This is a genomic window from Dehalobacter sp. (genome assembly GCA_023667845.1).
GTDB lineage: Bacteria > Bacillota > Desulfitobacteriia > Desulfitobacteriales > Syntrophobotulaceae > Dehalobacter.
In genome coordinates this window covers 115,343-167,862 of record JAMPIU010000095.1, presented here as the reverse complement: position 1 = coordinate 167,862, position 52,520 = coordinate 115,343, and the positions used below count along the sequence as shown (strand labels likewise).

The 52,520-nt window shown below is 44.4% G+C and carries 53 protein-coding genes, 1 tRNA gene and 1 other RNA gene (1 of these 55 cut by a window edge); 8 read left to right on the top strand and 47 right to left on the bottom strand.

Annotation, left to right across the window (positions count from 1 at the left end):
• Positions 1–87 (top strand): IS3 family transposase (locus NC238_07470; protein ID MCM1565778.1); only part of this gene is annotated, 87 nt, incomplete at its 5' end.
• 103 nt (positions 88–190) lie between these two features.
• On the opposite strand, the gene NC238_07465 is transcribed toward NC238_07470, so the two are convergent.
• Both NC238_07465 and NC238_07460 read right to left on the bottom strand, forming a co-directional pair.
• Positions 191–2,488 (bottom strand): DNA translocase FtsK, encoded by a 2,298-nt coding sequence (locus NC238_07465; GenBank protein ID MCM1565777.1) that lies wholly within the window; start codon positions 2,486–2,488, stop codon positions 191–193.
• Between the two features lie 37 nt (positions 2,489–2,525).
• Positions 2,526–3,359, bottom strand: coding sequence for a PHP domain-containing protein (locus NC238_07460; GenBank protein MCM1565776.1), 834 nt, complete (start codon positions 3,357–3,359; stop codon positions 2,526–2,528).
• 222 nt (positions 3,360–3,581) lie between these two features.
• On the opposite strand from NC238_07460, the gene NC238_07455 reads away from it, so the two are divergent.
• A tRNA-Trp gene (locus tag NC238_07455) sits at positions 3,582–3,655 on the top strand.
• Positions 3,656–3,866: 211 nt separating this feature from the next.
• On the opposite strand, the gene NC238_07450 is transcribed toward NC238_07455, so the two are convergent.
• Entirely contained in the window at positions 3,867–4,082 is a 216-nt protein-coding gene (locus NC238_07450; GenBank protein MCM1565775.1) for a hypothetical protein, read from the bottom strand.
• Between the two features lie 238 nt (positions 4,083–4,320).
• Here NC238_07450 and NC238_07445 point away from each other — a divergent pair, with 238 nt between their 5' ends.
• Positions 4,321–4,833 (top strand): DoxX family membrane protein, encoded by a 513-nt coding sequence (locus tag NC238_07445; protein ID MCM1565774.1) that lies wholly within the window; start codon positions 4,321–4,323, stop codon positions 4,831–4,833.
• Positions 4,834–4,897: 64 nt separating this feature from the next.
• Here the strand turns inward: NC238_07445 and NC238_07440 are convergent, their stop codons facing one another.
• A complete protein-coding gene (locus tag NC238_07440) occupies positions 4,898–5,371 on the bottom strand; it encodes an MGMT family protein (protein MCM1565773.1) in 474 nt (157 codons plus the stop codon).
• Positions 5,372–5,555: 184 nt separating this feature from the next.
• Here NC238_07440 and NC238_07435 point away from each other — a divergent pair, with 184 nt between their 5' ends.
• Entirely contained in the window at positions 5,556–6,050 is a 495-nt protein-coding gene (locus tag NC238_07435; protein ID MCM1565772.1) for a DUF6323 family protein, read from the top strand.
• Entirely contained in the window at positions 6,044–7,417 is a 1,374-nt protein-coding gene (locus tag NC238_07430; GenBank protein MCM1565771.1) for a DUF6179 domain-containing protein, read from the top strand. The genes NC238_07435 and NC238_07430 overlap by 7 nt, the downstream gene beginning before the upstream one ends.
• A gap of 640 nt (positions 7,418–8,057) precedes the next feature.
• Here the strand turns inward: NC238_07430 and NC238_07425 are convergent.
• The 29 genes from NC238_07425 to NC238_07285 form a co-directional block, all read right to left on the bottom strand.
• Entirely contained in the window at positions 8,058–8,372 is a 315-nt protein-coding gene (locus tag NC238_07425; protein ID MCM1565770.1) for a zf-TFIIB domain-containing protein, read from the bottom strand.
• Positions 8,373–8,424: 52 nt separating this feature from the next.
• The gene (locus tag NC238_07420; protein ID MCM1565769.1) at positions 8,425–8,961 is read right to left on the bottom strand and encodes a nitroreductase family protein; all 537 of its coding nucleotides are present in this window, start codon (positions 8,959–8,961) and stop codon (positions 8,425–8,427) included.
• Between the two features lie 96 nt (positions 8,962–9,057).
• Positions 9,058–10,995: an LTA synthase family protein gene (locus NC238_07415; protein MCM1565768.1), complete on the bottom strand. Its 1,938-nt coding sequence runs from the start codon at positions 10,993–10,995 to the stop codon at positions 9,058–9,060.
• Positions 10,958–11,947 carry a hydrogenase expression/formation protein HypE gene (gene hypE, locus NC238_07410; protein MCM1565767.1) on the bottom strand — a complete coding sequence of 330 codons (990 nt, stop codon included), beginning with the start codon at positions 11,945–11,947 and terminating at the stop codon, positions 10,958–10,960. The genes NC238_07415 and hypE overlap by 38 nt, the downstream gene beginning before the upstream one ends.
• Before the next feature lie 196 nt (positions 11,948–12,143).
• Positions 12,144–13,190 (bottom strand): hydrogenase formation protein HypD, encoded by a 1,047-nt coding sequence (hypD, locus tag NC238_07405; protein MCM1565766.1) that lies wholly within the window; start codon positions 13,188–13,190, stop codon positions 12,144–12,146.
• Positions 13,180–13,404, bottom strand: coding sequence for a HypC/HybG/HupF family hydrogenase formation chaperone (locus NC238_07400; GenBank protein MCM1565765.1), 225 nt, complete (start codon positions 13,402–13,404; stop codon positions 13,180–13,182). Before NC238_07400 ends, hypD begins: the two co-directional genes overlap by 11 nt.
• A 74-nt stretch (positions 13,405–13,478) precedes the next feature.
• Complete coding sequence (gene hypB, locus NC238_07395; GenBank protein MCM1565764.1) at positions 13,479–14,129, bottom strand: hydrogenase nickel incorporation protein HypB; 651 nt, start codon at positions 14,127–14,129, stop codon at positions 13,479–13,481.
• 15 nt (positions 14,130–14,144) lie between these two features.
• Positions 14,145–14,492, bottom strand: coding sequence for a hydrogenase maturation nickel metallochaperone HypA (gene hypA, locus NC238_07390; protein MCM1565763.1), 348 nt, complete (start codon positions 14,490–14,492; stop codon positions 14,145–14,147).
• Positions 14,485–14,907, bottom strand: coding sequence for a 4Fe-4S dicluster domain-containing protein (locus NC238_07385; GenBank protein ID MCM1565762.1), 423 nt, complete (start codon positions 14,905–14,907; stop codon positions 14,485–14,487). Before NC238_07385 ends, hypA begins: the two co-directional genes overlap by 8 nt.
• Positions 14,908–14,917: 10 nt before the next feature.
• Positions 14,918–15,997: a nickel-dependent hydrogenase large subunit gene (locus NC238_07380; protein ID MCM1565761.1), complete on the bottom strand. Its 1,080-nt coding sequence runs from the start codon at positions 15,995–15,997 to the stop codon at positions 14,918–14,920.
• A gap of 15 nt (positions 15,998–16,012) precedes the next feature.
• On the bottom strand, positions 16,013–16,375 hold the full coding sequence (locus NC238_07375) for an NADH-quinone oxidoreductase subunit C (protein ID MCM1565760.1): 363 nt from the start codon (positions 16,373–16,375) through the stop codon (positions 16,013–16,015).
• Positions 16,376–16,813, bottom strand: coding sequence for an NADH-quinone oxidoreductase subunit B family protein (locus NC238_07370; GenBank protein ID MCM1565759.1), 438 nt, complete (start codon positions 16,811–16,813; stop codon positions 16,376–16,378).
• Between the two features lie 63 nt (positions 16,814–16,876).
• A complete protein-coding gene (locus tag NC238_07365; GenBank protein ID MCM1565758.1) occupies positions 16,877–17,734 on the bottom strand; it encodes an NADH-quinone oxidoreductase subunit H in 858 nt (285 codons plus the stop codon).
• Entirely contained in the window at positions 17,731–19,623 is a 1,893-nt protein-coding gene (locus tag NC238_07360) for an NADH-quinone oxidoreductase subunit L (protein MCM1565757.1), read from the bottom strand. The genes NC238_07365 and NC238_07360 overlap by 4 nt, the downstream gene beginning before the upstream one ends.
• Positions 19,624–20,078: 455 nt before the next feature.
• Positions 20,079–21,248 carry a pyridoxal phosphate-dependent aminotransferase gene (locus tag NC238_07355; GenBank protein MCM1565756.1) on the bottom strand — a complete coding sequence of 390 codons (1,170 nt, stop codon included), beginning with the start codon at positions 21,246–21,248 and terminating at the stop codon, positions 20,079–20,081.
• Positions 21,249–21,346: 98 nt separating this feature from the next.
• The gene (locus tag NC238_07350) at positions 21,347–23,887 is read right to left on the bottom strand and encodes an ABC transporter permease (GenBank protein MCM1565755.1); all 2,541 of its coding nucleotides are present in this window, start codon (positions 23,885–23,887) and stop codon (positions 21,347–21,349) included.
• Entirely contained in the window at positions 23,884–24,561 is a 678-nt protein-coding gene (locus tag NC238_07345; protein ID MCM1565754.1) for an ABC transporter ATP-binding protein, read from the bottom strand. The genes NC238_07350 and NC238_07345 overlap by 4 nt, the downstream gene beginning before the upstream one ends.
• 109 nt (positions 24,562–24,670) lie before the next feature.
• Positions 24,671–25,588 (bottom strand): HAMP domain-containing histidine kinase, encoded by a 918-nt coding sequence (locus tag NC238_07340; GenBank protein ID MCM1565753.1) that lies wholly within the window; start codon positions 25,586–25,588, stop codon positions 24,671–24,673.
• Position 25,589: 1 nt separating this feature from the next.
• Positions 25,590–26,267 (bottom strand): response regulator transcription factor, encoded by a 678-nt coding sequence (locus NC238_07335; GenBank protein ID MCM1565752.1) that lies wholly within the window; start codon positions 26,265–26,267, stop codon positions 25,590–25,592.
• Between the two features lie 357 nt (positions 26,268–26,624).
• Positions 26,625–26,939: a DUF1992 domain-containing protein gene (locus NC238_07330; GenBank protein MCM1565751.1), complete on the bottom strand. Its 315-nt coding sequence runs from the start codon at positions 26,937–26,939 to the stop codon at positions 26,625–26,627.
• Positions 26,940–26,994: 55 nt separating this feature from the next.
• Complete coding sequence (locus tag NC238_07325; protein MCM1565750.1) at positions 26,995–27,669, bottom strand: isoprenylcysteine carboxylmethyltransferase family protein; 675 nt, start codon at positions 27,667–27,669, stop codon at positions 26,995–26,997.
• A gap of 89 nt (positions 27,670–27,758) precedes the next feature.
• Complete coding sequence (locus tag NC238_07320) at positions 27,759–28,568, bottom strand: MerR family transcriptional regulator (protein ID MCM1565749.1); 810 nt, start codon at positions 28,566–28,568, stop codon at positions 27,759–27,761.
• A gap of 230 nt (positions 28,569–28,798) precedes the next feature.
• Positions 28,799–29,704: a DUF1566 domain-containing protein gene (locus NC238_07315; GenBank protein ID MCM1565748.1), complete on the bottom strand. Its 906-nt coding sequence runs from the start codon at positions 29,702–29,704 to the stop codon at positions 28,799–28,801.
• A gap of 195 nt (positions 29,705–29,899) precedes the next feature.
• Entirely contained in the window at positions 29,900–30,052 is a 153-nt protein-coding gene (locus NC238_07310; GenBank protein MCM1565747.1) for a hypothetical protein, read from the bottom strand.
• Between the two features lie 264 nt (positions 30,053–30,316).
• Positions 30,317–31,081 (bottom strand): ABC transporter permease subunit, encoded by a 765-nt coding sequence (locus NC238_07305; protein MCM1565746.1) that lies wholly within the window; start codon positions 31,079–31,081, stop codon positions 30,317–30,319.
• Positions 31,078–31,995, bottom strand: coding sequence for an ABC transporter ATP-binding protein (locus NC238_07300; GenBank protein MCM1565745.1), 918 nt, complete (start codon positions 31,993–31,995; stop codon positions 31,078–31,080). The genes NC238_07305 and NC238_07300 overlap by 4 nt, the downstream gene beginning before the upstream one ends.
• Positions 31,995–32,195: a PLDc N-terminal domain-containing protein gene (locus tag NC238_07295; GenBank protein MCM1565744.1), complete on the bottom strand. Its 201-nt coding sequence runs from the start codon at positions 32,193–32,195 to the stop codon at positions 31,995–31,997. The genes NC238_07300 and NC238_07295 overlap by 1 nt, the downstream gene beginning before the upstream one ends.
• Entirely contained in the window at positions 32,195–33,313 is a 1,119-nt protein-coding gene (locus NC238_07290) for a helix-turn-helix domain-containing protein (protein MCM1565743.1), read from the bottom strand. Before NC238_07290 ends, NC238_07295 begins: the two co-directional genes overlap by 1 nt.
• Before the next feature lie 244 nt (positions 33,314–33,557).
• The gene (locus NC238_07285) at positions 33,558–35,537 is read right to left on the bottom strand and encodes an elongation factor G (protein ID MCM1565742.1); all 1,980 of its coding nucleotides are present in this window, start codon (positions 35,535–35,537) and stop codon (positions 33,558–33,560) included.
• A gap of 245 nt (positions 35,538–35,782) precedes the next feature.
• Here NC238_07285 and spoVB point away from each other — a divergent pair, with 245 nt between their 5' ends.
• Positions 35,783–37,336 carry a stage V sporulation protein B gene (gene spoVB / locus NC238_07280; GenBank protein MCM1565741.1) on the top strand — a complete coding sequence of 518 codons (1,554 nt, stop codon included), beginning with the start codon at positions 35,783–35,785 and terminating at the stop codon, positions 37,334–37,336.
• 35 nt (positions 37,337–37,371) lie between these two features.
• Here the strand turns inward: spoVB and NC238_07275 are convergent, their stop codons facing one another.
• From NC238_07275 to NC238_07245, 7 genes are all read right to left on the bottom strand, one after another.
• A complete protein-coding gene (locus NC238_07275; GenBank protein ID MCM1565740.1) occupies positions 37,372–37,623 on the bottom strand; it encodes a hypothetical protein in 252 nt (83 codons plus the stop codon).
• Positions 37,624–37,636: 13 nt separating this feature from the next.
• Positions 37,637–38,392 carry a 5'/3'-nucleotidase SurE gene (gene surE, locus NC238_07270; protein ID MCM1565739.1) on the bottom strand — a complete coding sequence of 252 codons (756 nt, stop codon included), beginning with the start codon at positions 38,390–38,392 and terminating at the stop codon, positions 37,637–37,639.
• Positions 38,393–38,431: 39 nt separating this feature from the next.
• Positions 38,432–39,004 carry a GTP cyclohydrolase I FolE gene (folE, locus tag NC238_07265; GenBank protein ID MCM1565738.1) on the bottom strand — a complete coding sequence of 191 codons (573 nt, stop codon included), beginning with the start codon at positions 39,002–39,004 and terminating at the stop codon, positions 38,432–38,434.
• Positions 39,005–39,168: 164 nt separating this feature from the next.
• Positions 39,169–40,386 (bottom strand): cation:proton antiporter, encoded by a 1,218-nt coding sequence (locus NC238_07260; protein MCM1565737.1) that lies wholly within the window; start codon positions 40,384–40,386, stop codon positions 39,169–39,171.
• Entirely contained in the window at positions 40,386–40,886 is a 501-nt protein-coding gene (locus NC238_07255; protein ID MCM1565736.1) for a cation:proton antiporter regulatory subunit, read from the bottom strand. Before NC238_07255 ends, NC238_07260 begins: the two co-directional genes overlap by 1 nt.
• A 236-nt stretch (positions 40,887–41,122) precedes the next feature.
• Positions 41,123–41,905, bottom strand: a complete 783-nt coding sequence (locus NC238_07250) for a methyltransferase domain-containing protein (GenBank protein MCM1565735.1) — start codon at positions 41,903–41,905, stop codon at positions 41,123–41,125.
• A 77-nt stretch (positions 41,906–41,982) separates the two neighbouring features.
• Entirely contained in the window at positions 41,983–43,131 is a 1,149-nt protein-coding gene (locus tag NC238_07245; GenBank protein MCM1565734.1) for a tetratricopeptide repeat protein, read from the bottom strand.
• Positions 43,132–43,405: 274 nt separating this feature from the next.
• On the opposite strand from NC238_07245, the gene NC238_07240 reads away from it, so the two are divergent.
• Complete coding sequence (locus tag NC238_07240; GenBank protein ID MCM1565733.1) at positions 43,406–44,440, top strand: phosphatidylserine/phosphatidylglycerophosphate/cardiolipin synthase family protein; 1,035 nt, start codon at positions 43,406–43,408, stop codon at positions 44,438–44,440.
• A 50-nt stretch (positions 44,441–44,490) separates the two neighbouring features.
• Here the strand turns inward: NC238_07240 and NC238_07235 are convergent, their stop codons facing one another.
• The 4 genes from NC238_07235 to panB all read right to left on the bottom strand — a co-directional run bounded on the left by NC238_07235 (position 44,491) and on the right by panB (position 48,283).
• Entirely contained in the window at positions 44,491–46,563 is a 2,073-nt protein-coding gene (locus tag NC238_07235) for an LTA synthase family protein (GenBank protein MCM1565732.1), read from the bottom strand.
• A gap of 53 nt (positions 46,564–46,616) precedes the next feature.
• A non-coding RNA gene (gene ssrS / locus NC238_07230) (6S RNA) lies at positions 46,617–46,797 on the bottom strand.
• A 62-nt stretch (positions 46,798–46,859) separates the two neighbouring features.
• Positions 46,860–47,294, bottom strand: coding sequence for a hypothetical protein (locus NC238_07225; protein ID MCM1565731.1), 435 nt, complete (start codon positions 47,292–47,294; stop codon positions 46,860–46,862).
• Positions 47,295–47,458: 164 nt separating this feature from the next.
• Positions 47,459–48,283 (bottom strand): 3-methyl-2-oxobutanoate hydroxymethyltransferase, encoded by an 825-nt coding sequence (gene panB / locus NC238_07220; protein ID MCM1565730.1) that lies wholly within the window; start codon positions 48,281–48,283, stop codon positions 47,459–47,461.
• A 117-nt stretch (positions 48,284–48,400) separates the two neighbouring features.
• Here panB and NC238_07215 point away from each other — a divergent pair, with 117 nt between their 5' ends.
• Complete coding sequence (locus NC238_07215; protein ID MCM1565729.1) at positions 48,401–48,769, top strand: TIGR04086 family membrane protein; 369 nt, start codon at positions 48,401–48,403, stop codon at positions 48,767–48,769.
• A 177-nt stretch (positions 48,770–48,946) separates the two neighbouring features.
• Here NC238_07215 and NC238_07210 read toward each other — a convergent pair whose 3' ends face one another.
• The 3 genes in view from NC238_07210 to NC238_07200 are tightly spaced (at most 31 nt apart) and all read right to left on the bottom strand, a layout consistent with a single transcriptional unit that may run on beyond the window.
• The gene (locus NC238_07210; GenBank protein MCM1565728.1) at positions 48,947–51,088 is read right to left on the bottom strand and encodes a rod shape-determining protein; all 2,142 of its coding nucleotides are present in this window, start codon (positions 51,086–51,088) and stop codon (positions 48,947–48,949) included.
• 31 nt (positions 51,089–51,119) lie between these two features.
• Positions 51,120–52,088: a 6-phosphofructokinase gene (gene pfkA, locus NC238_07205; protein MCM1565727.1), complete on the bottom strand. Its 969-nt coding sequence runs from the start codon at positions 52,086–52,088 to the stop codon at positions 51,120–51,122.
• A protein-coding gene (locus tag NC238_07200; GenBank protein ID MCM1565726.1) for a DnaA/Hda family protein crosses the window boundary here: on the bottom strand, positions 52,075–52,520 show its 3' portion. Its footprint extends 529 nt past the window's final position; only the last 446 of its 975 coding nucleotides appear in the window; the start codon falls outside the window, past its right edge; its stop codon occupies positions 52,075–52,077. Before NC238_07200 ends, pfkA begins: the two co-directional genes overlap by 14 nt.

Here is a 52,520-nt window from a genome sequence, read left to right as displayed (position 1 = left end):
GAATACTACAATACCAAAAGGATTAAAAGCAAATTGAAAGGACTGAGTCCTGTTCAATACAGGATCCAGTCCTCCAGCGCAGCTTAATTATATTCTGTCCAGATTTTGGGGTTCAGTTCAAATTTGAAGCGTCTTGCTGAGCCCTTTTTTAAATTTACAGCGTTTGTTGTATTAGGAGAAAATAGTCATCTTAAGAAAAATAACCTTGAAAATCTTCGAGGGACATCAGGATCTCCCGTGGTTTATTGCCCTCACTGCGGGCAACGACGCCGGCGTCCTCCAGCATATCCATCAAGCGGGCTGCCCGGGAATACCCAACTCTCAGCCGCCTTTGCAGATAAGATACCGAAGCGATCCCGGATGTAATCACCAGCTCGCCGGCTTCAGCAAAACGCTCGTCAAGATCTTCATCTGGCTTTTCAGTGGTTGTGGTTTCTTCGAGCAGATTTTCATCGAGCTCATAAGCCGATCTGCCTTGTTTTTTCCAATGTTCGATGACATTTTTTGTTTCTTGCTCGTCGATAAAGCAGCCGTGAACTCTTTGGGGTTTATTCAGGCCAATCGGGGAATACAGCATGTCCCCTTTGCCCAATAATTTCTCGGCACCGCCCCCATCAAGGATTGTTCTGGAATCAATCTGCGAGGAAACGGCAAAAGAGATCCGGCTTGGGATATTCGCTTTAATAAGTCCTGTAATAACATTCACCGACGGACGCTGCGTGGCGATGACCAGATGAATCCCTGCCGCTCTAGCCATTTGAGCAAGTCGGCAAATAGCCTCTTCGATTTCATTGGCAGCTACCATCATAAGATCGGCCAGCTCGTCAATCACGACGACAATGTAAGGCAACGGCTTATCCATATTCCTATTAAAGTGGTCAATGTCACGAACACCGCTAGAGGCAAACAGTTCATAGCGGTCTTCCATTTCCCTGACAATGAATTTAAGGTATTTGGATGCTTTCTTCGGATCGGTAACGACCGGTGAAAGCAGATGGGGGATGCCGTTATACTGGTTAAGTTCAACCATTTTGGGGTCGATCAAAAGCAGTTTGACCTGATCCGGTGTATAGGAAAACAGCAGAGAATTCAAAAGACAATTGATAAAAATACTTTTCCCGGAGCCGGTAGCGCCAGCAACAAGCAAATGCGGCATTTTTCCGAGCTCACCGATAACAGGCTGATCCGCAATATCTTTACCGAGCGCAATTTTCAGCTTACCGCCGGAACCCGTAAATGATTCAGATCCGATCACTTCTCTGAAGTAGACAGTCCTGGACTTTTGACGCGGCACTTCAATTCCTACAGCCGCTTTGCCCGGGATCGGTGCTTCAATCCGGATATCTCTCGAAGCCATGGCCAGGGCAATATCATCTGCCAGATTAACAATTTTACTGATTTTCGTTCCCGGAGCAGGTGAAAGCTCATAACGTGTGATGACCGGGCCGACGGTGATATTGGTAACTTTTGTGGTCACTCCGAATGTGCTTAAGACATCCTCCAGAAGCTCCGGGTTTGTGCGTTCTTCCGTTGCGGTACTGTTTTCCCTGTGCCGCAATAATTCGATCCGCGGCAGTATCCAGGCTTTCGTTTTGATGTCGTCGTAATCGTATCCCGCAGAGATATCTGCAGATATATTTACCGATGGTTTTGATTGAATTCTCTCTTCAGTCACAGGAGCAGCTGCAGTCATTTGTGTTATGGGAGTTACTTGCTGCCTTTCCTGAAAATAGTTGTTTCTCTGAAGCAGTGTATCCTGATTCTTCTCCTTATCTGCGCTTTCCAGCGGAAATGTATTGTTTTTCCTGATATCTTTCTTATTCTCTTTGAAATAGTCTTTAAATCCATTCATACTGACCGTATTTTCCGAGATATAGAAGCTTTTATCTCCTTGGCCAAAATACGAAGAGAAATTCGCTCCTAAATGCTCCAGGTGATCCTTAGTTGCGACTGGTTCGTCATTCACAAACAATCGCTCGGCAAAATAGGATGAAAAGCCATTCTCACGCGCCAAGCTTACCGGTATGCCTGTCTCAGGTTCAGAAGCCGCCTTATTCGCCAACCGGTTGGCCTGAGCTTCTCTGGACCTGGCTGTATTGATCCTTTTCGACAGTTCAGCTGATCTTGCTTGTTCTGTTGATCTGGCCTTGTCAGCCGACCGGTCCTTCATTGTATTCTTTTTCCGTTTATATTCATCATATCTGTTATCATATTCATCATATTCATCATATTCATCATATTCATCATCGTCGTCATCATCGTCAAATTCCTGTTCACGCTTTGTTCCGGACATAAGCCAGCAAACAACCGCAAAAATCAAACAAATTACCGGCAGTCCAAGCGCGTAATTTCCGAGAAGTTCTTTAAAGAAACTAAAAACATTGGTCGAAAACTCCTGGATCTCGAAATAGCCCAGGATCCCAATCAGAAACATAAAAAAATACAGCAGCGAAAGTGCTTTTATAAGTATTCTTCCAACCAGCCTCAAGGTTTACCACTCCTAAAATTTATTGATATCATTGATCTCAGTCGATCTGCAGGTATTCCATAAGATTAAGTACACATTTTTCCGGAACCGAGACCTCCCCTATTTCGACCTGACTGAAAAAGCCATGATAGTCGCTGCCACCTGTTGCGAGAGTCCTGTATTTTCGTGACAGTTGTTCAAAATAGGTAATCTTCTCTTCACGTTGAACCCAGTAACCGTAATAGACTTCAATCCCAATCGGCTTGTAACTCAAGAGATCCTCAGTCAGGGACTGGTCGATTAGTCCCGGATGAGCCAGGACAGGAAGTCCGCCCGTTTCGAGAATCAGATCAACCGCATCAGGAAAGGGGTTGCCTTCATAGGGTATATAGGCTGTTCCGCCGGGCCTGAGACAGGACGCAAGATTATCCCAATTAATAGTGAGATTCTGATCACGTTCAGTTTTATTCCAGATCGCGTAAATAATATGAGACTTGCTGATGACGCCTTCAAGACTTGCTGTATTTTCAATCTCCTGCCATTCGAGCATCAGTCCCAAATCTTTTAACTTTCCGAGCATTAATTTTGTAACAGCAGTTCTCTCTTTACGGATTTGCTGAAGCTTTTCCTGAAGATAATCATTGTTAATGTCTCGGTAATAGCCTAGCAGGTGAATCTCCTGATTCTTGTAATAGGTATTCAGCTCAAGTCCAGGTATAATCCGGATTCCGTAATCCGGCGCAATGTTTTGCGCTTTAGTGACACCGGATGTTGTCTCATGATCGGTAATGGCGACAATATCCATCCCTTTTAAAGAAGAAATTTGCAAAATCTCTTCAACCTTGAGACTTCCGTCAGACTGATTGGTGTGAATATGAAGGTCAGTTTTCAATCGTAACGATCCTCTCGCCAAGATTTGCTATAATGTTTTCTTTTATACTATTTTATTCGTTTTTTACGGCAAAAATCCTTCAAAAAAATTTGAATGATTGTTATATGTATGATCGGCCATCAATTTAAATGCAGACTGAAATATTAACACTGAAATGTTATCGTTGACACAATCAAGTAATTCCGATATAATAGCTTTCGTCGTCAACTGTAGGAAACACTTAGGGGATTAGTTTAATGGTAGAACAGCGGTCTCCAAAACCGTCAGTGAGGGTTCAACTCCTTCATCCCCTGCCAAGTAATATCAATGCTTTGAGGATTTTAATATTTAAGTTTAAATAAAAAGGTGTAACAAAAGTGTAACATTTGATTTAAAAAGCTCCGGGAAATCCCCGGAGCTTTTAGATTGTCTAACGAAAAAAATAAGGGAATCGGAATTATCCGACTCCCTTATTTATATTTCTATTTTTTAGGTTATGATCTTTTTGATCTCAGATCATTTTGAAAGCTATGTATCACTTGATTTATTGCTTTTCTTTAAGCTTTTACTATTAAGTCTAAGATGAAATAGCACTAAAACAACTAATAAGAAACCGGGAATAACATGGACGCTTTCAAAGATTTCTTTGGGAATTATTTCATTTGTTAGCGCGGTAATCACCAAGATCAGAAGATCAATACAAAGCAATACATTAACAATTTTATTTCCTTTATCCGTATCCAATTCTATCACTCCTTTCATTAATTGTAGGTAATATGTTAACAATCCATTATGTCATTTATGTGAAATAATGGTGACAGTTATGTGAAATTTGAATGGACATGGTACATTATTTTTTATAATAGTTTGTTTCTTTTAATTTGCAATTTTTCTGTATTTTTGATCACTTGGGAACATCTACAAGATTTAAACGGTATAAAAAGATTTTGTAATCCCATACTAAAATTAAAGGAGGGTTAATATGAGCTGGAGAGAATCACGATTTATGCAGGTTGTGTGGACCGTCATTCGCGTATATATTGGCTGGGAGTGGCTGAGTGCCGGTATCGGCAAAACTTTTGGAGCAAGTGCTGCAGCCTGGGTAGGCCCGAATGCAGGCGCGGCCGTTACAGGTTTTTTACAAGGAGCCCTCGCTAAAACCGGTGGCCAACATCCTGATGTATCCTGGTGGTATGCATCATTTATTCAAAATATTGCTCTTCCGAATGCCAAAGTGTTTGGTTATGTGATTGCCTGGGGAGAGCTTCTGGTTGGCTTGGGATTAATCCTCGGTTGCTTCACGACCATCGTTTTACTTGCGGCAGTCTTTCTGAACATGAGTTACCTACTGGCTGGTGCTGTCAGCACCAATCCGATGTTATTATTCTGGGAAGCTTTACTGCTTTGGGCCGGCGCAGCTGCCTACTACTGGGGAGTGGACAGGATACTTATACCCCAGTGGAAAAAACGACGACTCAAGCAGGGTATTGCGTAACAAAGTTTTGAATTGGAATATTAAAGACACAGGCCTTGACCTGTGTCTTTAATATTCTCTCGTTTTATAATAAAAACAAAGATTTTTCAAATTCTTTTAGAAAATATTTTTTCCCTTTTTGGATCACCGCATGTCCCTCAGACTCCAGCAAAAATTTCTGATGATCCAGGCCGCCGGGATACTTATCATTCAATTCTCCGCCCTTCTTAAGCGTTCGCCAGTATGGAGTAACATCCGAACTGCCGGCATCCTGCCGTTCCTGCGAGGCGTTGGCAGCAATATTGATAAATATCCCTGCTGTCAGCTGACAAGTGAAATCGGCTTGATGTTTTTTGGCCAGATAAGCTCTGATCTCATCGGAAGTAATCAGTTTGCCCGGAGGTATCCTTTTCATGACTTCATCGTACTCCAGCGGAGCGGCAATCAACATATTTCCAGCACCAAACCGCTTGGCCATCTTCTCGTCATAGCCGATAAATTCTATTCTGGGCAAATTTTTTGCCTGATGCAGCTTTTCATCAAACGTTTTTCTAGCCATTTTTATTCCTCATAAAAAACCATTGACTCCTCAAGAGATCAATGGTATATTTAAATTTGATAGATTTTATTTATATTTGTATACAAATTTTCTATTTTACTATATCACATATCTTTTTGATTGTCAATATCCTCTTGGCATCATCCTCTAATTAAATCAATGCAACAGTGAAAGGATGTCGGAAATGGAACCATTTATGCTGCTCCCTCCTGCCATGATCAACAAGATAGCCGTGCATGAGATCCTGGAATGTAACGAACAGACGGCCCGCTTTGGTTTACAGCTTTCAGCATCAGAAGCCTTGGAGCTTGTAGAAACACGGGCTCATTCTCTTCGCAGCTTCGGACGGGTTGAATTTGCAGGCGGCATGATTAATAAGCTCATTCTCCGCTTTTGTGATTCCCCTTTTCTCTCCTGTCACAATTATGCCTATGCCCTAAATGACCTGGTTGAGACATTTTATTATTTTAAGAATGAGACGCTTGATGAAATAAGCGACGATGAGTTGATCGGACTGATGAAGGTTTATTTCGACGGGAACTGTCAGGGCTCGCTTGAGCTGCTGCAAAACCGCGAACTGGAAGCGCTTGCCCGTAATATCCGCTATGGCCTGACGGATTATTGGAACGTACACCCCAACGAAGATGATCCTGACAATGAGGAGGCAGACGTATGGTGAATATACTCAGAAAAAACGCGGTATTGAATATGTCTCTTCCTGAAAGCGCTGTTCTTCAGTCACTTTTGGAACAGGCTCTTCAGCATGGACTGCTGACTGACGTTGAACTTCAGCATATGCAAACACAAATCATTAAACTCCTGACGAAACAACTGAAAAGGTTTACACATGGGGACAGCTGCTCCGTAAAGTCGGAAACAGCGCAAAGTATCATGCTGTCCATCCTGTATACGATCGGTATCTATCTGAAGAGCCTTTCTAATCCCGGTCTCTGTCTGGATTGTCTCAGACAAGACCAAATCAACGATCTGTTTCAGGAAGGCAGAAACATTATTAATCTTCGCATCAGTGAAGCCAAAACACTTCTGTCTGTAATTAATCATAACGGTTTGACCTTTATTAACCAGGCCTATAGCGACACGCTCGAAAATAGCATTCCTGCATTTTTTACAGCTTACGATCCGGAATTCGCTGCGCACGAAACACCCGGTTCAACCGATTACCCGCTTAGCAATGATCAGATGGATTCAACGGGGATTGTCTATATTCATCATTACTTGCAGCAATTATACCGCGAGGATACTTTCTGCCTGAATTTCCCCGGCGAAGACATCCAATGTCTGCTGCGTGGGTATCACGATCACTCTGAGGACTTGCTGCTGAATATTTTTGAGCTGGTATTCGCTCAATCACTTGGTTCAGTACTGGCCGGCAAGCCTGCGCGTCAATTGAATATCAGTCAACAGGACCGGGAATACCTTCAGCAGAAATTAGCAAATCTCCCAGACCAAGAACTTGATCTTAGGCTGCAGCATGCTTTGACGCAAGTCAGCGACGACCTCACGCTCGATGACAGCAGCCTGGTTCAGCTACTGAAAGAAAGTATAATTCCATTTGCCGCAAGACTCAAAAATGCTTTGAGCAATGAGAAGTTGGAAGCAGTCTTTATTACTTTAAAAGCACAATCGGAGCATTCTTCCCTCGTTTTTGAAGACGGACCTAGATTAGCAGATGACGTATTCCGGGACATTGCCGAAGAAATCCGACAATGCCGTTATATTGAAGATAAGCTTACAATCATCCGGAGAGAAATCCGCAGTGCCGCCGACCTGGCAGACATTCTCGAAGCATCCTGTCTTTTTGAAGATGAATATGACAGTGTTTATCATTCTTTAACCGCACTGGAACTTGCACTGCTGATCAAATCATTCCCGGCGCCCGATCCGTCATTATTTATCCGTTCCGGACACGCAGCCATTGGAGAAATAAAAGAATGGCAGATCCGGCTGATTTCCTTTTTAGACCGCCTTGTGCCGTCTGAACTGTCTACCCTGCTTCATCTTGCTGAAGGTATAACAATTATTTAAACGTGTACTTTGTCCACGGCTTAAAGGCTTACGATCCTTCGAACGCTTCATGCCTCAGCAAAAGAAGCAGGGCTTCTGCTCTGCTTCTTTCGTTAATAAGACTGGTATTCTTCATCATACTTTTTCTGTTATGTATCTTAGTCTGAAAAGAGCACGCAATGATCTACCTTGCACCACCATAGATGGTTGATTACCCAGCCATGATCTTTCGACCATAACCAAGCAGGTCGCCACCTATGATCATGGTTTGTTCGACCATGCAAGATATCTTAACAGCTGACAGCAACCTCACGGCTGCAGCCAACCATTAATTCTATAACTTTGTAACGGACTTACAAACTCATAGAATATACGACACCCAGCATAATCTTAGCTCGACCCTTAACGATAGGTTGGAACCCTAAAACAATAAAAATTAATCGACTGCCTTAAAGCTTTTCCCAACCGTTAAAAATCTTCCCTCCGACTGCCTGAAAGCCTTTGACCTTCAGACAATCTTTGGCCGACCCTGTTACACCCCCGAAAGAGCATAACAAAATCTTGGCTCAACCATTACGTACCCTTTTACAACCTTAGAATTTGTATTTTTGCTGTTTTTTATCCAGGCAATAAATTCCTCACTTTTTCGTTGAGGGATGGATCAGTCACCGCCAAAGTCGAACAAATCACTTAAAAAAGATCCCCTGCGTTGCTTCGAATTTTTGCCGTAATGGTCCCGATCATACGCATGCTCATGTTCTCGATCATGATGTTTGTCTTCATGCTCATAATTTCCGTATTCATTCACATATCCAGGTCTGCGTTCCTGAGTACTGCTCTCGGATTGAGATTTTTCAATAATTTTGTCCAATTCGCCGCGATCGAGCCAGATCCCGCGGCACTGCGGGCAGTAATCAATTTCTACTCCTTTGCGTTCCGTCATCTGCAATTTCACATGACACACCGGACAATCCATGAACAACACCTCCACACGAATTTATTTTTAGGATAAGCTTATACGCTTAATATTAGTTTAGAAATTCTGTTCCATATTGATTGACAAATATATTTTGATATTGCAGATCTTGCTCCGTCCTGCGTAATTTTTGTTCAGCAGGATATCCAAGCCCAATCATACATTCCACTTTTAAGCCCCGGGGTATGTTCAGCACTTCCTGAATATATTCTTCCGTGGTCTTCCCCTCGGACTGATTTCTGTTTCTGACCTGAACCCAGCAGGATCCTAGCCCCATCGACTTTGCGGCTAATTGAATAATGATCGCAGCTATGGATGCATCTTCGGTCCAGACATCTGTCAGACTGCTGTCCGCCAGGACCACAATGACTAAAGGGGCTCCGCTTAAGAAAGCTGATCCGTGCTCCCTGGCCAAAGAAAGTTTCTGAAGCAGGTCATGATCTTCCACAATGATGAAACGCTGCGGCTGAATCCCTCTACCGGAAGGAGCCAACAAAGCAGCCTTGACCAGGTCTTGGATTTTATCCTTTTCTATTGCGGCCGGACTGTATTTACGGATACTTCTTCTATCATATAACAAATCAAGCATTCTTATCCCTCTTTCCTGTATATTCACTGGCTTCTAATACACAAAATAGGATCTATCAACTCTAGCTAAAAACTTTACCCGTCTCAAACGTTCGCCTTATTTTTTTGAATATTGCTTTCCAAATAACAGGTCATATTCCAGCAGCCAGTAATTTTTTTCTGCTTCCTGGAATGATGAAGGAAGCTCGTTGTACGTCTGCCCGTGCCGGTCAACGAAGACCGATTTGCCGTAAGCAGGCAGGACATCCGCCATCCGGCTGGTATACTCAAAAATAGTATTTCCTGGATAATTTAGCTGTTTCAACAAATAGGCCCCTAGAAACGACGGGCTGATAAGTCCCAAATCTGTGGTACTTCGTATCGTTTTGGCTGTGTCCGCAGAACTCGCATCTGCATCTGTATCTGCCTTTGTTTCAACCGTGTCCGGTTGATCGTTGGACCAGATGATCAGCGGGACCGATTTCATTTTTAAGGTATCTTCCGTTGACCATTGATTTTCATTCCCGGTAATATAGCCGGTTTCTTTATAGACCTGATAATCTTTGCCCAAAAAAGGCAGGTGGTCCCCAAAGTAAACGACGATTGTCGGCCTGTCCGATTTCCGCAAATAGTCAGTCAGATAAGCCAGCGACGCATCTGCATCCCGCACTCCTTCCGCATAGGTATCTAAAATCCCTTTTCCTTCGGATGTAAGACTTCCTGATGTACTAACCGTATGATCACTGTAACGGTCCGCCGGATAAGGACCGTGATTTTGCATCGTTACAGCAAAAATGAATTCCGGCTGATCGGCTGTTTGAAGTTCTTGAATAATTCTTTTACTGACTTCGATATCTGCGATATATTCACCGTCAATTTTTGCCCCGTTGAAATCTTCCAGACTATAAAAGTGCTGAAAACCCAGCAGCGGGTAAATCTTGTCCCTGTCATAGAACCAGCCGTGGTAGGGATGAATGGCCGTCGTCTCGTAGCCGTAACGCTGAAGCAAGTTCGGTAAAGCAGGCAGGGATTTTGTGACATACTGCTGGTAAGCAATCGCTCCCTGTGGCAGGAAATTGGTCGATAATCCTGTCAAAAACTCAAATTCCACATTTGCCGTACTTCCTCCGAATACAGGGGACAAGATCTGACCTGAAGTTCCCTCATCGCTTAATCTTCTAAAATTGGGAAGCGGATCTTCAGAAAAAGCAACCTTCGGGAGCCTGGTAGGGTCCCAGAAAGATTCATCCAGAATGACAACAATATCCGGCTTCATTCCGCTGTCCTGAACACCGGCAGCCGCCGCTGACGAACCGGCTTTGGCCTCAGCTGTGATCTTGCTGATGGTTTCTTCACTGTAGCCGGCCGGCTTCAAAACCATGATATATTCCGTGTTCATCATGAAACCCAGAAGAAAACCGTTCTGTAAGCTGTTTTGGGTTTGGACCCAGTAGATATGTTCGATCTCGGCGATTTTAAACAACGTCTGGATCGGCGTATGCCGGTAAAAAACCAGCAATGGAATCAGAATAGCGACGCCCACAAGAACACCCATTCTGGTCCTTAAGCGGAGGCGATATTTCGGAATAAAGAATACCCCGGCCAGAATGAGGACGATAATCATCACGCCAAGAAAAAAAAGGACCGGCAGCACTTCTCCAGAAATCTTCGGCAGCAGATTATAAACCTGATCGAATCTCCCAAAATCCCAGGGAAACAAAGGATCCCCTAAAAACTGTTTCTTCACCATATTTGTTACCGAAAGTAAAATCAGCAGGACGGATGAAGAAATGACCGTAAGCCGCAGATTCCCTGTAAGAAAAAGAAAAAAACACAGAAGTACAACTGCCAGAAAATCGTTCATTAAAAATACCAGGAGATTGGAATAGATCCATACAAAAGCTGATTTAAAATCCCCCCGTTGGATCATTTCAGCAACAATGACCTGGATGAATGCTGTGGCTGCAATCCAGATCAGAAAGCCCTTAGCTGACAGTTCCCTGCTTCTTAAAGGGCTTCTAACAAATCCTTGGAAGGCCTTCACCATATAAGACATCGATAACCCTTTTCCCTCCGAGTCTTGTTTTCACCGTTACGAGAGGTTTTCCGGTCTCTGTGACGCTGCCAATCAGCCTCGCCTTAGTGCCAAGAGAATTTTGCTTTAGAATATTCAGAGCCCGTTCCGCATGTTCCTGAGCAGTGATACAGAGAAACTTTCCTTCATTGGCCATATAGAGTGGATCCAGGCCTAAGATATCACAGAAGGATTTGACTTCCGGATCCACAGGAATGCTTTTCTCCTCGATTTCTACGGCATGGTTCGAAGCTTCGGCAATCTCATTCAGAACCGTGCCCAAGCCCCCCCGGGTAATATCCCTCATCGCGCGGACCTCAATGCCTGCCTGAAGCAAATCTTCAACCATGGGTCCAAGATTTGCACAGTCACTTTGGATTGAATTGACAATCTCCATGCGCTGAGACATGATGCAGGCGTGATGGTTGCCCAAATCACCGCTGACAATAAGCGCATCTCCCTCACGGATCATATCCGTGCCAATCCGCCTGCCGCTTTTTCTGAAACCCAGACCAGCTGTATTGATATACAAACCGCCATTTCCCTGAACGACTTTGGTATCTCCGGCAACAATTTTAATGCCTGCTTCCTTAGCCGTTCTACTCAGTGAAGCGACAACGCGGTCAAGCAAATCCACATCGAGGCCTTCTTCGAGAATAAATCCTGCTGTCAGATACTGAGGTTCGGCTCCTGCCATCCAGAGATCGTTTACTGTTCCGCAGATAGCAAGCTTGCCGATATCCCCGCCCGGAAATTCCAGAGGCGTGACCACAAAAGAATCGGTGGTCATCGCCAGCGGATATTCGGAAACAGGCAGGATTGCCGAATCTTCCATTTTATCAAGATAATCGTTGGCTAAATATTTATGGAAAAGATCTTTGATAAGCTCCCTGGTAGCATTGCCGCCGCTCCCATGCGCCATTACAATCTTCATTTACTCACCTACTCATTTTTCATTACAGGCTGCTTAGCCTGCCTGAGTCCATCTGTAAACTATCTTCCTGTATCTATCTTATCTATCTTATCTATCTTATCTATCTTATCTATCTTATCTATCTTCTTAGTATATTTTCCCGACTTATTTTCTCATAAGCAACGTTTAAACGTTACTTACAAAATATATGGATGGATTACTTTCTGGTAAACCGAAACCAGATGCCGCAGGTACCCTCAGACGATACCATACAGGGCCCCTGCGCTTTGGCCGGTGTACAGGCCTTACCGAACATTGGGCACTCGTCAGGGTTGATCTTGCCAAGGATAACCTCGCCGCAGCGGCAGTTCGTCGTTTTTTGAGCAGCGTCACCGGTAAGATCGGCCGAACCGGCATCGTATTTCCGGTATTTTTGATTCAGGTATAAACCGGAATCCTCAATAACTCCGATCCCGCGCCAAAAAGCCGGTCCAGACTCAAAATAATTGCTGATATAGGCTAACGCAACCGCGTTCCCTTCGGGCTTAACCACGGAAGGATAAAGATTATGCACTTCGTGTTTATGATTTTCGACTTGTTTGACCAAATCATATATTGCGATCAGGATATGTTCCCCTTCAAAGCCGGCTACGGCAAAAGGCTTCATATACTGCTCCGCCAAACCAGCATAGGCCTGCGAACCAAGAATTGTGCTGACATGCCCCGGCGCAATAAACGCTGATATTTCATTATCCGTGGCGCAGATAAAATCAAGAGCCGGCATAACCTTGCGCAGCGCAGTTAAAAACTTAATATTCGTCAGACCGGAACGCTCCGTCTGCTCAATAACTAGCGCATAAGATGGAATCGTGGTCTCAAAGCCGACACAGGCGATCACATACGTAAGTTCCGGGTTAGCTGCGGCCTTTTTGAGCGCTTCCTGCGGTGAGTACATGATCTCGACCCTGGCCCCGTCTGCTTTGGCTTCACTTAAAGATTTCTCCGAGCCCGGCACTTTCATCATATCGCCAAAGGTAAGCAGCACACAGTTCGGTGTTAAGGCCCATTCAATGGCTTTATCAATATAGGAAGCCGGAGTTACGCACACCGGACAGCCAGGGCCGGATATAAGCCTGATCTCTGGAGAAAGCAGACTGCGTATGCCGTTTTTAAAGATTGAGGAAGTATGAGTTCCGCATACTTCCATGATTTTAAGCTCCTGATGATCACCGGCAAGCTCTTTCAGTATCTTATCAAGATTCATATTTCAGTGACTCCAATTCTGCAAATAACTCCAAAATCTCATCAGCAGTGTCCTTCTGAATGACTTCAATAGCACATCCTGCATGAACCAGCACGTAATCACCTGCTTGGGCATCCACCAGGGCCATATTGACATCGATAATATTTCCCTGGAAATCAACCTTGCCGGTAAAATCATTTACTTCCACTACTTTTCCAGGAACAGCCACACACATTTCGTTCACCACCCTGTTTAAATGCCGCTAGTAGTTATTCTATTATGGTTCACCTAAAAAAGCAAAGAATGTCCTTAGCCTTTTCTCTGCAGCAGCCATCCCGCAACATCTTCAAAGCCTTGTCCGGTTTTGGCGTTGACTTCAAAGACCGGTGCAGTTTTATTCAGCGCTCTAACACCTTTAAGGAAAAATTCATCGTTAAAATCAACATACGTTTTTAAATCACATTTCGTAAGCAAAATCACATCAGCTTTTTCAAAAGCCAAAGGATATTTATATGGCTTATCGCTGCCCTCGGCTGCTGAACAAATCAGCATTTTAATATGCTCACCAATTTGGAATTCTGCCGGGCAGACCAAATTACCAATATTTTCAATGAACAACAGGCCGGGCTTGTCGAAAGACAATCCGTCCAAGGAACTCTGGATCGTAGGCGCATCCAGATGACATGCTCCATTCGTGTTGATCTGAATCGCTTCAATACCTAACTCTTTGAGCTTGACCGTGTCAATATCCGATTCAATATCTCCTTCGATCACATATACTTTATTTTCAGAAAGCTGCTGGATTAGATTAATAATGCTCGAGGTCTTTCCTGCTCCGGGAGCCCCCATGATATTAACAACAAAGACTCCCATCTTACCCAGTTTTTCCTGTGTCGCAAAGGCTATCCTGTCATTTTCATCAAAAATGTTCTGGACAACCTGAATTTCTTTTTCAGCCACTTAAGGCCCCCCTTTTTATTCTGTTTCTATTTCTATATCTTTAACATAGAATTCTTTTCCAATGTTTGTTGGCATACCATCATTGCCGCAGTCAGGGCAAGCAAAAGAAAACGGCTGACGCGCATAATGAATATTGCAGTCCGGGCAGTACCACTTGGCTTTAATATTCTCCATTTCGAGAACAGCCCCCTCGCAGAGCGTGTCTTTCGAAATAATGTCAAAATACATCTGAATGGATTCGCCAATAAAGCCGGACTGTTCCCCGACAACCAAGGTAATGCGCGTAATACTACGCGCATTATTCTCCTTGGCTTTTTCAGAAGCAATTTTTATGATTTGTTCAGTAATCGGATATTCATGCATCTTCTTCTGCTGTTCCCACCTGTGTATGATTTTCCTGAGCAGCTGTCCCGGAATTAACTTCCTGGACGACAGGCCCATATGCAGTAAACAACTTACTCGATTTATCTCTCATTGGTGCAGTATAACTTCTTTGGGTATTCAGGCAGTTTTTCGGGCATACCTGAACACAAAAATTGCAAACAATACAGCGGGTACGATCGATTTCCCACTTTTTATCGGATTTGCCGACCTCAATAGCTGTGGCCGGACATCTTTTAGAACAAATGCCGCAGAACGAGCAATTTTCTATCTTAGCCATCTCAATGCTGCCGCGCGTATTGGGATAAAACTCATTTTTGATGACCGGATACATCGCTGTAGCGGGTTTGCTGAATAAACTTTTCATAATCGTCTTGTTAATTACATTAAAAGCCATGCGTCTCTCCCTACCTTTCCGTACAGCTGATACAAGGATCGATGGTCAATGCCAGCACCGGAACATCTGCAAGGTCTGCGCCTGGCAGTATTTTCAACAGCGTCGGGATATTCGCAAACGTTGGTGTTCTGACTCTGAACCTCTCCAAGTATTTTGTACCGTTGCCTTTAGCGTAGTAGAAAGTCTGACCGCGGGGCTGCTCCATACGTGAAATATATTCTCCGCTCGGATTGCCTTTTACCTTCATATCCACCTCGCCGTCAGGTATTTTTTCAATACACTGGCGAATGAGATCCAGAGACTGGTATACTTCACGCACCCGAACCACGGTGCGGGCGTAGCAGTCACCGTCTTTTTCGACGATTGGCTCAAAATTCAGATCACCGTAAGCGGCATAGCCTAAGGTACGCATATCCTGAACAACACCACTGCCCCTCAGGGTTGGACCAACGGCACCCAGATCGATCGCTTCCTGATAAGTCACGACGCCTATGCCTCTGGTTCTCTTCTGAACGGAATAGTCCCGTACAAATACATCCGTCACCGCTTTGGCTTCCTCCCCGATGTCTTTGACAATAACCTTTATTCTATTCAATGTGTCGTTGTCAATATCCTTCCAGACCCCGCCAATTTTACATACACTAAATATAACCCTGCCGCCGGTGGTCTCTTCAAAAATATCGAGTACTTTCTCCCGTATCCGCCAGCAATGCATAAACAGGCTTTCAAAGCCATAAGCATCGGCCATGAGACCGAGCCAGAGCAAGTGGCTGTGTACCCTGGAAAGTTCCGCCCAGATGGTACGCAGATATTTGGCACGGGGCGGAATGTCCACGCCCATCAGGCCTTCCAGCGTCTGGGCATAGGACTGTCCATGAATAAAACTGCAGATCCCGCAGATACGTTCAATGACATAAATCATTTCATTAAAATCTCTTTTTTCAACCAGCTTTTCCAAGCCCCTGTGCACAAACCCGATCGAAGGAACTGCGCCAACTACTTTCTCATCTTCCATAATAAGATCGAGATGGAGCGGTTCAGGCAGTACCGGATGCTGAGGGCCAAATGGAATTATTGTTCGCTCACCCATATTACCATCCCTCTCCTATTCTTTCATATCTGCGGCAATTATGTTGAAAGGCTGCTTAACTGCCGTCTCGTAAAATGTCCCCTGAAAATCAACCGCCATGCCACTGACATTAATACCATAGAGATCATGAATCTCGTTTTCATAAAGAAACGCGGCAAAATACACATCACTGATACTCGGAATAGTATCGCCAGACTGGACATCCAATCTCAGATTTTCCAAAGTCAAGTCCAGCTTTTCAAACGAATAAAGCAAATACATTTCCGATGGCGTTTTGGTACAGCAGATTTGGATCAGGCGATACCCATTCTGCAGATACTGCTTCGCACGATCAACAAGCTCTTCAGCTGTAACCGGATTAATGATACGTTCCGTCATCTATTTCGCCACCTTCCTCAAGTTCTGATATTTTTCCTCAAGAACTCCCAAAGCCTGAACGACACCGTCAATGATTGCTTCAGGTCTGGCAGCACACCCAGGGACATACACATCTACCGGAATAACGTTATCGATTCCGCCCTGGACATTATAGCATTCACGGAAGATTCCTCCGGAAGTGGCACAGGCTCCGATCGCCACAACAACTTTCGGATCAGCCATCTGGTTATAAATATTTTTTATGACCTCTTTATTTTGTTCATTGACAGATCCTGTCACGACAAAAATATCGGCATGCTTTGGATTGCCAATATTCAAAACGCCAAAACGCTCGACATCATATAAAGGCGTCAGACAAGCCAGTACTTCGATGTCACAGCCGTTGCAGCTGGAGGCGTCGTAATGGACCAGCCAAGGAGACTTCGGCAAGTATGACAAATTATTTCACTCCAATCCTTATTAATCGGGGGTTGGTCTGTGGCATTAGGCCAGCCAGCAGTATCATCTAAGGGCTAGGTACGCGATGTTGCCTACGCCGAGCACAAGTGCAACGATCCAGGCGCTTCCGAGCACGGACTGCCATTTAAGACGGGAATAGTTGTTATCAATCCAGATCTCCAGGAAATAGACGATGATCGCCAGGATCAAGGCAATGATCGGGCTCGACGCAAAGAACAGACAGACAATACCCAACAGGAAGACATTTTCATACCAGTGGGCAATCTCGATCAACGCCAAATCCGTCCCGGAAAATTCCGTGATAATCCCGCGGACAATCTCCTGGTGCGCATGATGAGACATCGATATATCAAAAGGTGATTTACGGAATTTAATGGTTAGGATAAACAGGAATCCAAGAAAAATACCTGGCAGACTGTAAAGCAGCGGTTGGTCATACATTGCGATGTCCCAAACATTAAAACTTTTCGTCACCATGTACATTCCTACAGTCGTTAAAATGACCATCGGCTCATAGGCCATGATCTGCAGCATTTCTCTCTCTGCACCGATATAGGCGTACGGTGAAAAAGTAGAGTAGGCCGCAATAATCAGGAAGATACTGGCCAGCGTCAAAGCGAAAATCGCCAGCAGCAAGTCTCCACCGCCAAAGAAGATCGCTCCCGAGATAATTACAAAAACGATGAAACAGATGATGTACAGCCTCTGCTGCGGATTTACCGCAATACTGCTTTTGTTCATCAATTTAAAAATATCATAGAAAGGCTGCAGAATCGGCGGACCGTATCTGCTCTGCATCCTGGCAGATATCCTGCGATCCACCCCGGCAATCAAACCACCGATGAACGGGGCCAGAATGATATAGAGAATGACCATTAACCATGCATAATTTCCACTCATATGATCCCCACCCCAAACATTATGATGATTAGAACAATACTGATTACAACACCAAGTTTAAACAGTTTGCTCTCACCGAAAATATTTTCCAGATAGAAACTCCTCATCGTTATTTCTCTTGTAAGACCCAGAGAACCATAAAACTTCTCTTTTTCGGGAGTATTGAGTCCCGCCAGGTATTGCGGCTTATACTGAACATTCTTGTACGTGAACGACAGACCAACAGGCAGAACGACCATCAGGCCAACCATAATCAGCAGAATAATGACATTTCCCTGATCCAGTAGGTAGGTCTGATTATAGATGGACGCAATAAACGGCTCCAGAGAATATTTCGAGATGAGCGGGAACAGCAGACAAACCCCAACTGTCAAAATAGCAAGCGTAGTCAGCGTGAAGCGTTCTGTCCCTGGGACCTTTGACTGGAATTCCAGCGGTCTTTCTTTCACCATCAAAAGCTTACCAAGCCACTTTGTCCAGAAGAATAAAGTTGCGGCACTTCCAAAGGCCACAAATACCGTGAGTACCGGATTTGCTGTAACCAGCCCTTCGAGCGCTGCCCACTTACTGATCAGCATACCGAACGGAGCAAGAAACATTCCCGCAATCCCGATGACCATTCCAATCGCAATCTTCGGCATTTTGGTAATCAGTCCGTCCATGGACTCGATGATACGGTCACCGATGTTATGCTCGACTGTACCTACAGACAGGAACAGCAAAGACTTGGCAATCGCATGGAAGATCACAAGCATGATCGCAGCCCACATCAATTGATAGGTCCCAATGCCCGCGCAAACAATAATCAGGCCAAGATTGGAAATCGTCGAATACGCGAGTACACGTTTGGCATCCGACTGGGAGATGGCCATAAAGGCTGTCAGGACAAATGTCACCGCCCCAACCATCGCGACAAACAGTCCGACCATTGAACCACCGTCAACAAAAGCAAAAACCGGTGAAAGTCTGATGATTAAGTACACGCCGGCTTTAATCATGGTACTGGAATGGAGCAGTGCGGAAACAGGGGTCGGCGCAACCATCGCACCGAGCAGCCAGGAAGAAAACGGCATCTGGGCAGATTTCGTCATCCCGGCAAACGCAAGTAACGCTGTCGGCAGAAGCACTACGGTAGACGCAAGCTCCGGCAGCATGTTCAGCTCAATCGTATGCGCATTGATAAATAAGTAAACAATGGCGATGGAAAAACCAAGTCCGCCAAGCAGGTTCATGTTTAAAGCCCTGAACGCATTCTTAACCGCAATTTCTTCACGGCTGTAGCCGATCAGGAAGAATGAACTGAATGTGGTGATTTCCCAAAAGAAATAGAGCCACATCAGATTGTTGGCAAAAACAACCCCATACATCGCTCCTAAAAAGACGAAGACAACAAAAAAGAAAAATGGGGTCCTGTCTTTTACTTCCTTGTGATGATGATGATAATCCTTCATATAGCCGATAGCAAATACGGCTATCAAACTACTGATGATTCCAATGATCAGTGTCATGATCAAAGAGAGGTTATCAACAAATAAATTATACGATGTCTGGATCTCTTCCCCATAAGAACCTTCAAACCATATCATAATTGCAGCACTGGTTAGCATCAAAAGCCCAGCCAGATACTGTTTGTATTTCAGCGAAATCCCAATGACAATGACTGCAAGAATGATCTCAATAGCAAATATTCCAAGATCAATATATTGATTATCCAGATTAAAAAATACTGTCCCTGTGTTAAAATACTGAACAACCAGATATACTGATGCTACAGTCAGAATGATTGTTGACAGCACCACAATGACTTTCCGGACAGCCGGCTGCGGCAGGATAAGCAAAAGCAGTGCAACAACAATTGGAAACAAAATAAGAAATAGCACTGTGTTCATAGTGTCCTCTTTCCCCTCAATTATTAAATCATTTATTAACCTCAATCATGAACTTGATAGCAAAATAAGGTGCCCAGTTCTTATTCTGCTTTCTGCAAATTATTATGTCCCCCTTTCCAAATAATATAAAATATGGTTTCATACTCATTTCAAACCAAGTTTAGTATTTAGTATAAGGACTTGCTTCGATAATTTCAACAATATTGCAACAATTTCCTAAACTTTTTTGAGAATATATTAAATTATTCTGAATTTTCTGGCTCTTTGTGCTCCGATATATCCCTTGGAATCTCTCTGCTATCTTCTGGATCCTTCCGTATGCTTTACTATGCTATTTCATGCTCTTCTCTTCAGTTACCTGAAATACAGGGCGAACCAAACTAACGGTGCAGCCTCATACTGCACCGTTAGTTTGGTTCAAAATATCTATAATAACTTTTTCAGAGCAACATCAACTATAACTTCCTCAGAGCAGTATCAATTTGGCTTACAGCTTTTTCAAGATTCTCCAGGGAATTCGCATAGGAAATCCTCAGATATCCTTCGCCGTATTCCCCGAACGAACTGCCCCAGAGGGTCGCAACACCTGCTTCGTTTAACAGGTACTCGGCCATCTCCTTGCTGGTTTTTCCAAAAGCTTTGATATTCGGAAACACGTAAAAGGCACCGCGTGGTTTCAGACAGGTAACCCCACTGATGGCATTCAGTCCGTCAACGATCCGGTCCCTTCTGATTTTGAATTGCTCTGCTCTTCTCAAGACTTCATCCTGCGGTCCTGTCAGGGCCTCAATACAAGCCATCTGTGTAAAACCTGCCAGACAGGAAGTACTGTTCACAACGAGCTTGCCAATTTGCTGGGCGGCTTCCTTCGGCATGATGCCGTACCCGGCGCGCCAGCCGGTCATCGCATAGGTCTTCGAGAATCCGTTCAGTATGATTGTTTTTTCTCTCATATGCGGCAGCGAAGAGATCGAGAATGACGGCTCTTCATAGACGACATTTTCATAAATCTCATCCGAGAGAATCACAATATTGCGGTCGGCCAAAAAATCGGCGATTTCCTGATAGTCTTCTTTCGTCAGCATCCCACCGGTTGGGTTTTGCGGCGAGTTGATAATCACCATTTTGGTTTTGTCTGTCACGAGGGATTTGAATTCCTGGATATCCATTCTGAACTCGTTCTCTTCACGCAGCGGGATCGGTACCGGTACCCCGCCAACGAACTTAATGACGGATTCATAAATAGGGAAACCCGGATTCGGATAAATGACCTCATCTCCGGGGTTAACCGTAGCCAAAATGGCGTAAAACATAATCGGCTTGCCGCCCGCCGTCATGACCACTTCCTGAGGGTCGATTTCATAGCCTCTTTTTTTGCCCGCATAATCCGCAACCGCCTGTCTTGCCTCCAGCAGGCCTGAAGAAGGTGTATATTTTGTCATGCCGGCCCGCAGGCATTCCATTCCTTTTTCTATGATATTGGGCAACGTCGGAAAATCCGGTTCACCAATCTCAAGGTGAACAATTTCCCTTCCCTGCGCTTCCAAAACATTGGCCTTCGCCAGCATTTCAAAAGCCGTCTCACTGCCCAGTCTGTTCATCCGGTCTGCAAATATCATACGCATAATACTATATCTCCATCCTCAAGTTGATTATTTCATTATATTTTACCTGAAAAAGCGGGATGAAATCAACCTAAAAAAGTATGCTCATCATACAAATACTATTCCGCTTCCCGCAGCCGCTCCACGATACTTTGCTTGTCCGTCATGGCATACGATACCAAAGGAATCATCATACCAAGCATAAACAGGAAAGGAAGTACGATCAAAAGCGGCCACAGGATAAAATGATAACTAAAGAACCACAGCAGACCGCAAAAGGATTTGACAATCAAAAGTGAAAATAACGTGCTAAATACGAGCGACAGTGCGCAAGTACCAAGCGTATAATAGAATCCTTCAAACATTAATATACGGCGCAGCTGCCTTCGTGTCATGCCTATGCTTTGCAGCATGGCAAATTCTTTGCGTCGGGTCAAAATGCTGGTGAGAATGGCATTGACAAAATTGAGGATGCCAATCAACCCGATGATAAAGCTGAGTGCGCCGCCAATCATCACAACGGTGCTCTGCATACCGGAAAACTCCTTGAGAGAGGTAAACTTAGAGACGTAATTCATGACTGGTTCCACTGAATCGGTGTAGCTTTGCAAAAAACGCTCCATTGCCGTCTCTTGATCTTCGGAAACATTGAAGGCATAGCTCATTACGGCGGGCTGTACTACCATTGTTTTATAGACATCCGCTGGGAGATAGAAGTTATAGTCCCATCCGGTACGGTCGGAATTGGAATAATGTTTGATGGCCACATGACCCAGCATGATAAACTCCTGCGTCGTGTACTCCCTGCCAGCAAATGTTTCCGACGTTCCTTTATAGTTGTGAAGTGTTACCGTATCACCAACCTCATAATGCTTGTTCTCCATTTCCGGTACACTGTTATCGTCCAGCGCGACTCCCTCCAGAATGTACTTACCAGTAGTCAGCCTTGCATCATCAAGTTCACCGTCGATAAGCTCCAGTCGCTGAAGAGGCATATCCTCAAGACCATAGACCGCAGCCATGAAATCGCCGTAGGGATTCCTGTTATATTCCTGGGTGGTGTTCTTTTCGTCCTCTGCCGCAAATCCTTCCGCTCTGCCGCCATACAGTCGCCCACCCGCCTCAAAGCCGGGCTGTGTTTCCACCGCCTGAATAAAGCTCTCGCTGGTCTGGTTTTCGGGACCGGAGTAGTCATTTTGAAAGTAATCGGCATGGGCAATCAGAAAATCGGTATCCGCGAATTTAGAAAGGAACTTATTCATATCAATGCTCTGAGATAGCGTAAACACCGTGTTCAGCAAGACAAGGCTCAGGGACAAGCTAATGACTACTAAAACGGTACGTCTTTTGTTCCGCCCTAAATTAGCCAGGGCCATACGGGGCATTTTCCCGCCATCAGTGGATTTTTTCGGTTTGCGGTTCTGCTTTGTATTTCCATCCGTATACCGCACTGCCTCCACCGGTGAAACAGCGGCGGCTATCCTACCCGGCTTGAAGGTACTGATGAGCACGGTGACCAAAGCAAACAGTGCCGAACCAATAAAAATCCATGGGCTTGGCGATACAGACACCGCACTTCCGGCATAGGTGGAATTGTTTATGAGGAGAGGAACAAGGGATTTACCAATAGAGAAACCTGCAATCAATCCGATTGGAATTCCTATGGTGGAAAGGATCAGTGCCTGTCTGCGGATAATTCGGCGTATCTGTCTCCCGGTTGTTCCAATGGTTTTCAAGAGGCCATAAAAACGGATATCCCGAATGACGGAAATCTGAAAAATGTTGTAGATAATGAGATAGCCGGTGAACACGATCAATAGCAAGCCGGAAAGCAGCGCAATCAGCGTACCTGCGTCCATGCCAAAATTCGTGGAGAGATAGGCCCAACTCACATTATGCTCCAAGTAATTCGGCGCTTTTTCATCCAGAGAATAGCCGCTGTCGGTAATGACCTTTGCCAGCTTTCCCTCCAAATCGATGCTGTTTTTGAACATAATAGACGCGTTGATAACCCCGGTGAGAGAATTGTCCACCTTATAGCTGTTTTGCAGTTCGGCCGGATGGGCATCTACATAGGCACGGGAGGCCAAGATCTGGCCCACGTTAAAGACGGGATTGCTCTCCCACCAGCCTGCAAGAACAAAATCCCGCTGTACTTCTTCGCCCCGGATGTCAAGTGTGAGCGTAAGCGGCGCGCCAACCTCAAGGGGAACGCCCATCAGCTGCAAGGTCTTGGTATCTGCAATGACTTCGTTTTCAGCTACAGGCTTGTGTCCGCTTGTTGGTTCGCAAAATCCAAGCTTCATTCCCCCATCATCATCATACCAAAACTCGGCACGCCGTTTGAGAAATTCCTTGTTTTCCACCCCGTCGCATAGCATTCGGTTATAGGAAATTTCTTTAATAAGTACATGATCTTTGATGTTGTTGAATTCCTCGTCAGTTATATATTTAAGCACAGCATGGCCGTCGCCGCCCGCCTGCCTCATCGTGGCCTGCTGAAGACCCTCCACCGTACCGATCCCCATGGTGAAAAGCGTGGTGAAAAGCACCGCTGTCAAGGCAATGGCGATGATCGCAATCAAGTTGCGGACTTTATTGGCCCGATAGCTCTTGTCGGCCAGATTGCGAATCGCTTTTTTGTTTTTTACTTTGATCATTTGCTTCCACCACCCACGATTTTTCCATCTTCAATTCGGATGATGCGGTCTGCCAACTGGGCAATTTCCTCGTTGTGGGTAATCATGACAATGGTCTGACTGAACCTTTCGCTTGTAACCTTTAGCAGTCCCAGGACATCTTGGCTGGTTTTACTGTCGAGGTTTCCTGTCGGCTCATCCGCGAGAACGATAGCAGGCTTAGCGGCTAAGGCTCTGGCAATCGCCACCCGCTGCTGCTGACCGCCGGAAAGATTGTTGGGCAGATTGTTCAGTTTGCTTTCAAGCCCCAATGTGCCGATAATTCTGTCCACATAGCGTTTATCCGGCTCGTTCCCATCGAGCTGAATAGGCAGGACAGTATTCTCGTACACATTCAATACAGGAACAAGATTATAATTTTGAAAGACAAAGCCGATTTTTCTTCGGCGGAAAATCGTCAGTTCTTCGTCTTTCAGTGCAAAGATCTCCTTTCCATCGACAGTGACCGTACCGCTTGTGGGACGGTCAAGCCCACCCAGCATATGTAGAAGCGTAGACTTGCCGCTGCCGGATGTGCCTACGATGGCTACAAACTCCCCACTCTCCACGGTGAGGTCGATGCCGTCTAACGCTTTAACCGTTGTATCCTCGCTGCCGTAATATTTTTTTAATTTTGTTGTTTCAAGTATCGTCATTTTGTTTTCCTCCCCAAAGAAAATAGTCAGTATCGCAGTTGCCTGCAATATTGACTATATCACAACAATCTTTCCACAATCTTTCTAGAATCTAACAGTCTTGAAAGATTTACTTTTCTATTGGCAAAAATACTGAAAAGGTAGAACCACTGCCCGGCTGTGATGACACCTTGATATAACCCCCCTCGGCTGAGATGATCTCTCTGGTCAAAAACAGCCCAAGACCAACACCTTCTTGATTACCAGCGGTTCCCGAGCGATAGAACCGGGTGAATATTTTGCTTTGTTCATCCTCGGGAATACCCATCCCATTATCGGTTATATCAATACGGCAGAACAACTCATAGGGTATGGCTTTTATGGTAATACACCCGCCGCTTGTGGTATATTTTACGGCGTTATCCATGATATTATATACGGCTTCTGTCGTCCATTTCAGATCAAAATAGGCACGACTCTCCATATCTTCCATGGCAACAGAAATGCCCTTGGCCTCCGCCTTTGGCCTGATCTGTATCCGAACTTCATCCAGCAACCTTTGGAGGGCTTCCTGTTTCGGTGAAACAGTAATAATACCCGTTTCCAGCCGTGATATTTTCACCAAAGCATTTATGAGAAAATTCAGCTTTTCCGCCTGTGCAGACAAGGCTTGCACACAAACTTTACAGTCTTCCGGCAATTCGTGTTCACTGAGCAGCTGTGAATAAAGCAGGATATTGGCAAGGGGTGTTTTGGTCTGATGGGAAATATCAGAAATCAGCTCTTTTATTTTATCCTTTTCCGCAAGCAAATTCTTGGAGGATACCGCACATTTGGAAAGATACCGTGCAAGCTTAGATTCCACCGCGGATAAAGCAGATTCATCAAAAACCCCTTGGGCAAAGCTACCGTTTATGGCTGTGTCCAACACATCTTCAATTTTTTCAAACGTTTTCTTTGTTCTTTGACGGTTAAGGACAATCACCATCACGGCCGCGCATACCGCAGCAATGGTAATCCCGATACAGGTGTAATCAAGTGTATTCATCTCACTGCACCGCCCAGGTGTAGCCAATGCCATAGACCGTTTTGATATATTGCGGTGCAGACGGAAGCTCTTCCAATTTATCACGCAGTCTTTTTATCGTAACCGACAAGGCATTCTCGTCAACATACTCGGCCCCATCTGTCCAAATCCTGTCCACCAAATCTGTACGGGAAATAGTTTTTCCCCTGTTTTCTATTAAGACCCGGAGCAGTTTCTGCTCGGTTTTGCTGAGTTCAATGGGTTTGCCGCCTCTCCTGAACTCCATCCTTGCAAAGGAAAAGGAAAACCCGTCAATCTTTACGGTATCGCGAACCTGATGCCTGCCCTTCCGCAGTTGGACGCCCACTCTGGCCCGCAGTACCATCAGACTGAAAGGTTTTGTGATATAGTCATCCGCCCCAAGCTCAAACCCGGTTACAATATCAGTTTCTAAATCATTGGCAGTCAGGACAATTACAGGCAAAGCCAATTTCTTACGGATCTCAGCTAGAAGGTCAAGACCGTTTCCATCCGGTAAATTGACATCGAGTATCACCAAATGAAAGAAGTTGGTCTTTAGCTGTTTCTTGGCCGCGGCAATGTCATACGCCTGCACAAAGGTGCAATGATCTTCTTTAAGGGCCAGAACAATACCATTGCTCAGGGCCGTATCATCCTCGACAATTAAAATGTGATTCATCATGCACCTCCTGTCTGTCGACTTGCATCTTCGAAGGGTTAATTGGTTCTACCTTTTGATCAATACTTTCAAATGATTTAATAGGAATAATACACGCCCCTTGGCCTTACGGTCTAAAATTAGTTGATTAGTCTTGTATGAAATCTGCAACACATAGCATATGTCATGAAGTAACCCGGGTGAAAGATAGAACAGTGCCCCTTCTTTTATAAGATATTTTGGTGGCGGACCATCTTTGTAATCTTTTGGGGAAAAGCTTCAAACCCATTGAGTTGCCTGTCATTGCAGTAATAAATATTGAAAAACATATTATTGGTACTCATGTCTTCTCCACAAAATTTTTGAAATCAAAACTAATTATTTTCTTCGGGTTCTTAGTTCCTTTAACAAATTGTATTTTAATTCTGTCTCTCTGAGCTTTTTAATGATAATTGCTTTTTCTTCTTGGCTATTATTTCCGGCTAACTGCTCACGTAATTCTCCGATGTCTTTTAACAGATGCACTTCTTCTGGTGCGTATCCTGCATTCTTTAACAACATATATCCAGCACGCATATCCTCTGGAAGACTTGCCCAGTCATCCAGATTAATGGGTTTGCCCAAAGGAAGGTTATCAAATTCGCCGTTTCTAATGGCTTCTTGAATTTTTGCTTCAACCAGTCTTTCAAACATGCCAGTGTCAGCTCCTTATATTTATGACAAATGTCATGCCTTAATTTCAAACTAATTACCAGATTGACGGAATCAAACGGTAACGTGTCTTTAAACAATAATCGTTGTACCCCGGTAAGCTTTTTAGTAGTACTTCCTCTTCACTTTTTATCCTTAGTATTAATGATGGTATTATCATGAGTGAAGGTATTATTGCCCAGTAAGAGCCTAAAGCTAGAGGAGAAAAAAGCGACATTAATAACATTCCTAAGTACATCGGATGGCGAACAATGGCGTAGGGGCCTGTTGTTATAACCTGCTGTTCTTGCTCGACCTGGATGACAGTTGAAGCAAAACTGTTTTCTTTAAAGACAAGGATAATAAATATATAGCCTAAGAAAACAATAGCATTCGATGTGATAATAATCCATAAAGGCACAGACGACCAATGAAAACGAAAATCAAAACCGGGAATTATGAATCCGAGAAAATACAAGTTTAGGATGGCGGGGGGTTTTCGAGTTATTTCTTTTTCGTTAAACTTCATTCTTCTTGCTAGTAATTCAGGACTTTTCTTCAAGAAAAAAGCTGTTGTAAAAATCATCAGTACAGATAAACCCAACCACCATATCCACGCCTGCCAAAACCTAAAAGAACCGGCTGGAAGAAATATGATGACGCCCATCACAATCATCATTATTATCGGAAAAAGATAGGCTTTTCGCTTTGACAATTTATTACTTCCTTCCACTGAAATCGCCTCCAATCTTAGCAATAATGACTAATGACTTTTTATGACCATGAAACAAAACTTTTCAGAAGTAATGTTGTAATAAAAAATTATGAGTTAAGATATTTTTGGAAGAGTTGCCCATGTTTCATCCGAGCCGGTGAAATAACGTTGGCTACCATATCATTGTATAAGCTTTCAAGGGGTTTCTTTATACCTGACTGGTTGCATAACATCTTTCTTAACTGAGGTATACTTTTAATAAATTCTACAGATTCCCGAGCTAGCATTTCAATCTTCGGATCATCTTCGGATAGTTGGGAAAGGTTGGACAGACGCACTCCATAATCCAAAGAAATTTGATATTGCTCAGGGTGATCTTGGAAATATCCGGCCAATGCTCGAAAAGTTTCCTGGTAGTCCTCTCCCCACTGGAAATCATCCAAAATGCCAAACAATTTTCGTTGTTGATCGAAGAGTTCCGGGCAGGTTCGCGCATAGTTTTCAATTTGCTCCGGTTTTAATATCTCAGTGATCATTTGAAAAGAAGGGGAATCATAAATATCCTCATCTAGTCGTACTTTTTCTTCACTCAGCAACAATTGGATTTTTGCTATTCGTTCCTCAAGGCTTTTCTTCTCGTTTAGTAGATCAATTTGTAAGGATTGTAAGACTTCCCGCAATGTCTTGTTGTAGTGTATATCACCTAATACTTCTTTAATACGTTTCAGATCCAGCCCGAGGGATTTCAAGTGATTGATTAATTGCATACGAGTTAGCTCTTCCGGCCCATATAAGCGGTATCCTCCCTGTGAGCGCTCGGGTTCTTGCAGTAAACCGATCTTATGGTAATAGATAATTGTTTTCAATGTACTTCCAGTTAATTTAACGAAATCGCCAATTTTTATTCGATTCTTCACCGTTATCCCACCTTCACAGTCATTATAAACCCCACCCTAAGGGTCGAGTCAATTTATTTTAGGGGAGCATTGAAATTAATGATTACTATTTTTCCTTTTAATGTACAAACAAAGTGTTTTGGGAAGTCGGCACTATAAGATGAACCTCCAAATATAATAAGGAGGCCCTTTGATAATAATAAATTCCCGCAACTTAAACTTAGAATTATCACTTCTATAGCGTTATTGAGCTACTCTTTGACAGCTCTAAAACTCATATAATCTTGTTGATCGATCTTCCTTTTATCAAATATACCTCCATGATAGACAATGACATATGCCTGTTGTTCATCCTTTACTGATGTATCTGAAGTCCAGTAATAGATTACCTTGGAATGTATATCCCATAAAGGTGTTTCTTTATCTGGCGTTCTATCATAGACGGCCTTCTCTTCTTCCGGATACCAGACTCCACCTACATTTTCGTCGTGAAGCATCATAGAACGAACTGCTTCATCCACTGTTGGCAAGCGCCAAATATTTTGCTCTTCCTTCATAATGGTTGTACCATCCGCTGATAAATACTTGCATATATCTTGCGCCTCTTTCCAGGAAGTCCCTTTATCCGGCCAGCCAGGCCCTCTTGGTGCCCAAGCCAGAGTTACACCATTCCCTTCTACTATTCTCATACCAAAATTATTATCATTAGTTCTTTGGGACACTTTAATAGCTTGAGGGATTGAAATAACTAAAGTAATAACTAATGGAACAATTATGATTAACCTGTATGCCCATTTCTTAGGCTCAGGCTCCCCAAAATAATAAAGTAGCCCAAGAACAGCAAAAGGTATAATAATCAATAATCCTAGCACATTAAAACTAGCACCGGAAAAAAAACAAATACAAAAGCCACCAAAAATTAGATGTAGTAGAAAACCTATTCTTTTCCATCTTAATATAACTAATGCTAATAATACAAAGATAATAGCAAATAACATATATTGAAACAAAAACATAAAGAGGTTTTCCCAGATGGAAGTTGAGTACCAGCCTTCATGGAAATTTTCAAAAGCTCCCCAATAAGCCCATACACTTGACAATATAACGGTTATGAACACACCTATCCATCCGATAATTACCTTTTTATTTTTTCCCATCCTCAATCAATCTCCCCATTTAAATCACCGCTATAATCTATGTGGATACTCAAACAAAATCCATTACGGGACACAGTATAGTCTTCTCTTTTATAACCTGTGACAATAACCCCACTCCTTACCTTCTACAGCTTACATTTACGCAGCGTCCGTAGTCTGCATATTCCATTCATATTCTCTCAGATTGTGTTTATCCTACAATGAATCATCTTTCTTATTTGAAGTAGCATCCAATTTTCTCTCAATAGATTTTACATTCTTGTCAATTCTCCAAAGCATTTTAATTACCCACATAACAAGTGCAAAACTTAACATAGCAGCCCAAAATCCTGGTGATAGAAGTATCATTTTAGCCCACCCCTCCATTTATATACAGAAAAAGGTTATCCACTATAGTAATTAATTGTGCTTGAAAATTTGTTTATAGAAAACAGATTTCAGCATCCTTTACAATATGCCAATTACTCTTTTTGCAAATATTTATTTATTGCATATAATTCAACATTGTTCAATACATTCCTTGTTTTTCCATAAATCCTTATGGGAAATTGAAGACCGCTGCCAAAATAATTTGTCAGCGGTCAATGAAATAACGCATCATCGTACTTTGCCTTACAGTTTCTTTTTCCTGAACACTATGATTGAGAGAATCAGGCATAACACAATCATCAGCAGCGTCGTCCAAGCTGTTACGGACATGCCGCCAATTGCTTCCGCATTTGTAAGCAGCGTAATGTTATCCGAGGCAAGTGCGACCGGATTCCATTTTTGAAATGCTGGGAACACATTGGCGATCATCAGGACCATCATGACTGTGGCTGTCAGAAGAAGTCCTCCGTAATTCCCCGATGCAAGTGTGCTGGCCAGCAGAAGGACTGCCAGGAGAAAAACACCGAACAGCCATAGGCAAAATAAGGAGAAAAACAGATGAGGCAAGGAGAAGCTCCCAAACAGATAAACAGTATATCCATAATCGGTGACTGCGGCAAGGACATAGCTCACCGTCCACAAAATCAAAGACGCCAAATATTTTGACATGATGACCGCAGATCGAGACAACCCCTTAGCAAGAAGGATGACCAGCGTACCGCGTGTCACTTCCTGGGAGAGCATAACGTTAAAGACAAGCAGCAAGACGATCAAACCCATTTGGCTCATATTCTTGAAGAATTGGCCATAGGCATCCAGGACTGTCGGCTCCGGCATGCTGATGGATATTCCCTGAACGGTCAGCTGGGCAAAAATATCGGGCGTCATCTTTGCCAGTAAGGGACTCGTCATACCGAATAAGAACAGTACTGAAACCATGATAACGGCTTTATAGCTGCGGACTTGCTCCAGAAATTCTTTTTTAGTAAAAGCGATCAGACCGTTCATTGAATAACCTCCAAGAACACATCTTCCAGCGAAGGTTCAAGTACTTCATATTTCAAAACGAAAACCTGTTCCCTGAGCAGCAGTTCCATAATTCTTAGCCCTTCCTTAGCCACGTCCTCAAGGCGGACGGTCAGAAAATTTTCTTTGGCCTCTACCGCAGATACAAACGGAAGATTTGCAAGCTTCCCGGCAAGAACAGCAACGCCGTCTTGATCCGCCAACTCGATCCGGAGAGAGCTATGGCGATAGCTATTCTTGATATCGGAGAGTTTTCCTTGTAAAACAAGCTTGCCATCGTTCAGAATCCCAATATGATCACAGAGCCGTTCCACATCGGATAAAATATGGGTGGAAATTAAAATGGCGGTCTGCTGTCCGGCAACGGACAAAATATCCAATATCTCTTTTCTGCCAACGGGGTCAAGCGCGGACGTCGGTTCGTCGCAGATCAAGAGCCGCGGCTCGTTCATCAGAGCCTGGGCAATCCCCAGCCGCTGTTTCATTCCTCGGGAAAAACCGCTTATTTTTCGATTGCTGTTCTCCAACCCTACAAGGGCCAGCAGTTCTTCCGTCTTTTTCCGGATTGGGCGAGGCTTCTGACCGGAGATTTCCCCGCACAGTCTTAAATATTCGACGGGTGTCATGTAACTGTAAAACTCCGGCACATCCGGAAGATAACCCACATGCCTGTTGGTTCTTGTGTCTCCGTAAGCGACTTTTTCCCCGCACACTTTGATTTCTCCGGCGTCAGACTTTAAAAAACCCAAAAGCATTTTCATGGTAGTTGTCTTCCCTGCTCCGTTCTTTCCTATCAGGCCAAAGACGGAGCTTTCGGAGACCGAGAAGCTCAAATCCTGTATGACCGGAAGACCCCCGAAGTTTTTCTTGACATGTTCCAGCTTCAGAATTTCCATTAGTCGTCACCTTTGCCTAAGGTAAAATACAAGATAGGGCCGATAATCTGGAACAGGACAACGACAATTACCCAAAGCACCTGATTGCCGATGCGGTAAGTCCTGTGCCGGAAAATATGAACGAGCGCAGCTGCTGCCAGGGCAAGTTCGATCACCATGATCGGAATTAGAAAAGGTAAATAGGACATCAGATCTTCCATCAGACTTCCTCCTCCATCGATTCAAGTCGCCGCCAAAGTTTCTGATAACGCTCCTCCGATTTAAGACTTTGAAACGCAGGATTATCCACCACAACGCTCTTCAAATCTTTACGGATGAGTTTATCGCTGCGCGGAGCATCTCCTCCCAAATTGAGAGATTCAAAATACGGCTGCAGCATGTCAAAAAATGAATTTCCTTTTAGTTTTAACGGGAAAGTATTCTTTTGAAAAATGATATCCGCGTATGCTTCCAACATATCCAGCGCTTTTTCATTACGGTTCTGCGCTGAGTAAAGCGCGGCTGCCGTGAGATACACCGTGAAATAATGGGACGGCTGCATCTCTTTGAGCTGAAACACCTCCCCAAGACTCAGCACCTTTTGCAGACAGGCATCCGTTTTTTCCGGAGCATCTGCATAAAGCGCCATGAGGTCGGGAAAAGCCCCGAAAAGACTGGCTACATTCGTGTAAATAGATTGCTGGAGATAACGTTTGGCGCGGTCGCTGTCACCTTTCATCGCATAGGCTTTGGCCAGCAGTATTCCCATTGATATCGGTCCTTCCTCGGTCCCTTCGAGCAGTTCGATCGCTTGGGCAGGCTCCTGCAGGGCCAGGCAACAGTAGGCTCGCAAGGAAAGCGCCTCTCTGGCCAGTGCCGCGTCGCCGCTGTTCTTTTCCACACACTCAAAATATCCCGAGGCTTCCCGCAAAACGTCGTTCATCCGGTCTGGTCCGCCGGCAAGCGGTGCGTGGTTAACCAGCAGCTGCGCGATGGAATAAACCAGATTCCAGCACGAATGATACTTCTTGATAGTCGCCAGGCATTCGGCGTAGGTTTGGTCAAAGGGCTCAGCAGCAAAAGCATTTGCCAGTCTGCGGTACAGTTTTCTTATATCCTCCCTTGTCATTTGAGCTTCATACCCCAGAAGCTCATCAACGCTTACGTTGAAGAAGGCCGCCAATATAGGCAAAAGCATAATATCCGGATAGCTTTGCCCTGATTCCCACTTGGAAACCGCCGGTTTGGATACCCCAAGGTATTCGGCCAGTTCTTCCTGGGTGAGCCTTTTTTCTTTTCTTCGGGCTGCAATCATTTTGCCAATGTTGATTTTGGTCATAGGTCTTACCTCATTTTCAATTCTTAAGTTTTGATTTTCAAGTTCATTATAGTCTGCTTATTTTTTTTACTCAACGGAATCGTCGTTAACAATTATAAAAAAAGTTAACTATGAGTTAACTTGCTGCAGGTCTTATCCTCTGCGGAGATGTTGGCACGGCAAACGACAAGAAACCGCTGACAAAATCATTCGTCAGCGGCTTTAGCTTACCTACAATCATTCAGCTTTATTCGTGCATTCAGCGTTACTCGTGATGCTGGTGCTCTTTCTTGAGCTGGGCGACCAGCGCGTCGGATAATCTTGCCGGAACTTCCTCGTACCCGATGAACTTGGTCGTGAACGTGCCTCTTCCCTGGGTCATAGCTTTGAGGTCAATGGAATAACGCATCATTTCGGATTGGGGCACATGGGCTTTAATCACCTGGCATTTGCCGTCGGGTTCCATGCCAAGGACCTTGCCGCGTTTGGAGTTCAAATCTCCGATGACATCACCCATGAATGCTTCAGGAACCTTGACCTCGGCCTCAACGACCGGTTCCATCAATACCGCGTTGGCCATCTCAGCGCCTTTCTTGAAAGCAAGATGTGCCGCAAGCTTAAATGCCATTTCTGACGAGTCCACGCTGTGATAGGAACCGTCATACAACGTGAATTTTACATTCGTCATCGGATAGCCAGCCAGGAAACCATCAGCAACTGCTTCGCGCAGACCTTTTTCAACAGCAGGGAAATAGTTTCTTGGAACCGCTCCACCGAAAACTTCTTCTTTAAATTCAAAGTCTTTTTCCGGGTTTGGCTGCATCTTAATCCAAACGTGTCCGTATTGGCCATGGCCGCCGCTTTGTTTCTTGTGTTTACCTTCAACTTGCACCAATTTTTTGATCGTTTCTCTGTAAGGGACTTTCGGTACTTCGGTCTCGACGGCAACACCAAATTTTCTGGCCAGTTTTTCACCAACAATATCGAGCTGCATTTCACCGAGCCCGCTTAAAATCGTCTGTTTAGTTTCTGTGTTTTTGCCGACGCTGATGGTCGGATCTTCATCGACTAACCTAGCCAGCGCGGATCCGAGCTTATCTTCATCACCCTTGCTCTTCGGTTTGACAGAAAGCGATAGCGCTGGTTTTGGAAATTCGATTCCGTTCAGCTGGATACCTTTCTCTTTCGTTGTAAAAGTATCTCCTGTTTTTGTCTCCTGAAGTTTCGCAACGACGGCAATATCGCCGGCTTGGACGCTGGCCGTATTATCCTGGTTCTTCCCTCTCAGATAAAACAGCTGGCCGAGTTTCTCCTCGACTTCCCGGTTCGCATTGTAGACAACTGTCTCACTGGTAAACATTCCGCCATAAGCTTTGAAGAAAGTCATTTTGCCGAGATAGGGGTCGGCAAGTGTCTTAAAGACCAACGCGGCTTTTTTGTCGATAGGTGTAGGCGCAGGCACATTGTCTGCCAGGAATTGAATGAATTCCTTCACGCCCAGATTTTTTTCTACCGAACCGAATAAAACCGGAACGATCATATTCTGAGCAAGCCCTTTGGCTGTGATCGTCTTTAATTCTTCATCATTCAGGGACTCTCCATCCAGATATTTCATCAGGATGTCATCATCGGCTTCAGCTGCAGCTTCAGCCAGTGCTTCTTTCAATACGGCAATATCATCTGTATATTGATCAGGTATGTCGGTTTGGAACAGACCAACTACACCTTCGAATCCTGCCTCTTTGCCAATTGGAATCTGCATTTGAACAAAACGAGTATTCGAATAAGTTGATTTCAGCTGATCCAGTACCTTTTCTGCATTGGCATTTTCTCTGTCCAGTTTATTGATAAAAATAATTTTAGGAATTTGTTTTTCTTCGACCAGATCCCAGATGATCTCGGCCTGAACTTCTAAACCATCAACCCCGCTGATCACAAAAACACTTGTTTCCACGACGCGCAAAGCGCTGATGACTTCACCGATAAAATCGGAATAACCGGGTGTATCGAGAACATTAACTTTAACATCCTTATGCTCGATCGGAATTAATGAAGTGCTAATTGAAATGTGACGTTGTACTTCCTCTTGAAGGTAATCTGAGACGGTGTTTCCATCGTTTACTTTCCCGATGCGGTTCGTTACTCCGGCATTAAAAAGCATGGCCTCTACCAGTGACGTTTTACCTGAACCTCCGTGCCCAACAAGACAGATATTACGAATACTCTTGGTGTCATAGCTTTTCAAGAATAATCTCCCCTTTGTCTATTCTTTTTAATAACTTGACTTAAACAAGACTATTGCACTCGAACATCACTCAATATTAAATTATAACATGTTTAATTCTCTTTAATTCTCTGCGGTTTCCACAAATCCTCTAAAAAAAACTGCATCCCTGAAAAAACTTGGAGCATGACCTCCTTTCCCAGCGCATAAGTTGAATAGAAATCAACTATATGTACTCTGACAGAGTACCGGTCAGGGAGGAAAAAATGCCCAGAAACAACCTCATTTATGGTGCAGTCATTCTTTTTGGGGCGAATCTGGTCAACCGTCTGCTCGGGTTTGTCTACCAATACCTGATTATGCATTATATCGGTAGTGAAGCGTACGGATTGTTCTATATGGTATTTCCGGTCTATATGACTGCACTGGTCTTAACCACAGCAGGAATACCACTGGCTGTCTCCAAAATGGTTGCCGAAAGAGTCTCTATTGGCCGCTATGCTGAAGCCCGGAGAGTATTCCGGACAGCTTTCCTGACTTTATTTATTTCCGGTCTGCTGGTTACCATCACGCTGTACCTGAACAGATCGCTGATTGTTCACAGTTTCTTTGCGGATGAGCGCGTCGGAATTGTTTTTCAGATCTGTATCCCGTCGATCTTTATCGTATCTGTGGCCTCTGCGTTCCGGGGATATTTCCAGGGACTGCAGAACATGGTCCCTTCAGCGGTCAGCCAGATTTGTGAACAAATCTTCCGGATCGGGATCGGCTTTTCTCTTTCCGTATATTTATTAAAGAAAGGCATTGAATGGGCAGCAGCCGGTCTTGCAGCAGGAATGCTCTGTGGGGAGATCGTTGGTTTGCTTGTGATTCTGATTCAATATCTGGTGCAGCGCAAGCACCTGCCTTATGGAAATCAAAACGGCGGACAATCCAAACCCGTCATGCCGGAGCTGATCAGTTTGTCCTTGCCCGTAACCGGAAGCAGGCTGATGGCTACAGGGCTGTCTTCTTTGGATACCGTCATTATTCCCAAACAGCTTCAGCTTGCCGGCTATTCGGCCAGGAACGCCACCTCTCTCTTTGGAGAGTTCAGCGGGACTGCACTTACGCTGCTCTCGTTTCCAAGTGTCTTTACATTTGCGCTGGCGACATCGCTTGTCCCGGCTATTTCCGAAGCAATGGTCCGAAATGATGTCCGGGCTGCCAGGAATAAAAGCATAGACGCGGTCCGCTATACCATTATGCTTGGATTGCCGTGTGTCATTGCACTTTATTTTTTTGCTGAACCGCTTACGCACCTATTCAAAAGTGACCATGTGTCTGCAGTGTTGAAAGTATTAGCCTTGGGCGGGCTGTTTGCCTATGTTCAACAGACGACCACAGGAATTCTACAGGGGCTCGGCAAAACCTTTTTACCGCTGGCCCATTCGGTTATCACTGCAGTATTCCGGATTCCGCTTCTTTTCTACCTGACTGGAATTCCGAAATTTGGTCTCGTGGGTACCGCTTTAACTTATGTATTTGGTTTTGCCATGATGGCTTTCTTAAACCTTTATGCCATAAACAAGCACATCGGACTACAAGCTGATCTGAAATCCATGATCCTTCAGCCGGTCCTGGCCGGGCTTGCTATGACAGCTGTGCTCAAAAGCATCTTATGGCTGGTACCGGGCCAAACACCGCTGCTTCCGAGTCTTACCGCTCTTCTTGTCGGAAGCATGGTCTATTTTGCGATTCTGATTTTTCAAGGAGGTATTCCGATGAAAGAAATAAAGAAAACATGGCGGTCTTTAAGGTTTTGGCCTAAGAACAAATAGCGTCCCAACTTCAAGCGTACGCTTCAGTTTTACTTTCACCGCCAAAAATTTCGGATCTTGCTTCCCCACTGCCAATACGTAAGCAGAGCTACGACCAAAAAAATCAAAATAAGTATGATCTTATAAATAAAATAAATTTTTACCACAGACAGCAGCGTAATGATGACAGCAAGAACGATCGGAATAATAAATAATTTTTTAAGATTATTCTTTCCGCCTTTTTCCCGGCTCAGCCAGAAAATAATAACAAACACACCAAAATAGAAGAAAAAAACCCAAAAGCCCATACATTTCTCCTCCCTATAGCAAATTTTCTATCGTCTTTAACCGTTCGTAATCGGTCAGGTCACAGTGTAAAGGCGTGATCGAAACATACCCTTCCTGAATTGCCCTGAGGTCGGTATCCTGTTCTTCTTCAAAAACGAGCGTTCCGGTAATCCAATAATACTCTCTGCCATAAGGAGATTTTCTGTTTTCGAAGGCATTGTCGTAAACAGACCTGCCTAGTCTGGTGACTCTTTTTCCCTTCCATTCCTCCCTGTCGCAGGGCGGCACATTAATATTCAAGAGGCCGCTCTGATACTGAAGCAAGGGGCTGTTCGTATCAATCAAGCGTTTGATGAGCAAAGCGCTTGGCATATAGTCTTCGTAATCATAATTGGCAAGTGATACCGCTATGGAACGTATACCTAACAGGGCACCCTCCATTGCGGCTGCCACAGTACCTGAGTAGAATACATCCGAACCGAGATTCGGTCCGTGATTAATTCCGGATATGATCAAATCCGGCTTGGCAGGAAGAATGTCCCCCTGTATTGCCAGTTTGACACAGTCTGTCGGTGTGCCGTTGACAGATACACCAATATGATTGTCTGGCAAGGAATGATGGGTCACGAAGATTGGCTGAAACAGGGTGATAGACCGTCCAACAGCTGATCGCTGCCCTTCCGGAGCCACAACGTAGATCTCATGCTGATGGTCCGCCGCCAAAACATCATACATGGTCCTGAGACCGGCAGCAAAATAACCATCATCATTTGTCAGCAGGATTTTCATGCAAAACTAGCCTCCATCATTCTGCCGCTTATTATTGGATTAATGTCTGCCCATAATTAATGAGAACGCCTCTGCCCTGGTGGCAGCGCTGGTTTCAAACATTCCTCTGACTGCTGATGTAACGGTCTGCGCGCCGGGTTTTTTAATTCCGCGTACGGTCATGCACATATGCTCAGCTTCAATGACGACAATAACACCGCGCGGATTAAGCATTTCATTCACAGTATCCGCAATCTGGCTTGTCAATCTTTCCTGTAGCTGCGGCCTTCTGGCGTAGTCTTCGGCAACTCTGGCCAGCTTCGATAATCCTGTCACCTTGCCGTGTCTCGGTATATACGCAATGTGGGCCTGTCCAACAAAAGGAAGCAGGTGATGCTCACACATTGAATAAATCGGAATATCTCTGACCAATACCATTTCCTCGTGGTTTTCCGAAAACAATACAGACAGGTTTTTACTCGGATCTTCATGAAGTCCGGCAAAAGCTTCCTCATAAAATCTGGCAACTCTTTTGGGAGTATCCTTAAGGCCCTCTCTTTCCGGATCCTCTCCGATTGCTTCTAAAATATCCCTTACAGCTCGTTCTATTTTCGCATGATCTATAGCCATCATGATCGCCTCCTGTTATGGTGTAAATTAGCGGAATATTTTATTAATTAGGTCAACTTGAATTGTATCATTTATTTTCGATTTGACCAAATTATTTTTTACTATTATTTTTTTACTATTTTCTGCAGATACACAATTCTCTCGACAATTTATCATCATAATTTTACTTAAAGTTTTAACCTGCGTTTTTCAGGCAGCTCCGGCCATTTAAGGATCGGCCCAATTAACTTATACACCAGACTGGATTCCTTGGTCAGTATGGGGCCCAATATGGCGAGAATAAGCACATACAAGGCAGAAAACGGCTGCAGGACTCCCAGCAAGCCTCCTGATAGGGCCAGTGTGGCGAGTATAATCGAAAATTCACCACGTGACAGGATCGTTAAGCCAATCCTGAGCGAAGCGCGATGAGACAGCTGAGCTCTCCTTCCGGCTATAAATCCAGCAATCGTATTGCCAAGAAGCGTCAGCAGTACTGCGCCAAGGACCGGCCAAACAGCGCCACCCAGCGTAAAAGGATCGATGCTTAGACCGAAACTGAAGAAGAATAATGCGCCGAAAAAATCACGAAAAGGAACAATAATGTGTTCAATCCGCTCGCGATGCTCCGTCTCCGCCATTACTAGGCCGAGTAGCATTGCTCCGATGGCCTCGGCAATATTCAGGGTTTCGGAAATCCCCGCAACCAACGTCACCGCCGCAAAAGTCACCAGTAAAAATGTCTCGTCCGAAGGAATATCCAGCCGGCGGTTCAGCCACGGAACGAGCTTATGGCCCAAAAACAGAAATGCCCCGATAAATCCAAGTGCAACAACTGCTGTAAGCAGGACTGTAACGGTCGAAGTCGAACCGGAAAGAACCAAACCAGAGACAACGGATAAATAGATTGCCACAAACACATCCTGAAACATCATCAGCCCTAGGATAATTTCTGTCTCATCGTTCGCAGCTCGTTTTAACTCTACGATGACTTTAGCTACAATAGCGCTTGACGAAATTGTCATCATCCCTGCTACAACCAGGATTTCTTTGACGGGCCAACCTAAAAGCAATGGGTACAGCAGCGCAACAGAAAAGTTGATGAGCATATAGATGAGGCCGCTGCGGAGAATCGACGGTCCCGATGCCATCAGCTGTTTGATTGAGAATTCTAATCCGAGAGAGAATAGTAAAAATAAAACACCCATCTTTCCCATGAAGTCGATGAGCGCGGCTGACTGAATAAACCTGAAATCAAATACCCCAATATGAGGAGCATGAGGTCCAACAACCATCCCCGCAATAATCAGAATAGGCACAATGGAAATCCGCAATTTACCGGCGATCATCCCCGCCACGGCCGATAAAGCCAGAGCGAGACCAACTTCCAGTATCAAATGCTCCATTAATGAACACTCCCGTGAAACAGGAGTCCCTTAGCAGCTTTCACCTGTTCTTTTTCTCCCAGAATGACAATCGTTGCACCTTCCTGAAGAACGATGTCAGGATTGGGATTGATCGTTTTATTTTGGTCTTTTTTCACCATCGCAATAATCGTCCCGCCGGTCCGCTTCCGGACCTGCATCTCACCGATTGATTTGCCAATCGCATAAGCCCCCGTTTCAATCCTGTACCATTCGAGTACCATATCCCCGATGGCTACCTCAACAGTATCCAGATCTTTGGGGCGATAGGCCATTCCGCCCAGAATAGAGGCAATACAACGCGATTCTTCATCATCAAGTGTTACCATCGAGATCGATTCATTCGGATCCTCGAGGTAATAGTGATACATTTCCCGGCGCCCGTCATCATGGACGATCACAACCAGCTTATCTCCAGACCGGGTGTCCAGCTGATACTTTTTCCCGATCCCCGGCAAGTCTTTTTCCTTGACTAACTTCATGCCAAAAAGCCTCCTTTTCTTTAAATTTACTTTAACAAATCTACGGATATAAGTAAAGAAACGACAGCACGGGACAAAATTGTTATTCCCCAATCAGACTATGCTCACTCAGCAGATTACGGTATAAAAAATAAGGAGACGTAACGAAACAAAACTTTAGTTCCGATGCGTCCCGCCATCTTCTTCATATTATGCGCAATACAAATATTTTCTGCTAATTAAAGTTAACGTCAATGCTAATCAAAGCACCGCGTTGCTGTAAAGAATACACGGTCAAAGGTAAATAAAATTTTACCGTCTTTCGAGCCGGAATAATACTTCATAATTTCCAGCATCAGATCATTCTCAAATTCTTTTTGCTTTTCGTCTTCATGAAGACAATCCAAGTAGGGTCTCAACCCGGTGCTTCGATACAGATCCAGGATATCCTCATAACTGTTCATCAAATGGTAATACCTGGTTTCCCATAATTCGATTTCCGGTGTTAAATCACAGAGAACATCATAATAATATTCAGGAGCATGGACCTTATAGGAAATCGCGATGTGATTAAAATAACCGGACCACTTCGCAGAGGATACGAGGTCTAAAAGCAGCTGATGAATCAGCATTTCATTGACAAACGGAACTTGGACGGCTAATATGCCGCGGGGTTTCAGCATGGCAAACAGTCTGGAGATAAGAAGATCATTATCAGGAATCCATTGGAAGGCCGCATTGGAGAATATGAGGTCATACTGGCCAAGGTCGGAAATGTCCAGTCCCGCATCCCGTAATAACCAACGCACTGACGGATTTGTGGCTTTGGCAATTTCAAGCATGGCATGTGAATTATCAATGGCTGTGATCGCCGCATTCTTCCATCTTTCCGCTAAAACACGGGTGCTATTACCCGGACCGCAGCCCACATCCAGGATGTTTTCAGGCTGTTCAAGCTTAATACGGCTGACCAAATCACGTGACGGTTTGGATCTTTCTTTCTCAAATTTTAAATAGGCCTCTGGATTCCAGTCTGCCATGGTAATGCCCCCCAAAAACGTTTCTATAATTGTACCAGAAAATAAATGATAATGAAACCTCTTTGGGGAGTCTGATCTTAAATGGCTTTTTTAACCGTTAAACCAAAAGATTTATTGTAACAGTCGACTGCCACCTTCGTGTTGGACATTTCTTCATACGTATTTCCAAGCAGGATCCAGGCCGCGCTGTTTTTGCTATCCATGGAGACCAGTCGTTCCAGGATAATTTTGGCGTCGTCCCACAGCCCTTTTTCAGTCATGCAGACACTTAAATTATAGAGCACCGTTTTATCTTCCGGATCAATTTTCAGGGCATTCTGATAATACTCAATTGCTTTGCGCGTTCTTCCGAGCTGAAAACAGATAAAGCCTAAATTATTCAGCAGCAAGGTGTCGTTATTCTTGAGCGTATAGGCTTTTCTGAGTAATCGGTAAGCCTGGTCGTCCTGCTGGAACTCGTGGTAAATGCCGGCCAGATTGCATAGGGCATCAAGATCATCCGGGTCATGTTTTAATACTTTCTGGAACAGCTTCCGGGCTTTGCTCTGCTGGCCGGTCTGCGCATAGCAGTAGGCCAGCCTGGACATCAGGCTGAAATGCCCCCCGCATTTGATCGCTTTATGGAAAGATTCGACCGCATCCTCGGTCTGATTCATTTTCAGCTGCATCTCAGCTTTCATTTCCCAGTATTCCGGCTGATACGGCTTCACTTTACAGCAGCCGCTGAAACAGTTTAAAGCTTCCCTGTACTGCCCCTGGAACTGATAGATGCTGCCAAGTCGAAAAAGGATATCGGCATCTCCAGGTGAGGAACGCAGAGACTTATCCAGACAATTAATAGCTTCCTGCCATTCCCCAAGTTCGAGATAACAATCCGTCTGCAGATTCCAGTACGTACTGTTCGCTTCCAGCTGAAGCGCATTTTCGAGATGAATCAAAGCATCATTGACAAAGCCCTGTCCATGACAGCAGCGGGCTAGTAAAAAATGCACTTCGGCCAGCTGTCCGGGCTCTTCGCTATAGATGATTGCTGCTTCCAAATAGGCCTGAGCTTCCTTGAAAACCTTATGATTAATCAGTGTTTTCACTTCTGCCAGATACAGGGCATCGGAGATATTTTCTGTGTTTAAGATTCCAAACAGGATTTCTAGAGCCTGCTGTTCTTCACCCATGAAAAGCAGCCAATTGATCTGCATTTTTGTCTTGAGACGCAAGCGGTTTCCCATATCAACACCCCTAAATATAAAATCTTCTTTAAAGACGAGTGAGTGCCTTGTTAACCTTAAAATTATTGTAGATTCAGGTTAACATGGTACTGGATAGTTATTCTTCCTCTTTCCATGATTTACCTTTTATTTGGCTGGAGAACCGCTCATCAAATAGCCTTTCAATCAGATATTTTTCCAATTGGAACTATTTTTTTCGTTATTTATCTCTAAAAATATGTATAATAAGAGAAGAGTTGCCAAAGCTCAATTTATTGGTAAAGAGGCTGATATTTTGTCCAAAGCAAAAGTACCCTTCCTGATCATCCTGATGATCATCGTGATATCTGTCCCAACGATGTCCGGATGCAGCAAAATATTCTCGTTTTCCGCTGATGATGAGTCCAATCCAGTATCAAACTTGCCAGCTGGTGCGCTTTACCTAGACGGAGCCGCTATCCGTCCGCTAACTTTGAATGTAATCAATCAGGCCAAACAATCCATTTATATCGAGCTGTCCAGTCTGAATGATCAGGAAATCATTAATTTACTGATTACAAAAGCGCATTCGGGCATCGAAGTAAGACTGCTGCTCGATCAATGGCAGAGAGATAATACCTCAACCATCAAAGCACTAAAAAATGAAAACATATCGGTCCAGTACTATCCTGCTGAGAAAGGACAGTACCAGACAGTACGCTATATGGTTGTTGATCACAAAACGGCTGTTTTTTACGGAAAGGACTGGACCGCCAAAGGCTTCGATGCGCACAGCATGGCTGTAAAACTATCCGGAGACTCTGTCGGTGTCATGGACAAATCCTTCGGCAAAGACTGGAACTATACGACAACACTGTCGCTTGATTTACCGGATACTTCCAAATTACCAGAAGACAATATTACCTTTGCCATTGCTGTCAATGTTAAACAGCAGCTTCTTAATTTAATCAACGCTGCTGCGTCTGAGGTCTTAATAGAAACCGAACAACTGAGTAAAGACGATATAATCGATGCCCTGTTGGAGGCAAAAAAAAGAGGCTGTAACGTGAAAGTGATCGTCAGCCTTTCCAGTGCAATTACCTCGCCCGATGCTATTCAGGAATTAAAGGACGCCCAGATCGAATTGCGCTATTACAATCATCCTGACAAAAAAGCGATGGGTGCGAATTTCGGTATTTTTGATCAGACAACGCTGTTTGTTTCCAATTCTGCCTGGACATATCCTTCTTTTGTTATTAATCACGAAGGTTCTTTGACTATCCCTTCCCCTGCTGTCGCCAAAAAAGTTGCAGCGCTGTTTGATGAAGAATGGGCCAATAGTACACCATAAAACGCAAATACATTAGCTTTGGGTTTAATCTCCGTAATGGATGGCCGCGCTTATTTATCATCGATGGAGGCGCCATCCGTACACGAGAATGAATACGTATTTGATTCCGAAATAACATTATTGAGGCTGTCGATCATCTTTAAAAGAAGGCTGACAGGCTCAGTCTCATTCTGGATTGATTTCGGCAAGACGGCTGTTAAGACAGTATTACTTACGTACTTCGTTTTAACCAGGGTATCATCAATATAAATCTGATAATCCGGCAGGAAGTTTTCCCCTTGAACCTGAATCACATTTCCACTCAGACGAAGGACCTTTTCGATCTTGGGAAAACGTTCTCCAAGCAGGTACAAAGCATTCTGAACAGGTTTATCCTGTGGTTTAAGCTCATAGACATACGCATTGCCAATCAGGGAATCATATTGCAGCATTTCATAGTCCGCGGATTCTGCTTCGGTGATTTTTTCATTCTTCTGATATTGCGCGGCGGCCATCACGTCCGACCCTTTTTCATATAAGGAATAGAGGAAATCCATCAGCGTATTTCCTTCTTTTTTGCTTTTTTCCAGAATATATGGCCCCAAAAAGCTGGAAGAAATGCAAATATTTTTATCTTTCTGGGTAGAAAAATTGTCCCAGATAACAAATGGCACCGTATATTTGTTTAAATAATCGCTGTAACTTCCTCCATCCTGAAAAAAGTCAGCTTCTTTATACACTTCGGAACTATTGCCGAGCAAAGGCAAATGGTCTCCATAAAAAACAACGATCGTTGGTTCATCAATCTTATTTAGACCTTCAATCAATGCTTTCAGGGACTGATCGACGTCAGAAATCGTATTGACGTAATTCTCCAGAAGTATTTTATTTTTAGCTGAAAAGTCGCCCTGAACCTGAATCGTATTTCCGGCATTAGGTTTTTCCGCATAAGGTCCATGAGCCTCCATAGAAATCGCATAGATAAAATCGGGTTTATCATTCTGTCCAAGCTGCTGCAGAATCTTCTTCGTAAGCTCCGTATCACGGATATAAGTTCCTTTCTTCTCCGGATCTGTAAAAAATTCCTTGCTGATAAATTTGTCAAATCCCATCTCTTCGAAAACAATATTGCGGCGGTAAAACCAGTTATGGTAAGTATGAATTGCCGTAGCCTCATAGCCCTGCTTTTTGTAAATTGCGGGCAGAGCATCCATATCCCTGGTTGCGTACTGGACATACGGAATGATCCCTGCCGGGAGAAACTGGCAGGAATACCCTGTTAGAACTTCAAACTCTGTATTCACCGTTCCTCCGGCAAAGACAGGAACAACTATCTTTCCGCCTGAATAATTTTTTTGCAGATAATGAAAATACGGAATTGGATCTTCACTGAAGCTTACTTCTTTCATCAGCGTCGGATCCCAGAAAGCCTCACTTTGCACAAAGATGACATTTGGGGTAAAATCCGGATCAACCGTGTAATCAGTTTTGGTCTGAGCAATGATCTTTTCAATTTCTTCTTTTTGGTAAGAAGCCGGAGCATTATCCGAATAGGCTTTATAATTCATCATAAAGCCTATAATCAAGCCATTTTCTTCGTAATTGGACTGCTGGCTCCAGTTTACAAGCCGGCAGTTGAAGGTCTTTTGCATAGAAGTATGGGCAACCAGATTAAACAGCAAGAGAAAAGACAGTACCGCAATGGGGACTTTTTGAGCCGAAAGGTACTCTTCTCTTGGTATGTAACGAATGATCAGGATGATCGCAGCGATGAGCAAAATCACGAGTCCCAACATAAAAGCGATCGGCAGATCCTGAAAGCTCTGGGAAATATTCGCGGCTTCCTTCCCAAGGTTTAAATCCCAGGGCAGCAAAGGCTCTCCTCTTAGGAGTAGTTTTTCCCTGCTGACCAGCGCAATAAAGGAAAGGCCGGTTAGAATGACTACTGCAATGGACAGGTACAAACGCCGGGGCAAAAGATAAAAAGCATTAATCAGTCCAAACAGAATAGCATACGTGGCAATAAATTGATTCGGTTGGCATACTACCCAGACCAGTGTATGGACGAAACTTCCGCGTGAGACCGTCTCAAACAATATTAAAACCATTAACGGAATTATAGCCAGAAATTTAGAATTAGACACTTTCTCCTCCATAGAATTCCTCATAAATTTTAAAGAGGATGTCCGTTGGACATCCTCTTCCCGCTTTGCCGTTAGACATCTGGTTTTCTGACCCTGCACATGCAGGTGGGTACCTAGACAGATCTTTCCATCTTCTTTTTGCAAAGCATGATGTACACGACCTGCCACTACTCAGTTCCCGAGAAAAAAATAGGATCAAAACCATGATAGTCCATACAAACAGAGCAGCATCATAGCTATTATAACACCGGGGTGAAGAAAAATCCTCTAGAAACAACTGGAAAACCAATTATGTTTTAGCGATGCACTCTATCTTCCAAATCAGCAAGTCTGTCCAAAATCACAGAAATCGTCATCTCCTGGGTACGTACCCTCTGCCGCAGCTGTTCGACGAGACTGGACATATTCTTGATTTGATGCAGTGTCCCTGGATTCACCGTTCCATCATCCACTAAAGCAAGCGTTCTTGTTCTATTAGCGGGATCTTTTGAATTGGCATTCAATTTATTTAGATACCTGATCTTGCCATATCGGGTATTTCTGCCCTGATTGATTTCAATAATCTTGTCGTCTTCCAGCACCTTCAGCGCTTTTTTCAGGGTAATACTTGCCACGCCTGTCTCACGTTGTATTTCGGAATAGGCAATCTCAAACTGATCTTCTTCATGTTTCTTGGACACCTTCTCAAAAAACTCCAAGAACTTATTGTACGTCTTATCTTTCAGCTTCAATGTTATTCATCCTTCCAAGCAAAAATAAAACAACCAAATAGTTTATTGTATTATATCATAAATTAATGATTATTTTCACTTAAATTGTAAAAATATATTAATTTTTTAAAAATAATATTAAGCCTGCTAAAACTATTTCGAAAAATTAATAAATTATTTGTCTGTCAGGTCAGCTTGTTTAAAACCTCTTCCTTCATGGAAAAAGAATGTTTGTCGGAAGGAAACGCGGTGTCTTTGACTTCCGCGCAATATTTTTGCACAGCATCAACGATCAGGGATTCAATCATTGCGTATTGTTTGACGAAAGTCGGTACAGTCTTGTCCGAAGCGCCAATCATGTCATGAATAACCAGGACCTGGCCGTCGCATTGATTTCCGGCACCAATGCCAATGGTCGGTACGGATATCGACTGTGTGATCTTTGCCGCGAGTAGCGCCGGTATTGCTTCCAGGACCAGCATAAAAACACCGGCTTGAGCCAGAATTCCGGCATCACGCAAAAGTTTGGAAGCGCTGTGTATTTCTGTTCCCTGGACTTTATATCCGCCCAGCAGGCCGGCGGTTTGAGGCGTCAAACCAATGTGTCCGACAACAGGAATCCCGGCTTTGGTCAGAAAGCTGATAATCTCGCGGTATTCCTCCCCGCCCTCGAGTTTAACAGCGTCGGCTCCACCCTCCTGCATCAGCCTTCCGGCATTGCGCAACGCATCTTCAGGCCTCGCATAGGTCAGATAAGGCATATCCACAATCATGAAAGTACTTGGAGCACCCCGGCGGACAGCTTTGGCATGATGCAGCATATCCTCCATTGTCACTGGAACGGTTGAGTCATATCCTAAGATGACCATCCCAAGCGAATCACCCACAAGGATTACATCGACGCCGGCTTTTTCCACGATTCGTGCCGTCGGAAAATCATAGGCTGTCAGCATCGTAATCTTTTTTTCCTGTTCGCTCATCTTTTTAAAATCTGGAATCATTTTTTTCATCTTGATCGCCTTCTCCCTAAACCTTTTTTATTTCAAACTTTGTCTAAGCTTTTAAGTCATAAGTTATATGGGCCAAGCATATGGTGTACAGAAATTGGAGAAAAGGGAGGCTGCCGTATGTCAAAACCGTTTCAGCTGTCGTTAGTTACCAAAGGTATAGCGCTGGCCATTGTTATCTCATTTCTGCTGACCGTTGTTCTGAGTCTGGTCTACTTTTTTACTTCGGTGCAGGAATCTTTCCTTTACTCGCTGCTCGCTGCCGGAATTGGCGTACTCATCGCCAGTTTTTACATTGCGTATCAATCCGGAGCAAGAGGACTTCTGTACGGACTGGCTGTTGGAATCGGTTTTTTTGTGGTCACCCTATTGATTTATTACATTTTCTATGCGGGTGATCCTTCTTGGAAAATACTGCTCAAGAAAGTCCTGATTAGTCCCATAGCGGGTGTGATCGGTGGGAGTATCGGAGCCGTGATGAAGAAATGACGCGGTCCATGTAGTGCGTTAAACCGCTCTCCTGAACTATTCACCCTCCAGAACATGCTGTTGGGTGAAAAAACGGGACAAGTACGGCTGTTTCCGACTATACTGCTGGGTGTATACTCCTTAACCCTTTCCACCTAGGCCCTTGGCCTATCGCCCCCAGCTGGGGGTTTTCTTTTTTTATCTGGCGAGCGCAAATTTGTTGATCCAGTTGACAATAATACGGTCTCCCTGATTCAGCTCGGTCGTAAAATGAGCTTCACTGCCATTGACCTGCATTTCCAGTTTTCCGCCCGAAATTGAGTTTTCAGCAAGATTTATATACGGAAATAGTTCCGACAAAATGGGTTTGCGCGAAAAACCTTCCACTCTGATTTCCATACCGTCTTCGATAGGCTCATCTTCCTGAATGACCCTTCCTTTGCAGTAGATCTTTGCTTCAAGCGGCGGTAAACTGAACGCTTCTCCGTTAACCGTAAAAATCATCGGTTCGGCTTCCAGCGCCAAATCCCTGATCAATATTTTTTTCTCAAGAATATCGATACGATCGTTGTTATTAATAACACAGTCTTTGGTTACAGCGTAACCATTTACGATAATCTCCATATCCGATACCAGTTCCCGGGGCTGATTGTTGACTTTGATTTTCTTTTTGTTTATTTTATTGAGATTAATGCCTTTCATGGCCAGTAAATCATAGAGCGTTTCATTCATTTTTACAAGCAGGCTGCAGCCATCCTCAAGCCAGTCTTCTTCATCTGCCGGTTTATTGTTCAGATAGATGAACGGATTGAATTCCTCTTCCTTGCCATCCCAGATAATCTTCTTCGCTGCGGGCCGGGAAATGACATCTTTGACCTGCGCTTTGGCATCTTCTCCTGAATGACCCGGCATAAAGGTGACCTCGTCACCCTGACTAAGCCTCTGATCCAGCTTGGCCGACTGGCCATTGACTGTAATCACCGCTGGACTTCCCAACTCTCCTTTAATAACCTGAATCTCACCGTTTAGCTTATAGATCAGCGCCGATCCCGGACGTCCAAAGAACGTTTTCGGCTGGATGCCTGCTGCGAGAAGCCCTTCCGCCACCGTAGCAAGCTGCAGTTCAAACAACGGAATATTCGTGTTATTTACATTGACTGCATAATAATGGAGACCTTTATTATCCAGCGCGGAAATTGCAATTCCTATCGGCGTAATGACATCCGAACCAAATAAATCTTCTTCCTGGCCGGAGACCGCGGACAACCTTTCGCGGACTTGAATGCCGATTCTACCCCGGGAAAGATTAATCACCTTTGACAAAATATCTCCCATCAAGGGAGTAAGGCTACCTCCCCCGACCATGATCACAGCCTGGGGTGAACAGCTGTTATTCAGCAGCAGGATTTCTCCGCCGATCCTTTCGGCAATCACCTGAACGGTCGGTTTAATGACATCCAGAATTTCCTGACGTGTGACAGAGGACCTGGCTCCGAAGAAATTGACGATGTCAATCAGGCTGTTTGGATTTGGATCGTTCCCGTTCAGCTGTTTTTTAATCCTTTCGCCTTCCTGAAAATCGACCAGATAATTGGAACAGATTGCTTCTGTGACCTCATCGCCGGCCATGGGCACCATTCCATAGGCAAAGAAAGTGCCTTCCTTGGTAAATGCAATATCTGCTGTCCCTGCCCCGATATCCACGAGGGCCAGATTCAGTCTTCTCATATCTCCGGGAATTGCGGCCAGTCCGGCGGCAATCGGTTCCAGCGTCAAACTGGCCATCTCAAGCCCCGCCCTTGCTAAAACTGCAATAAGGCCATCGACAACCGTTCTCGGTAAAAACGAAGAAATAACCGTGATTTCTGCTTTTTTTCCCCTCTGCCCGACCAGCGTTGTAATCTGCTGGTCTTCGAGCAGCTGCTTCACCGTACTGTATCCGACACAGTAGAATAGGATATTATCTGTCTCTTCAGCCGAGATTTTCTTCATGGCCTTTTGGACAGCTTCCATTTCCATGGCCAGGACTTCTTCCTGTTCCCAGTGTGTCGGCAGAACTTCCTCTCTCGTGACCGTCGCTGTTTCGGTACAAAGTGCCCTGCCTGCTGCAGCCACAGCCACTTTTGTCAATTTGCAGTTTAGTTTATGCTCAAGTTCATGCTTTACATAGGATACAGCTTTAGCGACTTCGTTCACATCATGAACCTGTCCGTCATACATCGCCCTTTGCGTATGTTCGGTCCGCGCACTGGCTATGACTTCATATCCCGATTCACTCTTTTGCGCCACAAGTCCAATAACGACTCTGGTGCCGATATCAAGGGCAAAAACAGTCTCCACTTCTCTTCCCACCTCGCAAAGTTATATATCGTTAAATAGCCAGCTCGTTAGCCAGCTCATAGAGCTTACGGTTAAACATTTTCTTTTCCTTAAAAGCGAGTTCCAGTGGCCTGTCCACAATCTCATTTTGGAAATGAGAGATCATCACCTCAGATTTTCCCTCCATCAGCGCTTCAATGGCCTTGCCGCCCATCATTGCTCCAAGCAAAGAATCGGCCGCCGAGGGCGCTCCTCCGCGTTGAATGTGACCGAGAATCGTCACTCGGTTTTCCAATCCGGAATATTTTTTTAAGCCTGAAGCAATTTCACGGATATCCCCTGCTCCTTCGGCACAAATAATAATACTGTGATTTTTTCCTCTCCGATATCCCCGCAGCAGTTTCTCACTGATTTCCTGAAGATCAAAAGGAATTTCGGGAGTCAGGATCGATTCGGCACCAATCGCGAGTCCTGAGTGGAGGGCAATATCTCCGCAGTTTCTGCCCATGACTTCGACAAGAAAAGTCCGTTCATGGGATGAAGCGGTATCTCTTAATTTGCTTACAGCCTCAACAACGGTGTTCACCGCCGTGTCAAAACCAATCGTTGAATCTGTGCCGGCAATGTCATTGTCAATCGTACCCGGCACGCCAATGACTTTGATACCCCATTCGGCAAGTTTTTTTGCTCCGCGGTAAGAACCATCTCCGCCAATGACCACGAGCGCTTCGATTCCTTTGGCCTTCAGCTGATCCGCGGCCTGACGCTGGCCTTCAGCTGTAAACATTTCTTCACATCTGGCAGTTTTCAGGACTGTTCCGCCGCGATGCACAATATCTGCAACTGAACCCAGCTCCATTTCTTTTATTTCACCGCGCAGAAGCCCATCATAACCATGGAAAACCCCATATACCCGGAGATCATGGTAAATGCCCTTGCGAACAACCGCCCGTATCGCGGTGTTCATTCCGGGAGCATCCCCTCCGCTGGTTAAAACTGCAACCTTGCTATCCGCGCCCATAAGATCTCTCCTTTTCAGCATTATACAGTTTTTTACATAAAGTTTCAAACAACGCCTGTTTTCTCTCCCGTATCTTTTCAGACTGATTTGTCAGACTTCCGGTGTTTTTTCGAAAATAGGACGCAATATCACGATAGGGGCACTGAAATATCTCATGCAGCAGGAGATACACCATTTGCCTTGCTTCCACAATCTCCCTTTTTTTCGTACTGCCCAGGACTTTGTCTTTTTCCAAACCGCAGCATTCACAAACGATAGAAACAACGAGATTGGCCTGTTCTCCAATGCCTGGAAAGTGAAATAATTTTTCGGACTGAGGTACATGGATTTTCTCCTCCGCAAAGTTTGCCGGCTGAATGTCTTTTTTTAGCTGTTCAGCAATCTTTACAGCCTGCTTCATATTTTTAATTCCGGAAAGAAGCGCCGACTGGC

Bases quoted from the DNA above. Each gene is read 5' to 3' on its own strand.
- NC238_07445 (MCM1565774.1), top strand. From the start codon at position 4,321: ATGAGCTGGAGAGAATCACGATTTATGCAGGTTGTGTGGACCGTCATT.
- NC238_07440 (MCM1565773.1), bottom strand. From the start codon at position 5,371: ATGGCTAGAAAAACGTTTGATGAAAAGCTGCATCAGGCAAAAAATTTG.
- NC238_07435 (MCM1565772.1), top strand. From the start codon at position 5,556: ATGGAACCATTTATGCTGCTCCCTCCTGCCATGATCAACAAGATAGCC.
- NC238_07430 (MCM1565771.1), top strand. From the start codon at position 6,044: ATGGTGAATATACTCAGAAAAAACGCGGTATTGAATATGTCTCTTCCT.
- NC238_07425 (MCM1565770.1), bottom strand. From the start codon at position 8,372: ATGGATTGTCCGGTGTGTCATGTGAAATTGCAGATGACGGAACGCAAA.
- NC238_07420 (MCM1565769.1), bottom strand. From the start codon at position 8,961: ATGCTTGATTTGTTATATGATAGAAGAAGTATCCGTAAATACAGTCCG.
- NC238_07415 (MCM1565768.1), bottom strand. From the start codon at position 10,995: ATGTCTTATATGGTGAAGGCCTTCCAAGGATTTGTTAGAAGCCCTTTA.
- hypE (MCM1565767.1), bottom strand. From the start codon at position 11,947: ATGAAGATTGTAATGGCGCATGGGAGCGGCGGCAATGCTACCAGGGAG.
- hypD (MCM1565766.1), bottom strand. From the start codon at position 13,190: ATGAATCTTGATAAGATACTGAAAGAGCTTGCCGGTGATCATCAGGAG.
- NC238_07400 (MCM1565765.1), bottom strand. From the start codon at position 13,404: ATGTGTGTGGCTGTTCCTGGAAAAGTAGTGGAAGTAAATGATTTTACC.
- hypA (MCM1565763.1), bottom strand. From the start codon at position 14,492: ATGCATGAATATCCGATTACTGAACAAATCATAAAAATTGCTTCTGAA.
- NC238_07385 (MCM1565762.1), bottom strand. From the start codon at position 14,907: ATGGCTTTTAATGTAATTAACAAGACGATTATGAAAAGTTTATTCAGC.
- NC238_07380 (MCM1565761.1), bottom strand. From the start codon at position 15,997: ATGGGTGAGCGAACAATAATTCCATTTGGCCCTCAGCATCCGGTACTG.
- NC238_07375 (MCM1565760.1), bottom strand. From the start codon at position 16,375: ATGACGGAACGTATCATTAATCCGGTTACAGCTGAAGAGCTTGTTGAT.
- NC238_07365 (MCM1565758.1), bottom strand. From the start codon at position 17,734: ATGAGTGGAAATTATGCATGGTTAATGGTCATTCTCTATATCATTCTG.
- NC238_07360 (MCM1565757.1), bottom strand. From the start codon at position 19,623: ATGAACACAGTGCTATTTCTTATTTTGTTTCCAATTGTTGTTGCACTG.
- NC238_07355 (MCM1565756.1), bottom strand. From the start codon at position 21,248: ATGCGTATGATATTTGCAGACCGGATGAACAGACTGGGCAGTGAGACG.
- NC238_07350 (MCM1565755.1), bottom strand. From the start codon at position 23,887: ATGATCAAAGTAAAAAACAAAAAAGCGATTCGCAATCTGGCCGACAAG.
- NC238_07345 (MCM1565754.1), bottom strand. From the start codon at position 24,561: ATGACGATACTTGAAACAACAAAATTAAAAAAATATTACGGCAGCGAG.
- NC238_07340 (MCM1565753.1), bottom strand. From the start codon at position 25,588: ATGAATACACTTGATTACACCTGTATCGGGATTACCATTGCTGCGGTA.
- NC238_07335 (MCM1565752.1), bottom strand. From the start codon at position 26,267: ATGAATCACATTTTAATTGTCGAGGATGATACGGCCCTGAGCAATGGT.
- NC238_07330 (MCM1565751.1), bottom strand. From the start codon at position 26,939: ATGTTTGAAAGACTGGTTGAAGCAAAAATTCAAGAAGCCATTAGAAAC.
- NC238_07315 (MCM1565748.1), bottom strand. From the start codon at position 29,704: ATGGGAAAAAATAAAAAGGTAATTATCGGATGGATAGGTGTGTTCATA.
- NC238_07310 (MCM1565747.1), bottom strand. From the start codon at position 30,052: ATGATACTTCTATCACCAGGATTTTGGGCTGCTATGTTAAGTTTTGCA.
- NC238_07305 (MCM1565746.1), bottom strand. From the start codon at position 31,081: ATGAACGGTCTGATCGCTTTTACTAAAAAAGAATTTCTGGAGCAAGTC.
- NC238_07300 (MCM1565745.1), bottom strand. From the start codon at position 31,995: ATGGAAATTCTGAAGCTGGAACATGTCAAGAAAAACTTCGGGGGTCTT.
- NC238_07295 (MCM1565744.1), bottom strand. From the start codon at position 32,195: ATGGAAGATCTGATGTCCTATTTACCTTTTCTAATTCCGATCATGGTG.
- NC238_07290 (MCM1565743.1), bottom strand. From the start codon at position 33,313: ATGACCAAAATCAACATTGGCAAAATGATTGCAGCCCGAAGAAAAGAA.
- spoVB (MCM1565741.1), top strand. From the start codon at position 35,783: ATGCCCAGAAACAACCTCATTTATGGTGCAGTCATTCTTTTTGGGGCG.
- NC238_07275 (MCM1565740.1), bottom strand. From the start codon at position 37,623: ATGGGCTTTTGGGTTTTTTTCTTCTATTTTGGTGTGTTTGTTATTATT.
- surE (MCM1565739.1), bottom strand. From the start codon at position 38,392: ATGAAAATCCTGCTGACAAATGATGATGGTTATTTTGCTGCCGGTCTC.
- folE (MCM1565738.1), bottom strand. From the start codon at position 39,004: ATGATGGCTATAGATCATGCGAAAATAGAACGAGCTGTAAGGGATATT.
- NC238_07260 (MCM1565737.1), bottom strand. From the start codon at position 40,386: ATGGAGCATTTGATACTGGAAGTTGGTCTCGCTCTGGCTTTATCGGCC.
- NC238_07255 (MCM1565736.1), bottom strand. From the start codon at position 40,886: ATGAAGTTAGTCAAGGAAAAAGACTTGCCGGGGATCGGGAAAAAGTAT.
- NC238_07250 (MCM1565735.1), bottom strand. From the start codon at position 41,905: ATGGCAGACTGGAATCCAGAGGCCTATTTAAAATTTGAGAAAGAAAGA.
- NC238_07245 (MCM1565734.1), bottom strand. From the start codon at position 43,131: ATGGGAAACCGCTTGCGTCTCAAGACAAAAATGCAGATCAATTGGCTG.
- panB (MCM1565730.1), bottom strand. From the start codon at position 48,283: ATGAAAAAAATGATTCCAGATTTTAAAAAGATGAGCGAACAGGAAAAA.
- NC238_07215 (MCM1565729.1), top strand. From the start codon at position 48,401: ATGTCAAAACCGTTTCAGCTGTCGTTAGTTACCAAAGGTATAGCGCTG.
- pfkA (MCM1565727.1), bottom strand. From the start codon at position 52,088: ATGGGCGCGGATAGCAAGGTTGCAGTTTTAACCAGCGGAGGGGATGCT.